At 42.9% G+C, this 57671-nt stretch carries 38 protein-coding genes (1 of these 38 only partly in view); 16 read left to right on the plus strand and 22 right to left on the minus strand.

Features of this window, described 5'->3' with window-relative positions:
• The first annotated feature begins 690 nt into the window (after positions 1-690).
• From BQ7394_RS23835 to BQ7394_RS23865, 7 genes are all read left to right on the plus strand, one after another.
• A complete protein-coding gene (locus tag BQ7394_RS23835) occupies positions 691-1245 on the plus strand; it encodes an RNA polymerase sigma-70 factor (RefSeq protein WP_075559669.1) in 555 nt (184 codons plus the stop codon).
• Positions 1246-1327: 82 nt separating this feature from the next.
• On the plus strand, positions 1328-2263 hold the full coding sequence (locus tag BQ7394_RS23840; RefSeq protein ID WP_075559670.1) for a FecR family protein: 936 nt from the start codon (positions 1328-1330) through the stop codon (positions 2261-2263).
• Positions 2264-2487: 224 nt separating this feature from the next.
• Positions 2488-5766, plus strand: coding sequence for a TonB-dependent receptor (locus tag BQ7394_RS23845; RefSeq protein ID WP_075559671.1), 3279 nt, complete (start codon positions 2488-2490; stop codon positions 5764-5766).
• 12 nt (positions 5767-5778) lie between these two features.
• The gene (locus tag BQ7394_RS23850; RefSeq protein WP_075559672.1) at positions 5779-7284 is read left to right on the plus strand and encodes a RagB/SusD family nutrient uptake outer membrane protein; all 1506 of its coding nucleotides are present in this window, start codon (positions 5779-5781) and stop codon (positions 7282-7284) included.
• Between the two features lie 116 nt (positions 7285-7400).
• Positions 7401-8939, plus strand: a complete 1539-nt coding sequence (locus BQ7394_RS23855) for a cellulase family glycosylhydrolase (RefSeq protein ID WP_161951812.1) — start codon at positions 7401-7403, stop codon at positions 8937-8939.
• An 8-nt stretch (positions 8940-8947) separates the two neighbouring features.
• Complete coding sequence (locus tag BQ7394_RS23860; protein ID WP_075559674.1) at positions 8948-10078, plus strand: glycoside hydrolase family 130 protein; 1131 nt, start codon at positions 8948-8950, stop codon at positions 10076-10078.
• Entirely contained in the window at positions 10071-12257 is a 2187-nt protein-coding gene (locus tag BQ7394_RS23865; protein ID WP_139317747.1) for a glycoside hydrolase family 15 protein, read from the plus strand. Before BQ7394_RS23860 ends, BQ7394_RS23865 begins: the two co-directional genes overlap by 8 nt.
• A 487-nt stretch (positions 12258-12744) precedes the next feature.
• Here the strand turns inward: BQ7394_RS23865 and BQ7394_RS23870 are convergent, their stop codons facing one another.
• Positions 12745-13704: a fimbrillin family protein gene (locus BQ7394_RS23870; RefSeq protein ID WP_075559676.1), complete on the minus strand. Its 960-nt coding sequence runs from the start codon at positions 13702-13704 to the stop codon at positions 12745-12747.
• Positions 13705-13910: 206 nt separating this feature from the next.
• Here BQ7394_RS23870 and BQ7394_RS23875 point away from each other — a divergent pair, with 206 nt between their 5' ends.
• Both BQ7394_RS23875 and BQ7394_RS23880 read left to right on the plus strand, forming a co-directional pair.
• On the plus strand, positions 13911-15038 hold the full coding sequence (locus BQ7394_RS23875; protein WP_075559677.1) for an AraC family transcriptional regulator: 1128 nt from the start codon (positions 13911-13913) through the stop codon (positions 15036-15038).
• Positions 15039-15104: 66 nt separating this feature from the next.
• Positions 15105-16241 (plus strand): acyltransferase, encoded by a 1137-nt coding sequence (locus tag BQ7394_RS23880; RefSeq protein ID WP_075559678.1) that lies wholly within the window; start codon positions 15105-15107, stop codon positions 16239-16241.
• 289 nt (positions 16242-16530) lie between these two features.
• Here BQ7394_RS23880 and BQ7394_RS26515 read toward each other — a convergent pair whose 3' ends face one another.
• From BQ7394_RS26515 to BQ7394_RS23895, 4 genes are all read right to left on the minus strand, one after another.
• Entirely contained in the window at positions 16531-16659 is a 129-nt protein-coding gene (locus tag BQ7394_RS26515; protein WP_262497551.1) for a hypothetical protein, read from the minus strand.
• Positions 16660-16805: 146 nt separating this feature from the next.
• Entirely contained in the window at positions 16806-19205 is a 2400-nt protein-coding gene (locus BQ7394_RS23885) for a glycoside hydrolase family 3 N-terminal domain-containing protein (protein WP_075559679.1), read from the minus strand.
• A gap of 121 nt (positions 19206-19326) precedes the next feature.
• Positions 19327-20937, minus strand: a complete 1611-nt coding sequence (locus BQ7394_RS23890; protein ID WP_075559680.1) for a SusD/RagB family nutrient-binding outer membrane lipoprotein — start codon at positions 20935-20937, stop codon at positions 19327-19329.
• Between the two features lie 37 nt (positions 20938-20974).
• On the minus strand, positions 20975-24259 hold the full coding sequence (locus BQ7394_RS23895; RefSeq protein WP_075559681.1) for a SusC/RagA family TonB-linked outer membrane protein: 3285 nt from the start codon (positions 24257-24259) through the stop codon (positions 20975-20977).
• 301 nt (positions 24260-24560) lie between these two features.
• Between BQ7394_RS23895 and BQ7394_RS23900 the strand changes: the two genes are divergently transcribed.
• A complete protein-coding gene (locus BQ7394_RS23900; RefSeq protein WP_075559682.1) occupies positions 24561-28544 on the plus strand; it encodes a hybrid sensor histidine kinase/response regulator transcription factor in 3984 nt (1327 codons plus the stop codon).
• A 45-nt stretch (positions 28545-28589) separates the two neighbouring features.
• Here BQ7394_RS23900 and ychF read toward each other — a convergent pair whose 3' ends face one another.
• Positions 28590-29693 (minus strand): redox-regulated ATPase YchF, encoded by a 1104-nt coding sequence (gene ychF / locus BQ7394_RS23905; RefSeq protein WP_075559683.1) that lies wholly within the window; start codon positions 29691-29693, stop codon positions 28590-28592.
• Positions 29694-29834: 141 nt separating this feature from the next.
• On the opposite strand from ychF, the gene BQ7394_RS23910 reads away from it, so the two are divergent.
• Positions 29835-30416 carry a GNAT family N-acetyltransferase gene (locus tag BQ7394_RS23910; RefSeq protein ID WP_075560220.1) on the plus strand — a complete coding sequence of 194 codons (582 nt, stop codon included), beginning with the start codon at positions 29835-29837 and terminating at the stop codon, positions 30414-30416.
• A gap of 380 nt (positions 30417-30796) precedes the next feature.
• Here BQ7394_RS23910 and polA read toward each other — a convergent pair whose 3' ends face one another.
• Positions 30797-33574, minus strand: coding sequence for a DNA polymerase I (gene polA, locus BQ7394_RS23915; protein ID WP_075559684.1), 2778 nt, complete (start codon positions 33572-33574; stop codon positions 30797-30799).
• A 98-nt stretch (positions 33575-33672) separates the two neighbouring features.
• Between polA and BQ7394_RS23920 the strand changes: the two genes are divergently transcribed.
• Positions 33673-34647, plus strand: a complete 975-nt coding sequence (locus BQ7394_RS23920; RefSeq protein ID WP_075559685.1) for a polyprenyl synthetase family protein — start codon at positions 33673-33675, stop codon at positions 34645-34647.
• 135 nt (positions 34648-34782) lie between these two features.
• Here the strand turns inward: BQ7394_RS23920 and deoC are convergent, their stop codons facing one another.
• The 9 genes from deoC to BQ7394_RS23965 form a co-directional block, all read right to left on the minus strand.
• On the minus strand, positions 34783-35703 hold the full coding sequence (gene deoC, locus BQ7394_RS23925; RefSeq protein WP_075559686.1) for a deoxyribose-phosphate aldolase: 921 nt from the start codon (positions 35701-35703) through the stop codon (positions 34783-34785).
• 2 nt (positions 35704-35705) lie between these two features.
• Complete coding sequence (locus BQ7394_RS23930; RefSeq protein ID WP_082212153.1) at positions 35706-36038, minus strand: nucleotide pyrophosphohydrolase; 333 nt, start codon at positions 36036-36038, stop codon at positions 35706-35708.
• Between the two features lies 1 nt (position 36039).
• On the minus strand, positions 36040-36492 hold the full coding sequence (gene dtd, locus BQ7394_RS23935) for a D-aminoacyl-tRNA deacylase (RefSeq protein WP_075559687.1): 453 nt from the start codon (positions 36490-36492) through the stop codon (positions 36040-36042).
• Between the two features lie 8 nt (positions 36493-36500).
• The gene (gene uvrC / locus BQ7394_RS23940) at positions 36501-38309 is read right to left on the minus strand and encodes an excinuclease ABC subunit UvrC (RefSeq protein WP_075559688.1); all 1809 of its coding nucleotides are present in this window, start codon (positions 38307-38309) and stop codon (positions 36501-36503) included.
• Between the two features lie 83 nt (positions 38310-38392).
• On the minus strand, positions 38393-40270 hold the full coding sequence (gene mnmG / locus BQ7394_RS23945; RefSeq protein WP_075560222.1) for a tRNA uridine-5-carboxymethylaminomethyl(34) synthesis enzyme MnmG: 1878 nt from the start codon (positions 40268-40270) through the stop codon (positions 38393-38395).
• Between the two features lie 110 nt (positions 40271-40380).
• Positions 40381-41064, minus strand: a complete 684-nt coding sequence (locus BQ7394_RS23950; protein WP_075559689.1) for a LytR/AlgR family response regulator transcription factor — start codon at positions 41062-41064, stop codon at positions 40381-40383.
• On the minus strand, positions 41057-42085 hold the full coding sequence (locus BQ7394_RS23955) for a sensor histidine kinase (protein WP_075559690.1): 1029 nt from the start codon (positions 42083-42085) through the stop codon (positions 41057-41059). The genes BQ7394_RS23950 and BQ7394_RS23955 overlap by 8 nt, the downstream gene beginning before the upstream one ends.
• Before the next feature lie 189 nt (positions 42086-42274).
• Complete coding sequence (locus BQ7394_RS23960) at positions 42275-43030, minus strand: LytR/AlgR family response regulator transcription factor (protein WP_075560223.1); 756 nt, start codon at positions 43028-43030, stop codon at positions 42275-42277.
• A gap of 8 nt (positions 43031-43038) precedes the next feature.
• Positions 43039-45654 carry a sensor histidine kinase gene (locus BQ7394_RS23965; RefSeq protein ID WP_075559691.1) on the minus strand — a complete coding sequence of 872 codons (2616 nt, stop codon included), beginning with the start codon at positions 45652-45654 and terminating at the stop codon, positions 43039-43041.
• Positions 45655-45861: 207 nt separating this feature from the next.
• Here BQ7394_RS23965 and BQ7394_RS23970 point away from each other — a divergent pair, with 207 nt between their 5' ends.
• A complete protein-coding gene (locus BQ7394_RS23970) occupies positions 45862-46920 on the plus strand; it encodes a PDDEXK nuclease domain-containing protein (protein ID WP_075560224.1) in 1059 nt (352 codons plus the stop codon).
• Positions 46921-46948: 28 nt separating this feature from the next.
• Here the strand turns inward: BQ7394_RS23970 and ybeY are convergent, their stop codons facing one another.
• Both ybeY and BQ7394_RS23980 read right to left on the minus strand, forming a co-directional pair.
• Positions 46949-47383: an rRNA maturation RNase YbeY gene (gene ybeY / locus BQ7394_RS23975; RefSeq protein ID WP_075559692.1), complete on the minus strand. Its 435-nt coding sequence runs from the start codon at positions 47381-47383 to the stop codon at positions 46949-46951.
• Positions 47384-47516: 133 nt separating this feature from the next.
• A complete protein-coding gene (locus tag BQ7394_RS23980) occupies positions 47517-48752 on the minus strand; it encodes a nucleoside recognition domain-containing protein (RefSeq protein ID WP_075559693.1) in 1236 nt (411 codons plus the stop codon).
• A gap of 84 nt (positions 48753-48836) precedes the next feature.
• Between BQ7394_RS23980 and BQ7394_RS23985 the strand changes: the two genes are divergently transcribed.
• From BQ7394_RS23985 to BQ7394_RS23995, 3 genes are read left to right on the plus strand one after another with little or no spacing between them, the layout of a single operon-like run.
• Positions 48837-49799: a 2-hydroxyacid dehydrogenase family protein gene (locus tag BQ7394_RS23985; RefSeq protein ID WP_075559694.1), complete on the plus strand. Its 963-nt coding sequence runs from the start codon at positions 48837-48839 to the stop codon at positions 49797-49799.
• A complete protein-coding gene (locus BQ7394_RS23990; RefSeq protein ID WP_075559695.1) occupies positions 49796-50497 on the plus strand; it encodes a DNA alkylation repair protein in 702 nt (233 codons plus the stop codon). Before BQ7394_RS23985 ends, BQ7394_RS23990 begins: the two co-directional genes overlap by 4 nt.
• Positions 50498-50500: 3 nt before the next feature.
• Positions 50501-51250 (plus strand): TIGR02757 family protein, encoded by a 750-nt coding sequence (locus BQ7394_RS23995; RefSeq protein ID WP_075559696.1) that lies wholly within the window; start codon positions 50501-50503, stop codon positions 51248-51250.
• A gap of 50 nt (positions 51251-51300) precedes the next feature.
• Here the strand turns inward: BQ7394_RS23995 and BQ7394_RS24000 are convergent, their stop codons facing one another.
• The 4 genes from BQ7394_RS24000 to BQ7394_RS24015 form a co-directional block, all read right to left on the minus strand.
• On the minus strand, positions 51301-52638 hold the full coding sequence (locus BQ7394_RS24000) for an ATP-binding protein (RefSeq protein ID WP_075560225.1): 1338 nt from the start codon (positions 52636-52638) through the stop codon (positions 51301-51303).
• A 661-nt stretch (positions 52639-53299) separates the two neighbouring features.
• Positions 53300-54502, minus strand: coding sequence for a cyclically-permuted mutarotase family protein (locus BQ7394_RS24005; RefSeq protein ID WP_075559697.1), 1203 nt, complete (start codon positions 54500-54502; stop codon positions 53300-53302).
• A 3-nt stretch (positions 54503-54505) separates the two neighbouring features.
• The gene (locus tag BQ7394_RS24010) at positions 54506-56608 is read right to left on the minus strand and encodes a GDSL-type esterase/lipase family protein (RefSeq protein ID WP_075559698.1); all 2103 of its coding nucleotides are present in this window, start codon (positions 56606-56608) and stop codon (positions 54506-54508) included.
• A gap of 15 nt (positions 56609-56623) precedes the next feature.
• A protein-coding gene (locus tag BQ7394_RS24015) for a family 20 glycosylhydrolase (protein WP_075559699.1) crosses the window boundary here: on the minus strand, positions 56624-57671 show its 3' portion. Its footprint extends 962 nt past the window's final position; only the last 1048 of its 2010 coding nucleotides appear in the window; the start codon falls outside the window, past its right edge — the gene reads right to left on this strand; the stop codon is at positions 56624-56626.

A 57671-nucleotide genomic window follows, 5' to 3' on the forward strand; every position in this document is an offset into this window, starting at 1 on the left:
GATCTACACCTATGACGTAATCGGTTAATTATCAGAGAAGTGATAATTTTGATGGGCTTTGCTTACTTTATCCACATCATTTTTCATTATTGGATTTGATACACAATATTAATAAGTTATATTATAAATAGATTATATTTGCATTAAATAAGTACAATAGTTCTTCTAGAACTAAGTCATTTTTTTTATACAATTCTTTAAATATAATTTGTAAACAGATTTCTTTTATATCTACTTGAAATGGTATTAAAAAAATATTACTTCTCAGAAGGTACTTCTAGAAAGCTAATTATTTTACTTCACTAAGAGGATAGCGACGCTGTCTTTCAATTTCTTATGTAAGAATCAGTATAGTGCGGATAAGGCATGTTTTTCATGATATTGGAAGTACTGCTGAAACCTATTAAATAGACACTTATTTTGTAGAAATAGGTTTATTGTATTAAGCTATTGAAGAAAAGATGCTTCTCAATAAGAACATTCCGACATCAATCCGGCTGTTTTTTACGGCATTATGGCTATCTTCCTGAAGTCCCTTATTTTTCAGATAAGCTAAAGTTTGATTTTCCAAAGTTAAGAATGTGGATTAAGTATTAATTGGTTATCTAAAATATTCGTTGAAAATTGGGAAAACACTTTTGTATAGCTATCTTTGCACGACTATAGTAAGTATAAAGACTTACCCCCAGTATGGATAGTTTAAAGGAGGTTGAATTCAACAAATTTTATACAGCTTATTACAAAAGGTGTTTTCTGTTTGCCAAATCATATGTACACGATGATTGGGTATCGGAAGATATATCTTCGGGAGCCCTGATTAAATTATGGGAGATGTCACAGGAAAAGGCTATCGATAATCCTACATTCATATTGTTCACAATACTTCGGAACAGAGCTCTGGATTACCTGAAACATCAGAGTATCAGAGAAAATGCCTTATCCAATCTTTCCGAATATGGACGGCGGGAATTAGAAATTCGTATCTCAACCCTGGAAATTACCAATCCTGATAAAATATTTGCTGAAGATATTCAACAGATTGTGCGAGAGACACTAAAAAAACTACCGGAACAGACACGGGAAATTTTTGAAATGAACCGTTTTCAAAATCTTTCTAAAAAAGAAATCGCTGATAAGCTGGGTATCAGTATAAAAGGAATAGACTATCATATCTCCAAAGCATTGAAATGTCTACGGGAAAATCTGCAGGATTATTTTCCAATTATTTTATTTTATTTTTTTTAACACATATCTATCCTAGTAGATCTCTTAGCTAAATCGTTTTATTTATGAAGGCATGAAAAGAGCTTTCATATAAGTTACTGTTATGGATAAAGAAATATTACAGCAATATATAGAAGGAAAACTTGATCAGCAGCAAAAAGAAGAGGTTGCCAGATGGTTGGATGCTAATGAGAAGAACATGAAAGAATTTCTGATGCTTCGTGGCATTTATGACGCTATTCTTTGGAATGAGCCAGAACAGAAGTCTTTTCTGTCTCTAGCTAAACGAATCCGACTATTTCGTGAGTTTTTGAAAATTGCAGCTATTTTTATTCTGGCTTTTGGTAGTTTCTATTTTTTAGTTCCTAGAAATGAAAAATTTATCGAACCAGAAATTGAAAAGCTAACTGTATATGTGCCTGAAGGACAATGGGCAAAAATATTTCTGACAGACGGAACCAAGGTCTGGTTGAATGCAAAAACATCTCTTTCCTTTCCCAACAGGTTCATTAGTGGAGAGCGTAGGGTAGAATTGGATGGGGAAGCATATTTCGAAGTTAAAAAAGATACTACTCGGCATTTTATAGTTTCTTGTAAAGACTATCAGGTAAAGGTTTTAGGGACGGAATTTAATATAAAAGCCTATCGACAGAATGACTATTTTGAGACTGCTTTGATGAAAGGCTCGGTTGAGGTTGAATCCACTTTGAATCATGAGAAAGTGTTATTGACCCCGAAAAGATACGTTTATACAAAAGATGGGAAACTAATGTCGGCAAACTTAAAAAACATAGATCAGTTTTTGTGGAGAGAAGGAATTATTGCATTTGAGAATGAGAGTGTAAAAAGTATTTTCTGCAAACTGGAACTATATTATGATGTGAAGATCGAAGTGAAAAATACGAGAATACTGGATTATCCCTATACAGGGAAGTTCCGTACAAAAGACGGTGTAGAACATGTCTTAAGGGTATTACAACTCCAGCATAAATTTGCTTATACAAGAGATAATGCTGCAAATGTAATTGTGATTAAATAATATTCTGTTAACCTCAAAAAAATAATGCCTATGTAACATAACTTATCAGTCTACAAAAAATAGCCGGAAAGTGGTTGCAACACTCCCCGGCTGTTAAAGTCAACACTTGACAAGCTAATTAATTCTTTAAGTATTAACTTTATTAACTCTACAAATGTATGGAAAAAAAAGCATTTGGAAAAATTTCTTTATTCTTAAAACCACAAAGAAAAATCCTACGCAGAATGAAAGCAACTACCATCTTTCTTATATTCTTCGCTACAGGTTTATTCGCAACGGAAACCCATTCGCAAGTGTCTAAAGTAAGTTTAGATGTCACGAATGCAAACGTTAGGGATGTATTGCGAGAAATAGAAAAACAAACAGATTATCTTTTCATTTTTAATCCCAATGAGGTAGATCTCAACCGGAAAACAACCCTGCAAATCGAAAATAAAATGGTAGCAGATGTTTTATCTGGTATTTTCAAGTCGACAGATGTGATCTATGCGATAGAAGGTAATAACATCATGCTCATGAAACGGTCTGATTTGCTTCAGCAGGATAAGAAGCCAGTTACCGGGACCGTCACCGATGAACATGGTGACCCGATTATCGGAGCTAATATCGTTGAAAAAGGAACTACAAATGGCATAATTACGGATTTGAATGGGAACTTTACTCTTAACATAGCCAAGAACGCATTGATACAGATATCTTACATCGGATATCATTCCCAAGAAATAAGAGTAACGAACCAGCAAGCCCTGAAGATCATAATGGTAGAAGATACTAAAGCTCTTGAGGAAGTAGTTGTTATCGGTTATGGAACACAAAAGAAAGCAGACCTTACCGGCTCCGTTGCTAATATAAGTGCGGAAAAACTTACGACACAAAGTAACGTAAATATCGGAATGGCATTGCAGGGTAAAATACCCGGGGTAGATATCGTTTCACAGGGAGGATCTCCTGGTTCCGGAACCAAAGTGATGATTAGAGGTATCGGTACTTTAAATAATGCTAGTCCATTATATATTGTCGATGGCATGTATATGGACAATATTGACCATATTAACCCTAATGATATATCTAGTATTGATGTATTGAAAGATGCTTCGTCCGCTGCTATTTATGGCTCTCGTGCTGCAAATGGCGTAGTAATTATTACGACCAAGGAAGGAGTAAACACGGAAGGTAAGCCCATTATTGATGTTTCTGCAAACTGGACTGTCCAAACTCCAAATAAATATCTGGATATGCTTAATGCTGCCGAGTGGGCAGAAGTTACGACAGTTGCCCGGCAGGCAATAAACAAAGCCCCATTGGAAATGGCACAAGATCTAGCGAATAAACCGGATAATGATTGGCAGAAAATTATGTATCGCTCCGCTTTAATGCAAAACTATAATGCATCTATTAAAGGAGGTGGTAATACATATACCTATTATACCGGACTTGGCTATACAAATCAGGACGGAATTGTGGTAGGAACAGAATACGAACGGTTTAATGTCCAGTTCAAATCAAACTATAAGAAAGGCATCTTTTCTGCAGGGAATAATATTGTCATGTCGCATAATTCTCACAGACCTGAACATTATGAGTCAAGAGGAGGACTAATTGGCACTGTTTTACAAAGTGTACCCACACTGGAGATATATGATGAAACCCGTAAAGGGGGATATGGCGGTATTTATGGTGATGTGGTAAATTTGTCACATCCATTAGGGGTTATGGACAGAAAAATCTGGGATCGGTATAGTGAAACGACCAGAGCTTACATTAATCTATATGCGCAATTGGAATTTATACCCGGATTGAAGTATAAAATAAATATGACTCCGGATTTCCAATTCGATAGAAATATGGAATATCAGGGAGTATTCCAATTTGGAACGGGAGCTCCTAATGTTCCTAATGTCTCTGAAGGACAAGGGCGATCGCGGAATATGTTAGTTGAAAATCTTTTATCTTTCGATCAGACGTTTGGAGATCATAAAGTGTCGGGACTGTTAGGTTATTCCTATCAGGATTATCGTTATCGCTATTTGGGAGCAAAAGGAAAAGGAATGACTGAAGGATTGAAAGAAATAGATGCGGCAACGTTAGACAGAACCAACAGTGGATATTCAAGAAGAAGTGTGCTTACATCTATTATTGCTCGCGCTTTTTATTCTTACAAGAACCGTTATCTCATTACGGCTACATTACGTCGTGATGGTTCATCAAAGTTTGCAAAAGCAAACCGGTATGGGAATTTTCCATCGGCATCAGTCGGTTGGAATATAGCAGAAGAAAGTTTTATGGAGAATGTTGGATGGATAAACCAATTGAAATTGCGCGGAGGTTACGGTGTCCTTGGTAATCAGGAAATCGATAATTATCAATATACTTCTACTATTACAACTGGTATCAATTACCCTGATGGTAAAGGAGGTCTATTACAAGGCGCATTCCCGAAAGACTTTGCTAATCCAACAATTAAATGGGAAGAAACGGCTATGACTAATGTGGGGATTGACTTCATTTCTTTTGATAATCGTTTGTCATTAACTGCTGATTATTATGTGAAGAACACAAAAGATATTTTATTAGCTGTTCCTATTCCTATTTCTTCAGGAGGAGCAAATGATCCAGTACGTAATGCCGGAGAGATTCACAATAAAGGATTTGAGTTTAATTTGGGTTGGACAGACCAACCCAATAAAGACCTATTCTACAGCGTGAATTTTATAGGTAATATTATGAAAAATGAAGTGGCCAAAATGGGAACAGGCAATCAAGTAATTTGGGCTGGTAGTACACAACAAGGTATTAGTACTTGTAAAACATTGGTTGGTTATCCGATTGGTGGATATTGGTTAATACCATATGACGGGATATTCCGGAATCAGCAGGAGCTCGATGCGTATCAAAAAGACGGCAAACTGATCCAACCTGGGGCCAAACCTGGAGATGCCCGATTTAAAGATACTAACAACGATGGAATGATCAATGACGATGATCGGGTGTATTGCGGAAGTCCTTTCCCGAATTTTACCATGTCGGTTAACGGAAATATCAAATATAAAAATTTTGATGCTCTGATTGGAATACAAGCCGTTTTCGGCAATAAAATTTATAATGCAACTCGTCAGACATTGGAAGATGTCACCAAAGGTTCGAACTTCCTGCATACTGTAATGGATTATTGGACTCCTGAAAATATAGATGCAACATTCCCACGCTTAATTTGGGATGATCCAAACCGTAATGGACGTGCTGAATCCGACCGTTACTTGGAAAGTGGATCTTATATTCGTTTACGTAATATACAAGTGGGGTATACTTTCTCTCCCCGTTTATTTAATAATCTGATCCAGAAAGCCAGAGTATATGTGAATGCGGAAAACTTATTTACGATATCAAATTACACTGGTTATTCACCGGATGTGAATTCTGAAGGAAATACATCTCGTGGATTTGATAATTTCATGTATCCAACTACCCGGGGATATACGTTAGGTTTGAATGTTACATTTTAAATAATAAGTCAGATGAAAACATATTATAAAATAATAGTATTGTTACTTACAATTTTGCTAGTATCCTGTGATAGTCAGCTTGACCAGTTAAATCCTAATCGAGCTACGGAAGCAACTTTCTGGCAAACGGAAGAAGATTTTAAACTGGCACTTACTTCCTGTTATACCCCTCTGAAAAATGCATTGAATGGAGGATATTACGGTACACGTGGAGTGATGCTACGTATAGCACGGGCGGATGAGGTTGAATTCAGAAACGATATTTCAGAAGTATATACGGTTCATCGCTTTACTAATAGTAATACCAATGGATTGGTACAGGGGATGTTTTATCAATTATATAATGCCTTATACCGGACAAACTCTATTATGCAGGAATTAGAAAAGAAGAATTTCTCTACAGAGTTTAATAATGAAGTGAAAGGAGAGGCATTGTTCATTAGAGGTTATTATCTGTTTGTGCTGGGTAAGGAGTTTAAAGATGTGCCGTTACGCCTAACAGCCTCTCAGGATCCGGCAACTTTTCCATTGGCGAAATCATCTCAGAAAGACGTTTATGATCAGGCTATTAAGGATCTAACCGAAGCTGCTTCACTGTTACCTATGACTAATATTCCAGGTAAGCCCACCAAAGGTTCTGCGTATGGTTTTCTTGGGAAAATATATCTGTATATGGAAGATTGGCAATTGGCAAAAAATATGTTGGAGCCTTTAACAAAATCTCCTTATTCATATAAATTAATGGAAGACTTTAGTTGGAATTTTGATGAAGAACATGAAAATAATGCTGAAAGTTTGTTCGAACTTTTAATAGAGGATTTAGGAGGTGATGATATTTGGGGAGATGGCGAGAATGTAAATTCAACTCAGTCGAATACCCGTCCCATAGAATATGCAGCAGCAGAAGTGGGGGGGTGGTTTGAAGCAAATCCGACTCAACAGATGATGGATATTTTCTTGAAAGAGAAAGATAAAGATGGCAAAGTTGATTATCGGGCACGGATGTCGGTTGCATGGAATTATGAAGGATGCACTTATTATATGAAGCCTTTCCAGACTGTATTTAAAGAGAAATTGGATACCTATTGGATATTAAAATATCAGAATTGGCAAACTCAAGAAATTGAGTCAAATATGCTCAAGTCATTTATCAATGAAAGAGCCTTGCGATATGCAGATATTCTCTTAATGTTGGCAGAGGCTGAACTTGAATTAGGTAATACGGCTGAGGCTGTCGGTTATATCAATCAGATACGCGCTCGTGCTAACTTAAATCCGTATAGTGGGGAACTAATAAAAGGAGCAGTAAAAGAAGATCTAATCCACCAGCGGGCAATTGAATTTTTTGTGGAAGGAGAACGTTTCTATGATCTCCGTCGCTGGGGGTTGTTAGATAAATATATTCAGTCTCAGGATCCTGGGAGATATACCAATCTCAGCCCCAAGTTTTATTATTTCCCTATTCCGGCAAAAGAATTACAAACCAACGAGCTTTGTACGCCGAGCGAAGGTTGGTAATTGGAAAAATAAACCATAGTTATAAACAATATGAATCCGTGATAAGGGAGTGAAAAGAAATGTATTCTACTTATTCTCTCATTCCCTTACTACCGATTTGTTTAAATATCGATAAAATGAAAAATAAAATGAATTTAATAAAAACGTTTTCGGTTGTTTTAATATTATTGATAATCTTTGGGAGTTCCCCTTGTTATGCACAAAAAAGCAAAGCGCAGATAAATATTGATCCTTCCAATGTTAATTATACGCTAAGAGGTGGGATGGGAGCTTCCTGGCATGCTATCAGTAAAGATATAACGCAAATACTACCTATTGAGAATCAAAAATATATTTATCCTGCAAGAGAAGACGCTCCTCGTGGTAGTGCTCATGGCGGTAATCCTCCAGTTTCTCATACCGATGCTTGGCAACAAATAAAAGACCATGCCTCATGGCTGGGAATGGACTTCGTCAGAGTAGAGATTAGTATGCGGATGTATGAACCAGGTTACCGCTTGTTCGATTGGGATAATGAAGAAATGCAGGCTTTATATAACATCCTCGATTGGTGTGAAGAGAATCAGGCGGACGTTTTCCTACAACAAATGTGGAGTTATGTCGATTGGAACAATTACCCGGGAGTACACCCTCTATTTAGCGCTCCACGTAATCTGGATGAATTCGCTTATGGTATTGCCACACTGTTGGAATATTTGACTAATGAAAAAGGATATACTTGTATTAAATACTTTTGTATGACCAACGAACCTGCCGGCGGTGGTGTATGGGGCGACTGGTGGTCGTTTGGTAACAGTAGTGAGAAACATAATACAACATATGACGCTTGGAAAAGATTGAAAGAAGAATTTGACGGTCGTGGAATTGCTATTCCTATCGCAGGACCTGACTGGACACACATGGCAAAATTTGATAGGAAACACCTTAGTTTTGCTCCTTATCTAGGTGCTTTTGATATTCATTCCTACCAAGGTGTAACCCCTGAAGGGGAGGCAAACCTGAAGCAATGGGCAGATTGGGCCCATGCTCAGAACAAACCTTTCTTTCTTACAGAATATGGTAATATGCAGTATGGTTATGGTGGTGAACATCCGGGCCTGAAGTCTTTTGAATCAGCTTTGTCGAATACCGAAGATGTGATGAGAGCTTTCCGTTCCGGAACAGATGGTGTAAATCGCTGGAGCTTCACAAACCGGGGAGATTTGGATGGTCAATTCCAACTTATAGCAACCTTTGACAGGCAGAAAAAGATATATCTCACTGAAATATTACCTGAAAACGGTACATATTATGGTTTTGCAATGGTATCACGTTTTTTATCGAAGTATTCGTCAGTTGTTTCTTCTTCAACAAATCAACCGGACAGTGTCCTGATGTCTCTGTCAGTATTAAGTCCTCAAGGTGAATTAAGCATTTTTATATTGAATCTGAGTGATGAAACCATAGAAACTGATCTGAATATTAAATCTTTGCCTAAAAAGCAGATGAATATTTATCAAGTTACAAAAGAATTGGTAAGCCAACCGATATTTGAGCTAAATCCGATTCAAAGTTTTAATTCTAAGAAAAAGCAGTTAACCTTGCCACCTAAAAGTATTACTACAGTGAGTAGCTATTATTTAGAAAATAAAGATAAAGGTATTACTTTTAAATAGAAGCTACTATGTTACGAAATATACTAATAAGAATATTTGTGGTATCCTTCTTTACTATCTTCTATGTACCAACTATTTTGTGTGCACAAGATGCATATAAAAGTTGGATGATCGGTCCGTTTGAAAAATCTCCCTTTGGTATCAACCCAATATTAGGACCCAATTTCGACAGTAAATTTTATTGTCCCATGATGGATAAAGAAGTAAGATGGGAGGCAAGAGCTATTATCGGAGGAGGAGTGGTAGTTAAGGATAATAAAGTCTGTATGATCTATCAGGGTGAAGATGATACTCAGGGATATCATTTACATACAACTGCAAGTCCAGGAATAATGCGGATGGGCCTTGCGGAAAGTTGTGATGGGTTCGATTTTATAAGACGAGGTCCCTTTTTATATCCGCAAAAAGATCAATTTTCAGATTGGGAGAAAATGGGAGGTTGTGAAATACCTCGTTTAATAGAATCGCCTGAAGGAGGATATGTTTTGATATATAATGGGTGGAATAAGTCTATAGCAAGACTGATGGTCGCTACGTCTGAAGATTTAATCAATTGGAAAAAACATGGTTCTCCCTTTTCTAAAATTCATGGGAAAAAGTATGAGCGGTTATGGTCAAAATCTGCAGCAGTGATCACAGAATTGAAAAATGGAAAATTAGTTGCTGCAAAGATTAATGGTAAATACTGGATGTATTGGGGAGAAAATGGTTTACATATGGCAACTTCTGATAATTTGATCGATTGGGAACTTGTGGAGAATTCGGATGGAACACTAAAAACTTTACTCCCCCAGCGTCCGGGAAAATTTGATGACCGTGTCATTGAAGGAGGTATGGCAGTCAAAACGGATAAAGGGATTGTAATCATATACAATACTTTTCGTTTTAAGGAAGAAGAAGAGGAAGGAGATCATGTACTTGGTTCCGGATTAGGTCAGGCACTTGTTGATATTAATGATCCGACTAAATTATTAGATCGTTCTGAGATCCCATTCCTTATACCTGATAGAGAATATGAAATCCAGGGAGCTGTCAATAATGTAGTGTTTGCTACAGGGCTTGCATACTTTAAGGGTAAATGGCTATTATATCATAATGGAGGAGACCGTGTGATGTGTGTTGCGGTATGCAATGAATAAATACAAAATCTTTAAAAATAATAAGAATCGTATGAGATTAAAGATGTTATTTGCATTACTCTGTTTTTCAGTTGTGTGCAATGCACAACAACAATTTATTGATAAAGCTTTTTTTTTAGGGCGAGATTATTACGTATTACGAAGTGGGCGGGCGAAAATGGTGCTTCAGGCTGATAAAAGCAATTTAGGACCAGCCTTTACCTATACGCTTTTTGATGCTGAAAATACAGCTCAGACCCATCATAAAAGAAAGGCATTTAACTATATAGAAGAAAGAGGATTTGCACACTCCGCGTTAGAGGTTGTTTTGGCCAATTATCCTTTGACTGCATTAGGTACACAATTGGTTACAAGCTGGGTAGTGGAAGATAATATTCCATCTGTTCAAGCGGATTGGTGGGCAAGTGGAGTAAAAGTACGAGAAGTAATTCGACCGGCAACATTGAATGGTTTATTTAAGCGAACGATAACTCTTGATCCGGTGGGTCTTATGGGAATTGACACTGCATATATCCGCCTTTCTTTACCGGAAAAGAGTATTTTGAAAGATGAACATTCCATATTGTGGATGGATGACAAAGCTAGTATGGTGGTTTCTTCTGCTTCTACCTTAGAATATCAAGTATCTACAGCAGACGGTAAATTAGAGATTGGACCTATTATTCTAGTACCTGGAGAGAAAAGAGAAATTATAACTTATTTATTACTTGATGTTTTTAGAAAGAGTCCGCAAACTTTATTAGCTGAAGCATCTTCTATCGAGAATATAATAGCCAAAGAACATCAATTGTTAGTAGATCGTTGGCGTAATTCAAACACGATTGATACGGAAGATACTTTGGTACGACATACACATGATGTTGCTCGCTATATATTACCGGCTTATGTATCTGATCAGGGACAATTGGATGCTAGTCTTTTTGAGTATGGCGCTCAATGGGTTCGTGATGCTTCTAATACAGCTTTGGGGATGATTCATATAGGAGAATTTGAGCTTGCCCGTGCAATGCTTGATTTCATGCTCAAAAAGATGATTAATGAGGAGGGTGTTACGATGATTGGAAACGCATATGATGATCCCGACCGGGAACAGTTTGATCAGATGGGAGAATTTATGCATGTAATGAAATGTTACTTAGATTGGACGGGAGATTCCTCTTTACTTACTCAGAATAAACAGAAATTAATAACGATGATCGAACGTCCTTTACATCCTTCTTTTCGGGATGAAACAGGAATGGTACATAATCGTCGTGAGTTTTGGGAAAGAACTTTTGATGATGCTTATGAGTTAGCTTATCAAACCTGGGTAATTATCGGGCTACGATGCGGTGCGGATGTCGCTAAGTATCTGGGAGCGGAAAAGAAAACAGATACCTGGCGGGCGGAAGCAGATAGAATACAGCAAGCTATGCTGGCGCATCCCACAAAGCGTTTGATTGATAAAGGATATTTAATAAAACGACGTAATACTAATGGCGAGGTTGTATCTTTAGTAGATTATGTAGGTAGTGCTTATCCGGATTCTCCTGTTACATTGGAAAAATATCATAGTATAATGCCGGATGCTACTATGGCATCACCGATTTCATTACGGGTGGTTGATCCTTCTTCCGAATTAGCTAAAAACACACTTGATGAATTGGAAGAATTATGGAATAGCCGGTGGTCATTCGGTGGATATGAGCGCTATAATTCCAGTTCCCAGCTTGACCAACCCGGACCCTGGACATTTGCCACTACATTTATCATGCGTGCTCAACATGAGGCCGGCTTATTGGATCGGAGCCGACGTTCACTTAATTGGCTGGCAAAAATTGACGGAGGACATACTGGTGCCTGGAGGGAAGCTATACCTATTATCAGGAACGAGAGCCTCCCTGCTGGTCTAATTGCATGGACCACATCTGAAATCTCATATTTTATGATTCATCATATGTTGGGTATTTCATTTGAGGAAAATGCCATGATAATTAAGCCTGTTCTGTTCTCGGAAAGTGCTCCACTAAAGGCAGATCTTCGTTATCGGGATAGTCGGTTCCAATTAGATATAGATGGAGCTGGCACTATATCACATGCATTAATCAACGGGAAGAAAGTATTACCTGATAAATTGGGTCGTATTATAGTTCCTATAAATTTTACTTCTGGAGAGATTCAGATTATTACGAATAAATGACTAAGTAGAGATTTCAGTAAATCTTTTTTATAAAATAATGATTGACGGAAATTATTGGAAAAAGAAAATAGTAGCATAATGAAACCGCCCCCGGTAAGGTTCGGGTCAAATAAAAGAGTGTTGTCGGCGATAAGTTGAGAGGGAATATGTGTCCTGTTGAGTCAGGACACCGTATTCGGGGCCGGCTTCATTACTACTATTTTAGTATTAATTAAATGTATACGTAACTCTCACGAGTTAGTTCGTTAATTCTTTTCAAATATAGAACCTCATTCGGAGGAAGTTTTGAGACCCCTTTACCGGATGTCGTGGTAAGAGCGGGAGCATTACTTCCTCCTTTTCCCCGTAATTGCGCTTCTTCTTGCGATGCCGGACTGGCTACACAATCAGACTTTCGTCTGTACATCCGGGCAGGCAGTTCGTCGGCACTGCAACAAAGTACATTTACGCAGAGATTCTAAACCATAACCAAAACATAAAATAAAACTTACATAATGCTGCTTGTAGCATCTTTACCATTACCCTGTATCCAGTCGGTAACGGATACCTCTTTCAATGTAAGAGCCTCTCCGCTGAGAGTTAATTTGTAGAGATATTTATGTCCTTTTTCCCAAACTGTTTGAGCGGGAATTTTATATTTATATGAACTTCCATTTATTGTAAAGAGGGCTTCAATGTCTCCTTCAGCTATGGGCCCCGATGTCGGGAATACCCTGATATGCTGCGGATCACAAAACTCTTTCGTCAGTGTAACAGCTTCCTCAAGGTTCAACCGGGTAGAGGTCTTGCAACCTGCTGTTCCGGTAATTTCGCCGGTTCTGATATCCATCATGCCTCTACAAATCAGTGTACTTCCTCCAGCCTTGTTACCAACCTGGATGGCACTTAGCTGATAATCTTTGTATTCTCCTTCCTGCAAGTTGATTTGAAAGGAGATAAGAGACAAAGCATGGTTCATATTCAGAATCACCACAGGTGAAATACTGTTCACTATTTTCTGACCAACGGCGTGTGTGCCATACATATAGTCGGGAGTTTGAGTTGCATCCGATGATAACTTTACAGGAATACTGGCTGCACTCAGTCTCATTTGCGACTGATATGGATAATAGGCATACACGGTGGCCGGGTCGAAGTTAAGGGAGACTTCCGGCGTTTGTTGCCAGGAGATTTTATTACTAATTAAACTTGCTTTCGCTTTTACATTTATATAATCACTATCCTCATCATATAAGCCACCGTCATTTTCGCGGGTGATCAGTAGCCCTATTTCCGATCCGTCTTTGAATTCTTGCACGAAATTCGCAGACTTAGTAGTTAAAATACGTGTAATAATTCTTAATGGTTTTTCTTTTGCGCTAATACTCTCAATGGCTACGATATTGCCTTCGTTAGAGCAACCCGCCAAACAGGAAATCAGTGTAATAAATAGTAATAAATTTCTCATACTTTTATGCTATTTTTGTATCAAATTTCATATTGCAAATATCCGGCGGTTTGAGCAAAAAGAGGGATCATACGGTATAAAACCACGATGAAATCGTATAAAAACGCATGATGCAAATAATCTAAAGACGTCAAATTGTCTAAATATGGTGCAAATCAACTATTTGAGAGTGCAATTTGTTTATAGATAAACGAGGCGATGGGAGTATGTTAGACAAAATACAGTTTTTATTAAGTATGCAGATAATCGGCCTATGCGTTTTAGGCGGTATTATGATGTTATTAAGGTCATTCGGCAACCGGGCACGACATATTTTAGGCTGGAGTATGATTATGTGGGCTTTGATGGCTGTGATCCGAATTTCTGTTAATTCTTATGTGAATGAGACGAAGGAAGCATTCCATCCTGATGTACTTATTGCAAGTTGTTTTGTGACCGCCTGCCTTGCCAGTTATGTGATTGAAAAGCTACGTCCCGGTTTTCTTACTTTAAAGCGATTTGCCATTTTTCTTTCGCCTGTTGTGATAGGTGGTTTGTCTTATCTTACTTACCGTTTGTCGGGCGGGGAAATTCATATATTTTATTCGATAAAAGACGTGTTTACGCATTTTAATATGGATGTATTTCTGCGTTTATTGGTGCTGGCACTTACTCTTTTTTATATGATTTTACCGATATATCTTGTCGTAAAGTATGCCGATGAGTATTCTGCTTATCTGAGCGAGAACGTTTCGGATCCTGAAAATTATGATTTGAGGTGGTTGAAGCGGACAATGATCGTGTTATCTATCCTTTACTTCCTCTATGTAGTCCTGTTGCTGACCGACAGAACGATCCTGTATGTCGTTATTAAGACTATTATGCTGGTTGTATGGTTTTATTTCTTCTATAAAGCATTATTTCTTAAGAATATCCGGATTGAACACTCCTTTAAAAACGGATGGGATCTTCCGTTGAATGTGGATGACGAAGAAGACGATGATGACGAGGAGCAGCGGGGTGCTCTTTTCAAACGCTATGCCGAAGAGGTGAATACCTGGTTTGAAAGAGAAAAACCTTACCTGAATGACGATTTACGACTTACTGATTTGCAACGTGTGTTCCCTATCAGCCGTTCTTATCTCTCACAACTATTCAATAAAGAACTAGGAATGTCTTTTTCCGATTATGTGAACCAGTTCCGTGTGGAAGAGAGCAAACGCCTGATGGATGCCGAACCTCTGGCCAGCATCCAGGATATTGCCGAACGTTCCGGTTTTCATTCTATCAGTACGTTCCGCAGGGCTTTTACCAAACATACCGGTATTATTCCTTCCGAGTATAAGAGAGGATAATCCTGTCTTGCATGATCTGATAAGATTACTTACTTTTACATCCTGTTGAAGAAAATAACTCTTGTCATGAATAACACTACTACTGCACGTCCGCACATCGTATGGTTGGACGTACTTCGTTTCGTTGCTATCCTGATGGTCATTGCCTGTCATTGTACCGACCCGTTCAATGCCTCTCCGGAGTCACGTGCCAATCCTGAAATTAATTTTTGGGGATCTGCCTATGGTTCTATGTTGAGGGCTTGTGTTCCCCTATTTGTAATGATAACAGGTTTTTTATTGTTGCCTGTCAGACAGGAGGTATCTGTTTTCTATAAGAAACGTATTCCGCGTGTATTTTTTCCTTTCCTGATATGGTCTGTATTGTTTAATCTAGCTCCCTGGTTTATCCAGTGGGTAGGAGGAAGCCCTGAACTGGTGACTGACTTCTTCCCCTGGGCACCCGATCCTTCAGCCTCTTTGGTTGACGGACTGAAAGATATTGCTATGATTCCGGTCACATTTACCGTATACGCAACACCGATGTGGTATATTTATGCACTGATCGGCTTGTATTTATATATGCCTGTATTCTCGGCCTGGGTGGAGAAAGCGTCAGATAAGGGGAAACGTTGGTTTTTGATTGCCTGGAGTGTCTCCCTGTTTATTCCTTACCTGGTGGAATTTGTTTCGAGGTATGTGTTCGGAACCTGTTCGTGGAATGCGTATGGACTATTCTACTATTTTGCCGGTTTCAACGGTTATCTGTTGCTTGGACATTATCTGGGTAGAGGAAATGATTGGTCGGCCGGTAAGACGCTGGCGGTATCTGTTCCTTTGTTCCTGATTGGCTACCTGATCACTTTTACTGGTTTTCGTTATATGACTTCCGATCCGAATGTGAGTGAAGAGGGGATGGAACTCTTCTTTACCTATTGTTCTCCGAATGCGCTGCTGATGACGGCTGCTATTTTTCTATTGGCTCAGAAAGTTCGTATTAAATCACCTCTGATCTGTCGTGCTTTGGCTAATCTGACAAAGGTTGGATTCGGGGTGTATTGCGTGCATTATTTCTTCGTAGGGCCTTCTTATCTGCTAACTCTCTGGTTGGGTGTTCCTGTGCCTGCCATTGTGCCTGTTTCGGCTGTATTTACGTTGGCTGCATCATGGGTTTTCACCTATTTGGTAAGCAAGTTGCCTTATTCGAAATACATTATAGGGTAAGGGATTTCGAGAAATGAGAGGCCTGTTTGTGCAAATGATGTTAAAAACGGGCAATGCTGGTATAACGTATATGTATTACCACTACTTTTGTGTTATAAAACATATTTATATGACATGTTTTACTATGAGATCGTTTTAAATAAATAGAAAGCGCTATGAAAAAAGTAGTTAGTAAATGCGTCAAATACCTGGAAATTCTGGGTGAATATGCGATGCAGAAGTATGGAATAAGATAAAATAAATCTTTTCAGTGTTAGGGGGATGTCCGTGAGGGTATCCCTTTTTTAGTTTATGGTTGGTAATAACCGTAAGGTATAAGTTCTTCTATCTGTTTGATCTCTTTGAGGTAACATTGGTCAAGCAGTGTCAGGCGGTTGGCTATCTTATGTACTTCGCGGAAGTTATGGTCTGTCTTCACAGATGCGAGAGGTACGGAGGCGGATTAATATCTTGTCGGCCAGGAAGCGTTTTCTGTCTTTTTAATAAAGTATAAAAAGGAAGGTAAAAGAAACGGGCAGGATAATGAAAGGTATCATGCCCGTTACTTATATGTATATTCATTTGTCACTTTACAACAAATGTATCTTTTAACTTGATATCGGTAGATGAGGCACCTATCCTTACTTCGAATTCGCCCGGTTCTACTGTCCATTGCATGTGCCTATCCAGAATCTGAAGGTCTTCGGGAAGAAGGGTGAAAGACACTTTCCGGGTTTCTCCCGGTTGGAGGGAGATACGTTCGAAACCACGTAATACAGATTCGTAAGCGATTACACTGCTCACTTTATCGCGGATGTATAACTGCACTACTTCGTCACCGGCCCGTTTGCCTGTGTTGGTTACATCGACCGTTACTGTAACAGGGCTTTGCGAATACGGCGTTTCCTGCTTGATTGCAAGGTTTGAGTAAGCAAAGGTGGTGTAGCTTAATCCATGACCGAACGGGTAAAGAGCACCGTTTACACGGGTGTTTCCGGAACCGTTAGGGCCTGCGAAGTATTGTCCGTCTTGTGAACCCGGTTTAAACGGGAAGTTAAACTCGATCTGTCCGGTCGTTTTCGGGAAAGTAACCGACAAGCGTCCGCCCGGGTTGTAATCGCCGAACAGGGTTTGTGCGATCGCTTCTCCGCCCAGTTGGCCGGGGAACCAGGCTTCGAGGATAGAAGGAATGTTACGGTCCGCCCAGTTGATTGTTAATGGCTGTCCGTTGATAAGGATAAGTACGACAGGTTTACCTGTTGCGTGCAAAGCTTCCAATAGTTGTTGCTGGCGACCGGGAAGGTCGAGACCTGTACGCGATTTACTTTCTCCCGTACAGCTTTCATCTTCTCCCAGTACGGCGATGATTACGTCGCAATCGGCTGCTGCGGAAGTAGCTTCGGTAATCGTTTGCTTTTCTTCGTCCGTCAGCGGAGTGGGGACGATTTCGCTGTCGGGCCAGTTGGCATCTTTTATTTCACAACCTTTGGCGTAGACTACTTCTGCCTGGCTACCCAGATAACTTTTAATACCGTCGTAAACCGTGATATTATCCAATCCCTGCGGGCCGTAACGGCTGATCATATAGTTGGTTTCTTTAGCCAATGGACCTGCGATAAGCACTTTCTTTGTCTGGCTCTTATCCAGGGGAAGCAGGTTGTTTTCATTCTTCAGGAGGACGAGTGACTGCTGTTGCATATCCAGTACGAAATCGCGGTGTTTGTCGGCACCGACAATCTTATCTGCGGCCTTCGGATCTTTTACATACGGCGAGTCGAACAGGCCGAGTTCAAACTTTACACGTAATACGTCGGCTACCATACGATCGATTGATTTCATGGATAGTTTGCCTTCTTTTACCAGTTGACGTACCGGAAGGATATAGTCGGCGGGGTGGGTGAAGTTGGTACGGACATTCAGTCCGGCTTCTACCACCTGGCGCACGGCTTCTTCGTATGAGTCGGCTACATGGTGTTTGGTTTGTACGAATTCTACGGCTTCGCTATCGCTTACCACGTACCCTCTGAAACCATATTCCTGACGCAGCAGTTCAGTGAGGAAGTAATAGCTGGCGGTAACGGGTACACCGTCCCAGTCGTTGTAACTGCTCATTATACCTTTGGGATGGGCCTTTTGTATTACTTTTTTGAAAGGATATAAATGAATTTCATGTAGTTCGCGGGGAGCAACATGCGGGTCGGTACGCACGGCTGCGTCGCGTCCGCCTTTTGGAATGCTATATACGGCGAAGTGTTTCAGGGTAGAAGCTACGCCGTTTTGCTGGATACCGTTTACCATTTGTATGCCGAGTTCGCCGACCAGATAAGGGTCTTCTCCATACGTCTCGAGTACACGTCCCCAGCGAGGATCGCGGGCAACATCGAGGATGGGAGCATATACGTTGTTATATCCTAAAGCTTTGGCCTCTTTTCCTGCAATATCTCCAGCCTGAAGTACCAGCGAACGGTTCCAGGTACTACCGATGTTGATCGGGGCGGGCAGGGGAGTTGCTTTGGTATGGTTTAGTCCGTGAATACCTTCGTTTGAGAAGTCGACAGGGATACCCAGGCGAGTTTCTTCTATGAACCAGCGTTGTGTCTTGTTGATTGCTTCGGCATGGTTGCTGAAAGGGTAGATCATTTCCGGTGTCCTGCGACGAGCACTTCCTACGCCATTCAACTGTTCGTCGATATTGGCAATACCGTCTTTCCAGATCTCGTTCTTCCATCCTTCGGTGGGGAGTGAGTCTTTCAAGACACGTCCGAAACCGTAAAGGGTTGCCATCTGGCAGCTTTTTTCTTCCAGCGTCATCTGGTTGAGTAGATCTTGTACACGTGCCTCAATAGGGGCCGAGGGGTCCTCGTAAACGTCTTTTACGCCGTTCTTATTCAAGTCTATCCATCCTTTTTTATAGATCGAGTCTTTGGCTTGCATAGTACCGGTCCCGAGGCAGATCGCTACTAATAATGAATATTTGAAATTCATGCTATTATAGGATTAATATGGTTTGTTGTAACGTAAAACCGTATGGTCGGTAATTATTAGCACAAAGTTAACAATTATCAACCATACGGTCAATGATTAGTAGCTATTCAGTTGGATGGGATTATTTTACGTCCCACCACAGACGCGCGTCGATCTTGTTGTTTGCTGACTGGGCGTTATAGTTTTCTGTGTTCATGGATGCTTCTTTCGAAGGATACAAGAAACGCACCGGAGCGTTCTCCTTATTCAGTAAAGCACCGTTTTCGCGGTCGTCATCCAGGACAGGAAGGTCTGTACGGCGGTATTCTGCCCAGTTTTCATATATCTGCAGGAAGCCGAGGTGTAACCATTTCTGGGTAGCGATCTGCTCTAATGCTTTTGATGAATTGAACTTGAAAGTTGAAGTGGCTAACCAGCTACCCAACGTTCCGTCGGATACGTCTCTGTTGGCGATATTCATATCTTTTCCTTTCTCTGCATCGCTGTTCTTATAATATTCGTAGTAGTTCTGAATAGATAAGATAACCCCTTTGTTATAGAACTCTTCCGCATTTCCGCTAAACAAGCCACGGTGTGCAGCTTCTGCCAGACAGAAATAAACTTCAGCAGCAGTCATACCGATACCTACCGGCAATTGATAGTTTTTACGGAAAGTAACTGTATTAAGACATCCGTAGATCTTGAAAAGTTCAGTTCCATTCGGTCCGTTTACCAGAGCGATTGCTTTGTCGGCAGAAGAAGGATAACCGATGATCTCTTTGCTATCTTCGTAAACATCCCCCTCGTCATCTGTTGCCGGCTGATAGAATACCTCCAGACGCGGGTCGGTTGCTTCTTTCAGTAAGTTAACAGTGAATTCAGGTGCATACATATAATAGCTTTGTGCTTTGGAATGACTTTCTCTCATGGCACGCCAGATACCGTCGGGAGCAGTACTCTGGTTGTCTACTTTAATATATGTGTTATCGCTGTTGCTGGTAATCAACTGGTCCAGTGAAAGTTCTGCCAATACTTGTTTGGCCTTATCAGGATCGACATTTGAGATACGCATTGCATAACGCAGGCGCAATGAGTTGGCAAACTTGTACCAGCCGTCGCAGTTACCTTTGTAGATGATATCCTGTTGTTTAAATATATTGCTGGTAGAGGCTGTCTTGAAATAAGCGGCAGCAGATTTCAGGTCTTCCAGAATAGAATAATAAATATCTTTCTGAGTATCATATTTCGGTTTGAAGATGACACTTCCGCCATAGACTACGTTACGTGCGGTGAAGGCTTCCGTGTAAGGCATATTGCCGAAAAAGTCGGTAGCGATAGCCGTGTTGTATGCTTTCAGAACCTTACCTGCCTCGACAAAGATTTGATATTTGGCCTGTTCGTCCGGTGACAGGGTAGCATACATTTTATCTATCTCGGTTAGGGTGCTCATACGGGTTACGTAGTAGTTTTCCCAGCGGGCCTTATCATCCTGAATATTCTGATACAGGTTGACACGGTCTTTTCCTGCCTGGCGGGCAGTTGTCTGGATATAGTTCCCGATCAGGCGGAAATTATAATTCCATGTATCGGCGTAATCGTTTTCGATCGCTTTCAACGCACCTTTGGAGAAAAGGTATTCGATCTCTGCCGAGGTAAATCCATCCGGATTATTGTGCTTGTCATCCAGTTTGCTTTCGCAGGAAGAGAAAGCTACGACGGTGCCTAGAAGCAGGCTATATAATATGTGTTTCATAAAAGTTTACTGTTTTATTATGAATAAGTTACTAGGTTTAGAAACTGGTGTTGATAGCAAAACCAAAGCTTCTGGCTGATGGGTAAGAAGTGTATTCCACATAAGGGTTCGTACCGCCTGTACCCAGTGTTGCTTCCGGATTCACGTTAGGAACATTCTTATAGATGAAGAACAGGTTGCTACCGATCAATGATACATTCAGGTTCTGCAGACCGATCTTAGAAACGATGTTGTTCGGAACGCGGTAAGATAATTTCATTTCACGCAGTTTGATATAGGTGTTATCATACAGGTTGTCTTCAGAACCGTTACGGTTGTAGCGCGAGTTGTAATAATCGGCTGCCGATACAATGATGTCGTTCTTTTCGCCTTTTTCGTTTACACCATCCACAATGATACCGTCGTGACGTACACGTCCGTCAAGTGCATTTGCCGGAGCTGAGGCGCTATGGCTGTCCAGAGGGATTTTCTGGTTGCTGTTCTTGTCGATATAATAAGCCAGACCACCGTATTCTTCATCGCGTCCCCACAAAGATTCTTTACCTGCTCCAGATGCTTTCAGGAAGTTGTTGGTGAATGAAAGCAGTTTACCGCCGAACGAACCGTCGATATGTACGTTTAAAGAAAAGTCTCTGTAACGGAATGTATTCGTGAAACCGGCTGTAAACTTCGGTGCTGCGCTACCTGCATAAGTAAATTCCGATTCCTGCTGGTAGTTACCGTTCTTATCCACAACGATTCTTCCCTGGTCGTCACGTATCCATTTACGGATAAATACACTAGGTGTAGCATATCCCGGAACAGCTTTGAAGATAGCGGCGCTCCACGGGTTACTGATCTGGCGGTCTTCCATGCCATCGATCAGAGAAAGCAGTTCATTATGTGTATAGGCGAAGTTCAGAACACCTTCCCAGCTGAAGTTCTTGGTTTCCACCGGAGTTCCGGTAACCTGAAGTTCCACACCACGGTTGCCGATCTCACCGGCATTCATTCTCATACCTGTAGCACCTGTTGAAGGAGCGACCGGTACAGTGATAATCTGATTCTTAGTCTTGTTAGTATAGAAAGCGAAGTCTAATCCTAAGCGCCCGTTAAGCACGCGGCTTTCCAAACCGACTTCCCATGAATAAGTCTTTTCAGGAACAATATTGGTAGGAGGAACGTCTGCTTTGAATTCATTTGTAATAACTGAACTATTGAATGATCCGTACTGGTATTCAGAGTTAGTAAAGTAGATAGACGGCGTCGTATTACCCACGATAGCGTATGAGCCTCTTATTTTACCATAATTGTACCAATCCGGTAGATCCAATGCTTCTGTAAACACAAAACTCAAACCGGCAGATGGATAGAAGAAGCTACGGTTGCCGGCTGTCAGACGAGATGACCAGTCGTTACGGGCAGTCAAGTCCAGATACAGGAAGCGTTTGTAAGCTACCTGGGCAGAAGCGAAAACAGCTCCCAGGAATTCACCTTGGTTAACGACTTTGTCTTTGCTGGCTTGTTTCGGATCTCTTTTGTTGTTTTCTGATGAGAACATACCGTTATATTTCAAACCATGAGATTCCCAGATCACTTTCGATTCCGTGATATCTTCACCGGAAACACCCAGGTTGGCAGACACGTCGAAATCTTCATTGATGGCTTTGTTGAACATCAATAAACCTTCCACGTAGTTTTTCTGGTAGTGTGCATCCTCTTTCCGGTAACTACCTTCCAGACTGTTAATGTCTGAAGGATCCGAATATTTGGTAAAGTATTCCTTGTTCTCCTTGTCGTCACGGTAACGGTCCGTACCACCACGCAGACGGAAAGTCAGGAAGTCGAATATCTTAAGATTAGCAGACAACGAAGCGATCAAACGTTCGCGGTTCTGTGTATATTCGTTTTCATTCTGCTGCCACATCAGGTATTTGATGATGTTATCGCGGTTTCCGGAACTGATTCCTGAGATCTCGTCTGTCAGGAAGTAACCTTCATCATTCTTATAGTTGTCTTTCCATAACTGAGTGATCTCGTTACGAGGCATCGGATAGTTGGATACACGGTCGATACGTGTAGGAGGATTCTTTGTTTCCGAAATGTTGAACGAAACAGAAGCATCGAAAGTCAGACGTTCGTGTACTTTGAAGTTACCGGAGAAGCTGAAGTTGTGCTTGTTCTGTTTGAAGTTTTCCAGGTAACCGCCATAGTTCATATTTGTATAAGCCAGACGAATGCTGTTCTTATCGGTACCGTTGGTAATAGAGATACTGTTGTTGTTGCTGAAACCGTCTTTAAATACATCCCGGTAGTTGTTAGGCTGCGGCGAATACGGGCGCTTCACGCCATCCCACCAAAGCACTTCCGTTCCGTCCATGCGCGGGCCGAAGCTACGGTAAGTATCACCGTTATATATATTCTGACCGTCTGCATTCGTAGTGAAGTACGGATTTGAACCACCTCCGAACACATTCTGAAGTTCCGGCATAAAAGCACGCTGGTCATACGTATAAGATGTTCCGACCTGAATACCGAGACCTTTACCGGCACCTCCACGCTTGGTAGTGATTACGATCACACCGTTGGTTGCACGTGAACCGTACAGAGCGGCAGCGTTTGCACCTTTCAGGATAGACATCGATTCGATATCGTCCGGGTTGATGTCGTTAAGGGCAGAACCTTGCTGTGTCTCGCTACGTTCGCGACCGGCCCAGTTGGAATCTACGTCGTTGATAGGGATACCGTCGACAACGATCAGCGGACGGGTATTACCTTCCACCGAGTTGATACCACGGATCTGGATCTTGGTACCTCCCGTAGGTCCCATGGCTGTCTGCTGGATCTGTACACCGGCAGCTTTACCGTATAAGGAAGTCGCTACGTTTTGTACGGGAACAGTCTGGAGCTGCTCCGCTTTCAGTTCACTCATGGCGTAAGGGAGGGCACGTTTTTCTTTTTTGATACCCATGGCGGTTACTACCACTTCGTCGATTTTCTGGCTGTCTTCCATTAATTTTACATCCAGAGTAGCTTGTCCGGTGTATTTGATATCCTGCGTTACATAACCGATAAAAGAGATAGACAAAGTGCTTCCCGGTTCCACATCTATTATAAAGTTACCATCCATGTCGGTAATAGTACCCTGACTGGTTCCTTTTATAGATACGGAAGCACCGGCTACGGGGCCAAATGCATCAATAACTGTACCTTTTACTTGCTTTTTTTGTTGAGCGATGTTAGTTACAGCTTCCGACTTAGCTCCTGTTGCATATACCTGTCCGGTAGAACAGAGAGCGCCGGATAGTAAAATAAGTCCGATAGGTCTCAATACTTTTTTCATAAACAAATCTTTAATTAGATTCAAGAAAATTTAATTTCAATGCTGCAAATCTATAAAGTGTTGAATCAAAGCTATGTTAGAATCTGTTGATAGGATGGTAAATGCTGTTAGTGACGGATTTTACTATTTATTTGACGGATATTACCATTTTGCCAATCAGGCAGGTAGTTATTTTTTGTGTTCTTTTATAAAAACAAGTCTAATACAGGTGGTATAATCTTTCATATTTGTATGTTATACGTGTTTATCTTATTGCTTACTAGCTGGAAATAAGCTATTTTTGCATGTAAATATCGTTTGTATGAGCTTTAAGAACCTCTATCAATTATTGTGCCTTTTACTAGTATTTCCTGCGTCGGCTAAAGAGCTTTACTTTCAACATGTCGATTTGAATGATGGATTTACGCAGCCATCGGCGATTTCTATTTATGAAGACGCAAGAGGATATATCTGGTTTGGTAATGATAACTTCAATGTGTATGATGGAAGAATTGTCCGTTCTTTCCGTCTCTCTACCTATATGGATGGTGTGGAGGATAATAATATCCATGCTATTTGTGGAGATGGGGAGGCGTTTGTTTATATGTTGGCCAATAACCGGGTGATTGCTTATAATATGAGGACGGAAGAGTTTCAACGGACGGATATTTCGGCGAATACATTGACTTACGAGAATCAGTATTTGTATTATTCGTCTAAAAATATACTCTATCGTTACCGGCTTGATGCAGAACCTAAAGAACTGTATGCTTTTCAGGACTCGACTATCACTATAAGATCTCTGCTTTTATCTGATGCCGGTTGGTTATTGGGGACTAATAAGGGATTGTATGAATATACAGGAGGAACCGTTCGCTCCTTGTTGGAAAACGAATCCATTTCTTCCTTGTTTAAAGATGCACAGAACCGGTTATGGGTAGGTACGGGATCGAATGGCGTGAGAGTATATAATGACGGCACATGGATTGCTTTGCAGGAGAATAGTCCGGTTTGTCCGCTTGTCAATAATCAGGTTCGTTGTATTAACCAGGATATTAAAGGTAATATATGGATCGGAAGCTTTGGTGGGATAACGGTGGTGAAGCCTTCTCTGCAGGACTATTACCATTTATCTCATAAAGAACAAGTTTCCTGGTCTTTACAGCATTCATCCGTTTATGCCATCCACCGGGATAGCCAGGGTGGAATGTGGGTCGGAACTTATTACGGAGGACTCAGTTATTTCAATCCGGACACGGAAAATTATACTTTTTACGGCATTTCACCGAGTGATCCCAATAGTCTGAACGGTTTCCTGTTTGGTAAAATGACGGAGGATACCAAAGGGAATTTATATATCGCAACCGAGCATGGAGGACTAAACTCGATGGATCTTAAGACTCAAAAGATAAAACGTTTTGATTCCGGTCCTTCGCGTATTCCGTGCCGTACAACCAAGTCGGTCTGGTATGACGCAGACCGGGACAGATTATATGTCGGTACTTTTCTGCGTGGATTGCTTTGCTCCACTTCTTCCGGACCTTTTGAACAGATAGGTGCGGATGTATTAGTTGAAGATCATCAACAGATAATTACAGATCTTATACCCTGGAAGGGGAATCTGATCGTTGTTTCCCAGGGGGGAATATATTTATTGGATCTCGAAACACAAAAACTTTCATGGCTGTTTACCGATCCTGACCTGTTGAGTCAGACAGGAGTTATTATCCGTGCTGCTTATCTGGATATGGAGGACAGGCTTTGGCTTGCTCCGGCCAACAGGGAAATACTTTGTGTCAATATGGATACCCGGAAAGTAGAAGATATACTTTCTGTAAAAGGGATGATAGGGAAAAAGCCGGTACAAAGTATTACCGGTGACAATAGAGGAAATCTTTATTTTGTTGTTGTCGGTATGGGAGTATTGCGATATGAACCGTTGAATGATTTCTGGGCTTGCTATAACCAGGAGCAGGGACAGCTACTGACAAACGAACCTTTCAAAGTGTGTGTCACACCAATGGGACGTCTATTGATTACATCGATACGTGGGATCACCTTGCTGGATATGAAGAAAGGGAAAAGTACACATACGTTGCTGGGAACGTCTTCGCCGCTTCACAGGCTGAATTCTAATTGCGGCGTATATATATCACCGAAAGACAGTACGATCTTTATCGGGGGAGTAGAAGGTATTATAGCTACAAAAGAATCAGGCTTGGCTGCTACAACTGTGCCTTATACGATTTCTTTCAATAGCTTATATGTGGATAATACGCTTATGACTCCTTCTTCTGCTTCCACTCCTTTAAAGGAAGGAATAGCATATACATCCGAACTGACTTTACCTTATGACCGCAACAATCTGACAATCGGCTTTACTTCCACCAATTACCGGTATGCCGACAAGAACCTGTTTGAATATAAACTGGAAGGATTGGATAAACAATGGACGCGAACCCGGCATCCATTGATAATTTATACTTCTTTGTCCCCAGGGAAATATCGTTTATTGGTACGTGAAGTGGGAGAGGGCAAGCAGATCGCTATGGATATCCGGATACGTCCTCCTTTTTATGCCTCAGTCTATGCTTTCGGTATCTATGTTTTGCTGACTGTCTTGTTTCTGGTCTGGCTTATCCGCTTTAACCGGAGTCGTGCCGTATTGAAAGCTTCGTTGGAAATGGAACATAGGGAGAAGCTACGTATCGAGAAGCTGAACCAGATGAAGTTAAAGTTCTATATCAATATATCGCACGAGCTTCGTACTCCGCTGACCTTGATGGTCAGCCAGATCGATTTGATCCTGCAGAATTACGATTTAGGGGGAACGTTCCGTAACAAACTATTGAAGGTCCGGCAGTATACCGGACAGATGCAGCAGCTGATAACCGAGGTACTGGATTTCCGTCGTCTGGAACAGGGTAAGATGCCTTTCCATGCAAGCAAACAAAACCTGGTTGCCTTCATACAGCAGATATTCGATTCATTCCGGGATTATGCCGCCGTGAACCATATCCAGTACAAATTGGATACAGCAGAGGAAAATATCCCAGTCTGGTTCGATCCGGCTCAGATCCGGAAAGTATTTAATAATTTACTTTCAAATGCCTTTAAGTTTACTCCGAAGGAGGGAAGCATCACGATTACTATTATACAGAAAAAAGATATTGCGGAGATACGTATCTCCGACACTGGCTCTGGTATTCCCCAGAGCCAACAAGATCATATATTCGATCGTTTTTATCAGGCAGATAATGCTTCCGGTGTATCCCTTTCCGGTAGTGGAATAGGTCTGGCACTGACTAGAGAAATTATATTGCAACACAAAGGAACGATCGGAGTGCGGAGTGTATTAGGTAAGGGGACTACATTTATAGTGACTCTCAAACTGGGTGAACAACATTTAACCGAAGAACAAAAAACAACAGAAGCCGCTGCGGTTGATATTTTACCTGTAGAAACATTGCGGCCGGAGGAAGAGATCGTTTTCTCCGATTCTCTGGATAATTCTTCTCCGGAGATAAAAGAGAATGCACTTTCTGTTCTGATTGTAGAGGATAATGAAGATTTACTGCAAGTTCTGGAGGAAGCTTTCTCTATCAAATATAAGGTTTATAAAGCCAGTGAAGGAGAGGAAGGTATCCGTATTGCCGAAGAAATGCAACCCGACTTGATCATCAGTGATGTGATGATGCCTGGCATGTCGGGTACGGCTATGTGCCAGCGGTTGAAGAAGAAATTTGAAACGTCGCATATCCCGATCCTCCTGCTAACGGCCCGTACGGATCTGGAAAGTGCCCTCGAGGGTATGAAGTGCGGAGCGAGCGATTATATAATGAAGCCCTTTAATCTGGAACTTCTTCTTTTGAAATGCAATAATGTGATCGCTACTTTGAGACGGCAACAGACTCGTTTCTGTACCGAAGCGGAATCGGCACCAACCGATCTGGCTACCAACCGCCTCGATCAGCAATTACTTGAAGACTCTGTCCGGATCATCGAAGAGAATATGGAAAATAAAGATTTCAATATCGACATGTGGTGTCGTCAGATTGCTATCGGCCGTACACGTCTTGGTGGAAAGATAAAGGCTGTGACAGGACTTACCTTGAATGATTTTATTCTCCAGATAAAACTTAGAAAGTGTGCTTCCCTTTTGGAAAACAGCGAGCTGACTATCTCGGAAATAACCTGGAAAGCCGGCTTTTCGAGTCCCGGTTATATGGGTAAATGCTTTAAGGAATACTTCGGAGTTACTCCGATGCAATACCGTAATGGTAAAAATAAAAGCCGCTCCGAATAAAACGGAACGGCTTTTAGTATCTTATTTATACCTTATTTTTTGTGATTATACATTGAAACGGAAGTGCATGATATCACCATCCTGTACCACATATTCTTTTCCTTCTACGCTCATCTTTCCGGCCTCTTTCACGGCTGCTTCGGAACCATAATGAATGAAATCATCATATTTGATCACTTCTGCACGAATGAATCCTTTTTCAAAATCCGTGTGGATCACACCGGCACATTGAGGAGCCTTCCAGCCTTTTTCGAATGTCCAAGCACGTACTTCCTGTACGCCGGCAGTGAGGTAAGTTTGCAGGTTCAATAAGCTGTAAGCCGATTTGATCAAACGCGCTACACCTGACTCTTCCAGCCCGATTTCCTGTAGGAACATCTGGCGTTCTTCGTAAGTCTCGAACTCGGCAATTTCGCTTTCAATCTTGGCAGCTACTACCAGGATTTCTGCGTTTTCGTCTTTTACTGCTTCGCGTACTGCTTCTACGTATTTGTTACCGTTTACGGCGCTGGCTTCGTCTACGTTGCAGACATACATCACCGGTTTACTCGTCAGCAGAAAGAGTTCGTGAGCTATCTTTTGTTCGTCTTTTGTTTCGAACGTAACTGTACGGGCACTCTTACCTTGTTCCAGGGCTTCTTTGTATTTTACCAATACTTCGTAAGCCTGTTTGGCTTGTTTGTCGCCGCCTGTCTGGGCTTGTTTCTGTACTTTGGCAATACGGCTGTCGATCGTTTCCAGGTCTTTGATCTGGAGTTCCGCATCGATGATTTCCTTATCGCGTACAGGGTCTACCTTACCGTCTACGTGTACGATATTTTCATCGTCGAAACAACGTAACACATGTAGGATAGCATCTGTTTCACGGATATTCGCAAGGAATTTATTTCCCAATCCTTCTCCCTTACTGGCTCCTTTTACCAGGCCGGCGATATCGACGATCTCTACCGTAGTAGGAACGATCTGTTTCGGGTTGATCAGCTCTGCCAGCTTGTTCAGACGTTCGTCGGGAACGGTGATAACACCTACGTTCGGTTCGATCGTACAGAACGGGAAGTTTGCAGACTGTGCTTTTGCATTCGATAAGCAGTTGAAAAGAGTAGATTTCCCTACGTTCGGAAGACCTACGATGCCACATTGTAATGCCATATTGTTATAGTATTTTTTTTATTGTCAATTATATTCCTTTCACCTCGTTTTGGTGTGCAAAGGTAATCAATTTTTTGCATGAATGATTATCTTTGCCTATCGAATGATATATAGAAGGTTATGCAAGAAAAGCAGGAAGAGATGAATGAGCTTATAGAAACGGAACGCCTTATTTTACGCCAGTTTGTCGAAGAAGATGCAGAAGCTTTATTTCTTATCCTGAGTGATAAGGAAGTGAATACTTTCTTACCTATGTTTCCTCTTACAGATATAGAGGAAGCAAAAGTGTATCTTCAAAAGAAGTACCTGGATAGCTATGTCCGGAAAGAAGGATTTCAGTATGCTGTTTGTTTGAAAGAAGACAATGTCCCGATCGGATATGTCCATGTAAGCGGTGATGATAGCCATGATTTGGGGTATGGGCTCAGAAAAGAATTCTGGCATAAAGGGTTTATTTCAGAGGCTTGCCGGGCGGTGGTGGATATGCTGAAACAGACAGATATCCGGTATATTACCGCTACGCACGATGTAAACAATCCTCGAAGTGGGAAGGTTATGCAGAGTATAGGCATGAAGTATCAATATTCTTATGAAGAGCAATGGCAACCTAAAGATTTCCTGGTTACATTCAGAATGTACCAATTGAACTTTGACGGGAATGACGAGCGGGTTTACAGGAAGTACTGGGAGCAGTATCCCGTTCATTTTGTAGAAGACATTTAAGCGCTATATACTATAAGTATAATTTACAAAATAACTATCATACTATCATTTTCTGATTTAATGCCTTGAATGATAACTATTTGTATTATGATAGTTGCCAGAAATAACTATCATTCCATCTATCATAACTATCATTCATTGTGTGTAGACTTATGACTTTTTTGACTAAGTATATGACTTAAGATCAGAAAGATAATGATATAAGTTTACCGAGACCCGGGTCTCGTCCCCTTTTACACCCGGGTGTGAGCATCGTTGGGATGGGGGTGTAAAAGGGGGCGAAATGGGGGTGTTATATACTATTTGTAGCTATATCGCTCAAATTAAGTCACCTGTTTTAGAGAAATATCTAGGATGATACGAGATCTAAAACGATATAGTTAATGTGCCTCCAACCAGTTGTTCCCTTCGCCGCAATCGGCAATCAGAGGAACCTGTAACTTGATCGCACCTTCCATTTCTTCCAGGACGATCTGTTTTACCTTCTCCAATTCATCATTGCAGACATTGAAGTTTAATTCGTCATGCACCTGAAGGGTCATTTTGCTTTTTAATCCTTCTGCTTCGAAACGGTTGAAGATACGTACCATCGCTACCTTGATGATGTCGGCGGCACTGCCCTGGATAGGAGCATTGATCGCGTTTCGTTCGGCATAGCCACGGACGATGGCGTTGTGCGAATTGATATCCGGCAGATAGCGTTTGCGTTTGAAGATCGTTTCCACATACCCTTTTTCCTTGGCAATGCGGATACTTTCGTCCATATAATCACGGATACCCGGATAGCTTTTGAAATACCCTTCTATAAGCTCTTTTGATTCCGCCCTGGGAATGTTCAGCCGTTCGGCAAGGCCGAATATCGAGATGCCGTAGATAATCCCAAAATTGGCTGTTTTGGCCTTACGACGCATGTCGCTGGTTACTTCTTCTACCGGAATGCCGTATATTTTAGCAGCAGTGGCAGCGTGAATGTCTGCTCCGCTACGGAAGGCTTCGATCATATGCTCGTCATTACTCAGATGGGCCATGATACGCAGTTCGATCTGCGAATAGTCGGCCGAGAAGAAGGTACAATCTTTACTATCCGGAATGAATGCTTTGCGGATTTCGCGTCCTAACTCGTCCCGGATAGGGATATTTTGCAGGTTCGGATTGGTCGAACTCAGACGACCGGTGGCAGTGACTGTCTGGTTGTATGAGGTATGGACTTTCCCTGTTACCGGACTGATTAGTTCGGGCAAGGCGTCGATGTAAGTACTCAGTAACTTTTTCAGTCCGCGATATTCCAATAGCTTGCCTACGACCGGATGTTTCGAACGGAGTTTTTCCAATATGTCTTCGCTGGTGCTGTAACTACCTGTTTTTGTCTTTTTAGCTTTCTCTTCGATCTTTAGACGTTCGAAAAGGATTTCACCGACCTGCTTGCTGGAATTGATGTTAAACTTCACACCGGCCAGTTCATAGATTTCTTTTTCCAATTTTTTCAGGGCATCGGTCAGTTCTTCCGACGACTGTTTCAAAGCGACTGTGTCGAGCTTAACGCCTGTCTGCTCCATTTCTGCCAGTACATATATTAATGGCATTTCAATGTCGAAGAAGAGCGATTCGATTCCGGTCTTCTCGAGTTCTGGCGCAAAGAAGTTTTTTAGCTTCAGGGTAACGTCGGCATCTTCGGCGGCATACTCGGCAATTTGTGCCAAAGGTACGTCGCGCATGCACAACTGATTTTTTCCTTTTGACCCGATAAGCTCCGTGATGGGGATCGGTTTATATTTGAGATAGGTTTCCGCCAGATAGTCCATTCCGTGTCGTAACTCCGGGTTGAGAAGGTAATGGGCGATCATAGTGTCGAACAGCGGACCGGCTACCCGCACTCCATACTTGCGGAGGACCATGATATCGAATTTAATATTCTGACCTATCTTTTGCGATTTGCGATTTTGCAGGGCAGGGGAGAAGTGGGCTATTACTTTGGCCGCCTCTTCCTTGTCGGCCGGAACCGGAACGTACCAGGCTTCATTTTCCTTTACAGCGAACGACATTCCGACCAGTCCGGCTGTCAGTGGATCGATGCCGTCAGTTTCCGTGTCAAAAGCAAAAAAATTCTGATCCATCAAAAATTGACCTAATTTGGCTCTTTCTTCTTCAGAATCAACGACTTTGTAGTTGTGAGGTGTCGATTTTAAGTTCGCGAGAGTCGAATATTTGGGAACACTCGGCTCCTCGGGCGCAAATATGTCAAACAGAGAGCCTTGAACAGGGCCCTTTGCAACTTTCGGTGCGGCAGGCTTTTTCTCCTCTGATGTTAGCTTGTTAATAAATGTTCTGAATTCTAATTCTGTGTAAATCTCAGTCAACCGGGCTTCGTTCGGTTTTTCGCGGATGCATTTCGCCGCATCGAACTGGATGGGCACATCCGTCTTGATCGTTGCCAGGAATTTGGAGAAACGAATTTGCTCTACATTTTCTGTTACCCTTTTATGAAGTGCTCCTTTCAGTTTGTCGGTATTCTCCAGCAAGTTTTCGATCGAGCCATATTCTTCGAGTAATTTTTGGGCTGTCTTTTCTCCCACACCCGGACAACCCGGAATGTTATCGGAACTGTCACCCATCAAACCCAGCAGGTCGATAACCTGGTCGACCGAGGTCAGCGAGTATTTGTCGAGTACTTCTTTTACGCCCATCACTTCGTAGTCGCCTCCGAATTTGGGACGGTACATAAATATATGGTCGGATACCAGCTGTCCGTAGTCTTTGTCGGGTGTCATCATAAAGACTTCGAATCCCTCTTTTTCTGCCTGCTTCGAGATCGTACCTATCACATCGTCTGCTTCGAAACGGGGGACTTCCAGTATCGGGATATTGTATCCTTCAATAATATCCTTAATAATAGGTACGGACTGCCGGATCACTTCGGGGGTTTCTTCCCGCTGTGCCTTGTACAGTTCGTATGCTTCATGACGGAAGGTAGGCCCTTTGGGGTCGAAAGCTACGGCGATATGTGTCGGATTCTCACGTTTTAAAACGTCTTCCAGACTGTTTATAAACCCGAAAATGGCCGATGTATTCATGCCTTTTGAGTTAATACGCGGATTTTTAAGAAAAGCGTAGTACGATCGATAGATCAGTGCGTACGCATCTATGAGGAATAACTTCATCTCTTTTAACACGTTTTAGGGTGACAATAGACGGTAAATGTACGAAAAAACTCGCTTACTCAATACTTTTTGTTAATTTTGCGAATCTTTGAAAGATTATGAATGACAGAAAGAAAATAGAAGAACCGGTTGCGGAAGAGTTTAAACGCTTTAACGATGAATTTGCGGATTCACTTCGTAGTGAGACGCGCAGATTACAGGCGGCTATCGATCAGATATTGAATGCCAGCGGTAAACATGTTCGTCCGTTATTGGTATTGCTTACAGCTAAAGCTTGTGGAAAAGTGACCGATCATACGATTAATTCGGCTGTTTTCCTAGAGTTGCTGCATACGGCTACGCTGATACACGACGATGTGATCGATGAAACGAAAGAACGTCGGGGAGTCCCTTCCCTGAATGCCATTTTCGACAACCGTATTTCTGTATTGGTGGGCGATTATATTCTTTCCACCGCATTGATCCGTTCTATTCAGACAGGCAATCTGCAAATCATAAATATCGTATCGAACCTTGGACGTGACTTGTCGGAGGGGGAGATCAAACAGCTCGAAACAGCCGAGGAAACGATCCTGGATGAAGCTTGTTATATGCAGGTTATAAAGAAAAAGACGGCGACGCTGCTTTCTTCCTGTACGGAGATCGGTGCTATTTCAGCAGATGCTTCTCCCGAAATGGTAAAGATGTGTCGTAAGTTCGGGGAGTATCTGGGGTATTGTTTCCAGATCAAAGACGATATTTTCGACTATTATAAAGAAATGAATATCGGAAAACCTACCGGTAATGATATTCGCGAAGGAAAGGTTACTTTGCCTTTGTTGCATGCCCTGGAGCAGGGTAGGAGAGAAGATGTGGAATCTCTTCTGAAAGTGATCCACGATAAGGATTTTTCTGCTGAGAATATCGATGCTTTGATTGAGTTTGCCAAAGCCAATGGTGGTATCGAATATGCAGAATTGCGGATGAAAGAGTATCGTGATAAGGCAGTGGAGGTTCTTATGCAGTTTCCGGAATCGGATGCCCGGAACGGTCTTCTTTTACTGGCCGATTATATTATGGAGAGACAAAAATAGATTATATATTAGAAAGGGGACGCAGATTGCGCAGAAAACGCAGACGGACGCAGATTTTGAATAATTTCTATCTGCGTCCGTCTGCGTTTTCTGCGTCGTCTGCGTCCCCTTTTTTAGGTTATAACACCTTGACCGTTATTTTCCCAATCGGTGTTCAATATCTTCTACCAGGCTGCTGGCACCGATACGGAACAAATTCTTGTTCAGCCAGTCATTCCCCAGTACTTCTTTAACGATCGTGTAGTACTTAACGGCATCTTCTGCTGTGCGAACACCACCGGATACTTTAATGCCGATCTGTTTACCTGTGATGGAATGGTACTTTTTGAGCACTTTACACATCGTATAAACGGCTTCCGGGGTTGCACCGGGATAACCCTTGCCTGTCGATGTCTTAATGAAATCAGTACCCGAATACAGGGCAAGGATGGCAGCCTTTTGGATATTCTCCGGAGTTAGCAGGGCACCGGTTTCCAGAATGACTTTCAGCTTACCTTCGCGACAACTGTCTTTGATCTCCTGTATCTCTTCTGTCAACTCATTGTAGTTTTCTTCCAGGAAGTATCCGAGATTCATAACCACGTCTATTTCGTCGGCTCCCGACATAATAGCCATGGCTGTTTCTGCTATTTTCACTTCCGTGAATGTCTGCGAAGAAGGGAATCCTCCGGCTACCGAAGCTATCTTTACTTCCTGGGCGGCCAGTGCTTGCTTGACCGTTTCCACAAAGAGGGGATAGGTGCAGATCGCTGCGACATTCGGTACGTCGGGACGAGTGCCCTCGAAATCATTTACGCGGTCTACCAGCTTCCATATACTTTCCTTTGTATCGATGCTGGTCAGCGAGGTCAGGTCGATGAATCCGTGGATTTGCTTCAGAACGTCGGGAGTGAAGTTCTCCTTTTCATGCTTGTCAAGGATCGAAGCAACGTGTTTCCCTACTATCTCTTCTGTTCCGGCGGGATCGAATTTAGCGAACGCTTCATGGTATTTGTCCATGTGTTCGTGGTCATGATCGTGGTTATGTCCGCAACTGCAATTGTGTTCGTGTGCCATCGTTATAATTTTTTATTGTTTATATGTCGTTTTTTATCCCGGTCGGTTTTCTTCTGCAGATTCTTTTCAAATGCTGCTGTCAGGTCTACGCCGGTTTGGTTGGCAAGGCAGAGTAGTACCCATAATACATCCGCCATTTCATCGCCCAAATCGCGATGTTTATCACTTTCCTTAAAGGATTGTTCGCCGTAGGTACGAGCCATGATGCGGGCCAGTTCGCCTACTTCTTCGGTCAGGATCGTCATATTCGTAAGCTCGTTGAAGTAACGTACACCGTATGTTTTGATCCAGTGGTCTACCTTTTCCTGGGCTTCCTGAAGGGTAATATCTGCCATCTTATTCTTTGTTTTGCGAGTCGATCAGGATAGTGACCGGCCCATCGTTTAACAACTCTATTTTCATATCCGCACCGAATGTACCTGTGGCTACATCCTTGCCTAACTGAAGTCCCATCTCCGCACAGAAAGCTTCGTACATCGGTATGGCGATATCCGGTTTAGACGCATGGATGTAGGAGGGGCGGTTTCCTTTCTTTGTAGACGCATGAAGGGTGAACTGGCTAACGACCATTACCTCGCCCTCTGATTCGACCACAGAGCGATTCATAACCCCGTTTTCATCGTCGAAAATGCGTAGGTTTGCAATCTTCTTGCATAACCATTCGATATCCTCCTGTGTGTCGCGATCTTCGATACCTACCAATACGAGCAATCCGTTTCCTATTTTAGACTTTACCAGTCCGTCAATCGTGACGGAGCAATGTCGTACACGTTGTATAACTGTTCTCATTTATATGTTTACTTTAAACCATTTATTAATGCTTTTGTTTTGGCTTCTCCGATTAATTCTTTTAAATCTTCAAAGCTTGCTTCACGTATTCTTTTTACGCTTTTATAATGGCGTAAAAGCAATACTTTTGTCTTTTCACCGATTCCTTTGATACTGTCCAGTTCCGAGCGAGTCTGGCTTTTACTGCGCTTATCCTTGTGGAAGGTGATGGCGAAGCGGTGTACCTCGTCCTGTATCTGTGTGAAGAACCGGAACATCTGGCTTTGTATCTGCATGCCGACTGTGACCGGTGGAAAGCCGAAGAGCAGTTCCGATGTACGATGCTTGCCGTCTTTCGCTAATCCGGCTATGGGGATATCCAGATGCAGCTCGTCCTGTATGACTTCACGAACCACTTCCATTTGCCCTTTTCCCCCGTCGGTAAGGATTAGGTCGGGCAGGGGAGATCCTTCGTTGATAGCCCGCTGATAACGGCGACGGACTACTTCTTTCATGGATGCGTAATCATCGGGGCCTACTACGGTTTTAATAATGTATTTACGGTAGTCTTTCTTCGATGGTTTCGCCATTTTAAAGACAACACAAGCTGCAACGGCATCGCTACCCTGTATATTCGAGTTGTCGAAACATTCGATATGTATTGGTAGTTTGGGTAGGTGCAAAGCGTCCTGTACCTCTTTCAATATGCGTGTGCTGCGTTGTTCCGGATTCAGTTTTTCCGCTTGTTTCAGGCGGTCTACTTTGAATTGTTTTACATTCATTTCTGAAAGTTCCAGTAGCTTCTTTTTATCGCCACGCTGTGGAACAGTAAAGCTGACATTGCCCAGCTCCATATCCGGATCGAAAGGAACGATGATCTCCCGGGCTGTACTTTTAAAACGTTCGCGCATTTCAATAATACCCAGGCTGAGCAGTTCTTCTTTCGTTTCGTCCAGCCGTTTTTTATACTCGAAAGTGTAGGCCTGCACGATTGCTCCGTTCCCTATATGCATGAAGTTGATATAAGCTGAACGTTCGTTTTCGGCTATAGAGAAAACATCTATATTGTGTAACATGGGAGTTACCACGGTCGATTTTGCCCGGTAGTTCTCTATTACGTCGTATTTCTCTTTAATCTTTTGAGCTTCTTCGAACTTCAATTCTCCGGCAAGCGTTTGCATTTCTTCGTAAAGATGTTTGCTTATCTGGGATATATTCCCACGCAGGATCTCTTTTATTTCGGAGATATTCTGACGGTATTCTTCCAGTGTCTGCAATCCTACGCAGGGACCTTTGCAACGTTTTATATGATACTCCAGGCAAACACTGTATTTCCCTTCGGCAATCGATTCCGGTGTAAGCGGATATTTGCAGGTGCGTAACGGATAAAGTTCTTTCAACATTTGAAGCATGACTTTTGCCGTATAGACGGAAGGGTAGGGACCGTAATACTGCGAACCGTCGCGCACTATATTTCGGGTCTGAAATATGCGCGGAAAGTATTCGTTCTTTACGATGATAGACGGATAGGTTTTGTCGTCCTTAAGCAAAACATTATAGCGCGGACGATATTGCTTGATCAGATTATTTTCGAGTAATAAAGCATCCTCTTCCGTATCTACTACGATGTATTTGATGTCGCGGATTTGCTTTACCAATACACGCGTTTTATTGCTGTCGTGTTCCTTGTTAAAATAGGAGGATACACGGCGTTTCAGGTTCTTAGCCTTGCCTACATAAATGATCGTACCCTTGTCGTCAAAGTACTGGTAGCATCCAGGCTTGTCCGGCAGGATAGAAAGGATCATTTTTATATGTTTATCGGTTTCTGAACTCATCTTGTTTAATTGTTTCTGGCCTATTCCCAGTGTTTTACCTCCTTTTATCTAAAGCAAATGTTTCACGTGGAACAATTCGCGTTTTATCTTCCGAGTAATACCAACAGGATGTTTATATCGCTTGGAGAGATACCAGGGATACGGCTTGCCTGGGCAATTGTATCCGGGTCTATCCTGGTTAGCTTTTGTCGTGCTTCGGTCGATAAAGACTGGATCGAATTGTAATCGAATTTGCCTTTGATATGGATATTCTCCAAACGATTTATCTTATCTGCTATGATCTGCTCGCGTCGGATATATCCGCTATACTTGATTAGAATTTCTGCTGCTTCAATGATCTCTTCTTTACGTGATGCAGGAACCTTATCTAACTCTGCACGGAGTGCCGGAACGAGGGTTGCAATACTTTCCATTGTGAGTTGCGGGCGAAGGATCAGGTCGATTAGTTTGCAACCGTGAGCGAGTGGGGTAGTACCTAGTTTCTCTAATCCGTCGTTTATATATTGCGGCTTCACTGAATAGTTTTCTGCAAAGGAAATAATAGCATCCCTGTGTTCCTTTTTCTCTTTGAGCAGATCGTAACGGTCTTGTTTCGCTAAACCTATTTTGTATGCTTTTTCTGTCAGGCGCATATCGGCATCGTCTTGTCGGAGCAGGATGCGGTATTCGGCACGGGAGGTAAACATTCGGTAAGGCTCGTCTACACCTTTTGTTACCAGGTCGTCGATAAGTACGCCTATATAGGCTTCATCGCGGCCTAATACGAATGGTTCGCCGCCGTGGCAGTTTATGTGTGCATTGATACCTGCAATCAGTCCCTGGCCACCTGCTTCTTCATAGCCGGTAGTACCGTTGATCTGTCCTGCAAAGAACAGGTTTTTGATCTGTTTTGTTTCCAGGTTGTGATGTAGCTGTGTCGGATCGAAGAAATCGTATTCGATCGCATAGCCCGGACGGTAAATTTGAATATCCCTGAATGCTGGTATGGCTTGTAATGCACGCAGTTGGATGTCTAATGGGAGAGAGGAGGAGAAACCGTTCAGGTAATATTCCTGTGTCGTTTCACCTTCCGGTTCCAGAAACAGCTGGTGCTGTGTTTTATCTGCGAAGGTGACGATCTTTGTTTCGATACTCGGACAGTAGCGCGGGCCGATGCTCTGGATCTGTCCATTGTACAGAGGAGAGTCGGGGAGGCCTTCGCGAAGGATTTCATGACAAGCTTCATTGGTGAATGTCGTCCAGCAGCTCAGTTGCTTTAACGGGCGTGGCTGGAAGTCGAGGTATGAGAATTTGTGGAAGTCATTCTCTCCCGGTTGTTCCCCCATTTCATCGAAATGTATGCTGCGACCGTCGATGCGGACGGGTGTTCCTGTCTTCATCCGCTCAGATCTAATGCCTGCGGAAACCAACTGCTCCGTGAGTCCTGTGGCTGCCGGTTCGGAGATACGTCCGCCGCGTAATTGCGTGCGTCCTATATGCATCAAGCCGTTAAGGAATGTGCCGTTGGTTAGAACCACACTTTTGGCACGAAATTCAACGTTCATACCGGTCTTAACGCCACAAACGGTATTCCCGTCGAGTAATAGCTCCTGAACGGTATCCTGCCAGATATATAGATTCGGAAGGTTCTCCACAATCCCCCGCCAGCAGTCGATGAAACGGGCACGGTCGCTTTGGGCACGCGGGCTCCACATGGCAGGTCCTTTACTCCGGTTCAACATACGAAACTGAATAGCGGTACGGTCTGTAACAATACCCATATACCCTCCCAGTGCATCAATCTCACGAACGATCTGTCCTTTGGCGATACCGCCTACGGCCGGATTGCAACTCATCTGTGCAATCTTGTTCATGTCCATTGTGATAAGAAGCGTTTTCGAACCCAGGTTGGCGGCAGCTGCTGCGGCTTCACAGCCTGCATGACCGGCACCTACCACGATCACATCGTAATTGAAAGTCATTGTCGTAATTATCTTTGTTTCTTCTGCAAAGATAGTCATACTCCGCCTTTTAGTCATCATCCCAAAGGATATTTTGCTTATGCTTTGTTTCGTTAGCAGTATAGCTTGTCTTAGCTGTTAATTTTTAAATAGAAGTCTTTATTGTATGATTCGCTGATGGGTATTGTTTTATCTTTTATCTTAATTCTGTTCCTTTCTATTCTCTCTATTTTATCTAGTGAGACGACAAACGAGTTATGAACCCGGCAGAATAACTCTTGGGGAAGTATGTTCAGTAATTCTCCGAACGATTGTAAAGTCATGATCTTTTTGGAGACAGTCACAATTTTGCGATAATCCCCCATACCCTCTATGTAGAGGATCTCTGAAGTGTCTATCCCTTCTAAACGATATTCCGTTTTGATGAAAATCTTGTTGACCTTCTTTTGATCCCTGCTTTGCATTAATTCTTCATTCGCTTTATTGATGGCCTGAAGAAACCGTTCGAATGAGATCGGCTTTAATAGATAATCGCAAACTTGTAAGTCGAATCCTTTAATTGCGTATTGCTCATAAGCTGTTGTAATGATAACTTTGGAATCTATATGTACGGACTCAAGAAATTGTATTCCTGTCAGGTCTTTCATCTCTATATCAAGAAAAATCAGGTCAACCTTGTTCATTCTCAGGTAATCTACAGCTGTTATTGCAGAGTTGAAACTCTGCAATAACTTGATTGAATCCAGCTTTGAAATGAAATGGGTTAATTTCCCGATAGCCAGGGGTTCGTCTTCAATGATAATGCAATTAACCATGATGTAGGTCGATTTTGAGTGATACGATATATTGGTTGCCTTGCCGGTGGATTTCTAGCTTGTGACTGTGTGGATATAATAAATCCAGTCTTTTTCTTACCAGTTGTAGCCCTACTCCCGGGTTGGTATGAGTCCTTTTTGTGTTTATCGTATTAATACATTTGAAGAATAACTCGTGGTTACATTCTGAAAATTCGATGCTGAGCCGTTGATCGGATTCATTCAGATTGCTATGCTTAAATCCATTTTCGATGAACGGCATAAAGATCATTGGAGGAACCATGTAATCGGACGTAATCGTATTTGTAAAAGAGATGTGCTCCGGATTGATCAGTCGTATTTTTTCAATGTCGATATATTTCAGTATCGTGTCTATTTCGTTCCGGATAGATATATTCTCGTTCTTGGTTTCATAGATAACATACCTGAGTAAATCGGATAGTTTGGATAGGGCAACAGATGCTTTTTCGGGATCTATTTGTATGAGGGTATCGATATTATTGAGCGTGTTGAAAAGCAAGTGTGGATTTAGTTTTGATTTAATAGCATCCAATTCACTTTGCAGCTTGATATTCTCTATTTCTCTTTTTAAATGCAGGTTTTTAAACCAGTCGATCATGAACCGGAATAGTAGTCCGAGACATCCGCAAAATAGGGCACCGACTACACTTCCTATCCATTGGGCAAGAACTTTACCGGTAAAAATCTCCGAGGTGTTTAGCGTTGTGATACCTGTGGCTTGTGCCAGGATTAGCATAATTGCAGGCATGCAAATAGTGATAAACAGTAGTGAGTAAATACCAAAAGTGCAGAATTTACCTTTCTCCAGGAATCTCGGTACGAAGAAAGAATAAAATACATAGAAGCTGCCTAAAAAACAACTTGCAAAAGTAAAGGTTGATAATACCACATAATGAGGCTGGGATACGGGCATATCATCCACACTGAAGAAGTAGGCAATGAAAATTGCAACCATCCATACGGGGAGGTGCATTAAAGATAGAATGATTCTTTTGTCCATGTTATTTTAGTTTTAAATTACATGAGCAAAAGTCGCATTAATGCTTTTTGTGGGCAAAATTGATCTTTTGTTCGATTATATTTGTCTGTAATTTTAAACTTTTTGTCCACAGAATACTATTTGTATTCTATGAATATTATATTATAATAAACGGGCTGGGAGCGGGGTTTATTGTTTTTTATTCCAGGATTATAATTCTTTTAAAACATCCATCACATAGTTTCGCCGTTGCCGGGAGATAGGGATGGACGATCCGTCTTTCATGCGGATATATCCTCCGTCGCTTTTGATGAAACTTTTGATTTCATCCAGGTTGATCAGATGCGATTGGTGTACGCGCAGGAAATGATAAGGGGTTAATAGCTCGTCGAATTCTTTTAATGTTTTGGAGACAACCAGTTTCTCACCTGTCTTTAGATAGAAAGTCGTATAGTTGCTTTCCGACTCGCAACGGATGATGGAGCCGATCTCTACAAACTCTATTTTATCGGCGACAGACAGTGCTATTTTCTTTTGTTTATCTACTGCCCGCGTGTTCTGCAGGAGGTTCTGCATCCGTTTGTTTTCCTGTTTCCGCAAGACTACCTGGATGGCTTTGTCTACGGCATGTGTCAGTTCTTCCGGGTCGATCGGTTTCAATAGATAGTCGAGTGCACTGAAACGGATTGCCTGGATCGCATAGCTGTCGTAGGCGGTTACAAAGATCACCTCGAAAGGAATATCCGGAAGACTTTCCAGAAGAGAAAAACCGGTATCGTCACCCAGCCGGATATCCAAAAAGAGGATATCCGGTTTTGCTTCGGGTAGGACGGTACGAGCTTCCGTAACGGAACTGCAGATGGCCGATATACTGATCTGCGGGCAATAGGTCCTGATCATACGGAGCAGGTTCTCCCGGTTTCCCTGCTCGTCATCTACAATTGTTGCGGTTATTTTCGTGTTCATATTTTGCGTTATAAAGGAATGGATAACCGGACATGGCAACCGGAGACGGCTTCTTTTTCCTGCCTGTTTTCGATTGTAACACCGATTTCCGTATTGTACAAAGTCTTTAATATTTCGAACTCGTTGGTGACGGCACGGATACCGAAACCTCCGTTCTCTTCTGTTTTCAGTCCGGGACCATCGTCGGTAATGTCGATTATCAACAATTGGTTTTGCAAAGATAATCGAATTGTAATCTCTCCAATACCACGCGGGGCGATTCCGTGTTTAACTGCATTTTCAACGAAAGGTTGTATCAGCATTCCCGGTATCTCGATCGTATCCGGCTGGATGTTTTCGTCTACTGTCAGGGAGTAGGAGAAGGGGAAACGAAGTTGTTCGAGTTTCAAATATAACTGTAACTGTTCGATCTCGTCGGAGAGGGGAACAAGCTTCTTTTCGGATGTGGCCAGTACCTTCCGCAGTAAGCGGGAGAAGTCGATCAGATATTTATTCGCCTCCTGATTGGCGGAGCGATTGATCAGATTCTGGATCGAGCTGAGTGCGTTAAAGATGAAATGCGGATTCATCTGGGAACGGATCGCACGGAGTTCGAGCTCGCGGATACGGCGGCGGTTAAGCTCCTGCTTTTGTTTGTTTTTGGTTCGGAAATAGTAAATAAGACCGATGATTGCAGCGAGTAAAAGCGCACCTATGACACCTTCTTTGAATCCTTTTATGAAATCTTTGAAGGACTTATCTTCTCTGTTTAGGTCTTTTTTTACTAAATCAATGATTGTGTCTATGTCAAAATCCCAGAGTCTCCGATAGAGAATAGTTCCGTCTTCGCGCATCAGAATGGTGAGTGGGTAGATACCCTTAGACTTTAAATCTTGTGCTTGTTTGCTGGGTATAGCTTTGTATGGCTTTACCTTCTCCGCATTATGAGAGGAGAAATTTGAGTATAGTTCGAGTTGTATGGTGGAAGTTAGTCCTTCCGCTTCAATACGCTGTTTCAAGTCGAGTGCGTTTTGGAGAATATTGGCGGGAAGACCATCCCATGTCAATAGTTGCAACAGGATGTATTTCCGGTCGTTTCCTTTCGCCAGGTGCAGGCTGTCAGCTATAATCAGACCGGTTTCTTTAATATTCTTTCCGGCTTCAAAAGGTAACAACTTGTTGTATGTCTTTTTTAGATCGTTTGTCAGACTGGTATCCGGGCAGGAGCTGATAAAATCGTTATAATCCGCATCTAATTCGGATAGCATTTTTTCACCCATTAAAGCCTTTAGATTAACTTTGTTTACTTGATATTTTGGATAACCGGAAAGGATTTGTTTAGTTAATAGATAGTCTTCCTGTGGGGTTAATTCTTTCTGTTTGTTCAGACGTAGATTATCCGACTTGAGTTCCTGTTTTTTATAGATAGTATACTCGTACAGGAAATAGTCATAATTTGCAGCATCCGGTTTTTTCAGGTTGTATGCATAATCGATAAGTGGATTGACCGATGCAAAGTGGGGGGCTTGCCAGCTGAGCAAACCGCTTTTATGCCAGTCTTCTTTGTCGGTGTAATACATATAGCGTTGTAGGATAACAGCTCCTTTGAGATACTGTTCCGAGCGTTCGAATACCTTTCGCCAATAGGGGTCCATCTTTCCAAAATCTTTCTCCAAGACCGTTTGAAAAAGAGCATTACGGGACTGGAAAGCTTTTTCCAGCTCGTCGGGTTGTCTGAGGTTGAAAACAAATATATCAGACTCATAGAGGTTGGCGAACCTTCGATAGCTGTATTGGAAGTTGTTTTGCTCGTTTCCTCGTCCTTCGTAACGGATGCGATGTGTATCTATATATAGTTTTTTGTCCTGAACAATGGAATCTCCGGGAGTTAGTAGTAGCGTTTTTTGTGCTCCGACTTTGTATTCTGTCGGGTAGGGGATAAATATTTTTTTATGAACGGTTGAATCTCCGGATGTGTCGAGATCTAAATTGCAGCAGGTAAATTCCGTATTTGGAGGAAGAGGGAAGGAGGCTTCGATAATTCGTGTATTCGGTGTCGGAAAGTTAGGTAGGCCTTCACTCCATTCGGTCAGAAGATCGTTGGCTGTCGAGGTGACAAGTTTGTCCAGATTTAAAGAATCCTGGACAGATACATCCGTATTGGCTGATAATCCCTCTTGTCTTACTCCGAAAGGAATATACGTTTTCGAATAGGAGTAGAGTGAGTTCGTTCTGTCGAAAGTGAGTGCTTTTCCACTCTTCCGATCGTATGTGACATGTAGAATCTGTTTGTCAGAGGTACTGTCTTTAAAACCGAAATCCTGCTGGTAACGATTGTCGAAATAATAAAATCCCTGTTTCTCTTTATCATTGTGACAATCATACAGGTTATCCAGCGTATAGTCGATAGAAATAGACTTATCCGTTCTGTCTATCACCGTTGCCCGGATAATGACCCTCCGGATATTCTCTGCTCTCCAGGGAATCTCTTCCTGAATTCCCGGTGCTACATAAGGATAATAATGAACACACTCAAAAGTGAACCAATCCCCTTTTTTAAGAGAATCGCGACTGTAAGGAGTGAATGATTCCGCCCATCCGTTCCATGCCAGACATACGAATAAAAATAAGAGCCTTACTTTCATATCTGTAAATTTAAGATGAAAAATTAGATTACAGACCAAATGTAGAGAGAAAGACTCTTGCGTGGCCGGAAAATGAGTAAATGGTAGTTGCGAGTGAGTAATAATGTAACATTTGAACATAAATATAAATAATGAACTGAATAGGATGATAAAGAATAAAAAAATACTATGTTTGCATACATAATTATTAATAACAAATCCGAGACTATGAACAATTTAATTAAAGCGGACAATGAGTATCAGCAATGGTTGGCTAATCTCAAAAAACGTATCAAACAAAGTCAGATAAAGGCTGCTGTAAAGGTTAACACTGAATTATTAGAACTATATTGGAGTATAGGTTCTGATATTGTGAAGAAACAGACCGAATCTGATTGGGGAGATGGAATTATAGAACAACTAAGTCTTGATTTACGATTGGCCTTCCCAGATATCAAAGGTTTTTCCTCTCGTAATTTGTGGTATATGAAGAAGTGGTTTTTGTTTTACTCTGGTGAAAATATAAAACTGCACCAAGTTGGTGCAGAATCTTCATCAAAGATGCCACAGTTTGTAGCAGAAATTCCATGGAGACATCATACTGAAATAATAACTAAATGCAAATCTATCGAAGAAGCATTGTTTTATATAAAAAAGACCTTACAGGAGGGTTGGAGTCGTGCTATCTTAATCCATTATATAGGGGTTGATTTATATAGATCACAAGGGAAAACTATTTCAAACTTCTCCTCAACTTTACCTTCTTTACAAAGTGAACTTGCACAAGAGATGTTGAAAGATCCTTACAATTTTGATTTTCTTACATTAACGGAAGGATATAAAGAAAAAGAATTGGAGAAGGCTTTAACAGACAATCTTACTCGATTTTTATTGGAGCTTGGAACCGGTTTTGCTTTTGTAGGACGTCAAGTTCCTATTCAGGTCGGTGAATCATCTTATTATATTGATATGTTATTTTATCATTTCAGGATGAAGTGCTTTGTTGTAGTCGAATTAAAAACAGTGAAGTTTGAACCTGAATTTGCAGGTAAATTAAATTTTTATGTAACAGCTATTGATAGGCAGATGCGGGATAAGGATGATAATCCGACTATTGGTTTATTGATATGTAAAGACAAAGAAGATGTAATTGCTGAATATACTTTGGCTGATATACAAAAACCTTTAGGTATATCTGCTTATGATCTGAATAATATTTTACCAGAGACATTTAGAAGCAGTCTTCCTACTATTGAGGAAATTGAAAAGAATATGAAGAACTTTTGATATAAATAGATAAATAATAATGCCGGGATCACCCCTCCCGGCATTCCTCCGGCAAGATAGCCAAAGCCTTATTTTCGTTTTCTTCCATGATCTCCCTCTCCCCCGGGCCTTTGTCGTTGATGCCGCACAGATGAAGAATTCCGTGGATGATCGTGCGGTGCAATTCTTCGTTGTAAGGTGTTTCGAACTTTTCTGAATTTGTTTTTACTGTATCTAGGCTGATGAAAAGGTCACCTGATATTTTGTTGCCGCTGGTGTAATCGAATGTGATGATATCGGTGTAATAATCGTGTTGCAGATACTGGCGGTTTACCTCCAGGATCTTTTCGTCGGAACAAAAGATATAGCTGATATCCCCTGTCTTTTTCCCGTATGTTTCTGTCACCGCTTTGATCCAGCTGCTGACAGCTCTCTTTTTGATAACCGGAAGTTCGATGTCTTCCGCGTAAAATGATATTGCCATAATGCTATTATTAATCTTGTTTCTTTATCAGAATGATTTGTTAAAAAATATTACCCGGTATACTAATTCCAATTACCTGCACTAGTAATCCGATTTACCCGGTATAGTAGTGACATTTTGATACTATGGAAGTTTACTGTGCAAAGAATAAATAAGTGAGCGCTATTGCTGCAATAGCCCCCGCCAGGTCAGCCAGTAAAGAACACTGTACCGTGTACCGTGTGTTACGGATTCCTACACTGCCATAATAAAGGGCCACCACATAAAAAGTAGTATCGGCAGAACCCTGTACGATCGACGAAAGGCGTCCGACAAACGAATCGGCTCCATATGTTCGCATTGCATCCAGCATCATGCCACGGGCACCGCTACCACTCAGCGGCTTCATCAGTATGGTTGGCAATCCACCGACAAAATCGGCATTCAGCCCTACCGCCTCTACTCCTGTCCGGATACCTCCTATCACAAAATCCATTGCACCCGATGCACGGAATACGCCGATGGCTACCAGTACCGCTATCAGGTATGGAATGATTGTTATGGCTGTCTTGAAGCCCTCTTTGGCCCCTTCGATAAATGTATCGTAGACATTGATCTTTTTGCGTACGCCGCTTACGATGAATCCGCAGATAATGGTAAACAACAACGTATTGGCGAAGACAGTCGAATAAAGCGATACCTGTTCCTGCTCCAGCGAGTTGAATAACCAAACGAGCCCTCCGATAAAAGCTGCTACTCCTCCGAAGAATAACAGCAGGTTTTTCTGAAGGATATTGATACGCTGTTTAATACAAACAGCCAGGATAGCTATCAGTGTAGAAGTAAATGTCGCCAGCATGATCGGCAGGAATACATCCGATGGATTGGCGGCTCCCAGCTGTGCCCTGTACATCATGATCGTGATAGGGATCAGTGTCAATCCGGAAGCATTGATACATAAAAACATAATCATCGGGTTGCTGGCCGATTCCTTGTCCGTGTTGAATTCCTGTAATTGCTGCATCGCTTTTAATCCCATCGGAGTCGCAGCATTATCCAGTCCCAGCAGGTTGGCGGAGAAGTTCATAAAGATAGAACCTGTTGCCGGGTGGCCTTTGGGGATATCGGGAAAGAGCTTGCTGAACACCGGAGCAGCCAACCGGGCAAACGACTGAATCACCCCTCCCTTTTCACCGATCTTCATAATACCTAGCCAAAGCGACAAGATACCTGTTAAGCCTAATGATATTTCAAATCCACTTTTGGCTGAGTCGAATGTGGCATTAATGATATCGGTGAATACCACTGTATCGCCTGCAAAGATCAGTTTACCCAGTGCGACAACGAATGCGATAAGAAAGAAAGCAATCCAAATGTAGTTTAGAACCATACTGTTTTAATATTATGCTCACAAAAATAGGAATTTATTAACGATAGATTTGTATTTTTGCCCGAATAATAATCGTAATGACTTATGACAAAGATATTAGTAACCTACGACATGTTCCGTGAGGGCTTCACGGAGCTGGAAAGCAAGTATGATGTGACTTTTCCCGACGGAAGAGATTTCACCTATGAGGAAGTGTTCGAAATGATCCCGGAGTATGATATATTGTGCTCCATGTTCGATTTTCCGGTGAACAAAGAACTGGTAGACCATGCACCGAATTTAAAGATGGTAGCCAACTATGCGGTGGGTTACAATAATATCGATGTGGCTTACTGCCTGGAAAAAGGTATTACGGTAGCCAATACCCCTGACCCGGTGACCGCCCCTACCGCCAACCTGGCACTCGGTTTGATGATCGACACTGCCCGCCGCATTACCGAATGCGACCGTAAGTTGCGTACTTTAGGCAAGGAAATGAAAATAGGCGTACTCGAAAATCTGGGTGTGAATATTACCGGACAAACATTGGGTATCATCGGTATGGGACGTATTGGAAAGGCGCTTGCCAAACGTGCGAACGCCTGTGGCATGGAAGTGATCTATCATAACCGCCGCCAATTATATGTGGATGAAGAAACGAAACTGAACGTGACTTACGCCTCTATGGAGGAACTCTTGGCACAATCCGATTTCGTCTCTTTGAATGCTCCTTATACCCCTGACACCTATCATATCATTGGTGAAGAAGAGTTGAAGCAGATGAAGCCGTCCGCTATCCTGATTAACACTGCCCGCGGCCCGTTGGTAGACGAACAGGCGCTGGTGAAGGCTTTGCAGGACGGAACGATTCATGGTGCCGGTCTGGATGTATTTGAATTTGGCGATTATCCGCTGCCGGAACTGCTGGAAATGGATAATGTCGTATTGACCCCGCATATAGGAACGCAGACATTGGATGTACGTATCGTCATGGCCCGTACGGTTTGTAATAACGTCATCGGATTTTTGGAAGGCGACCGTCCTGTATCACGTGTCATGCGTCCATGACCGCGGAGTTTGTATTGAGCGAACTTCTCTCGATGGCGAATCCGGAGAAGGCTGCTTTCCTGCAACGTTTCTTTAAAACGGGGCCGGGACAGTATGCCGAAGGCGATGTATTCCTCGGACTGGTCGTTCCCCTCACCCGCAGCATCGCAAAGGCGAACAAGCAAACACCTTTGGCAGAATTGCAGAAATTGATGGATAGCGAATATCACGAAGCACGCCTTTGTGCCCTTTTGATCGTGGTCGAGCAATTCAAAAAGGCTTCGGAAGCCAACCGGAAGAAACTGTATGATTTCTATCTCGGCAATGCCCACCGGATCAATAACTGGGATCTGGTGGATGTAACTTGTCCGCATCTGGTGGGGCTTTATTTGTTGGATAAAGACCGTTCGCGGTTGTATGAACTGGCGGAAAGCGATTGCCTGTGGGAACAACGTATCGCAATGGTTTCGACGGTGACGTTTATCCGTAACCGTGAATATACCGATACACTGGCATTGGCGGAAAAACTGATGTCGCATAAACATGACCTGATGCATAAGGCTGTGGGCTGGATGCTTCGTGAGGTCGGAAAGAAGGATCGGGAGACACTGACCGGATTCCTGGAAGAATATGCCACCCGTCTCCCTCGCACAGCACTCCGCTATGCCATCGAGCATTACCCGGAGGATCAGCGTCAGTATTTCCTGAAGAAGAAATAACAGATGGATGAACAGATAAAAGAAAAGCTCCGTCGTTGGGCAAAAGAATATAACGTAGATACCTTTATTCCGGACGATCCGGTGCAGTTTCCGCACCGGTACACCGAAAAGAAAGACATAGAAGTCTCCGCCTTTCTCACCTCCTGGATCTCTTACGGACGACGGGAACTGATCTTGCGGAAGGCAAACGAACTGCATGCGGCGATGGGTGTCAGTCCGTACCGCTGGATTATGGAGGAAGGTTATAAATACTTGCCGGGAAATGCGGTGGAACCGGGCAAAAGGGATACTTTTTACCGTTTCTACACCTACTCCCATCTCCGGCAATTGTGCGAGCGGTTGAAATGTATCTATGAAAAACATGAATCGCTGGAAGACGCATTGGCTACCAGTCCATACCCCAATCCGATTACGAAAATACAGGATGTCTTTTCGGGTATTGAGGGTATTCCGGTATTGACCGGTACATCCGCCTGTAAACGTCTGGCTATGTTCCTTCGCTGGATGGTTCGGAAAGACGGTATTGTCGATTTCGGAATCTGGGGAACATCGATACGCCCTCATGAACTGATCATTCCTTTAGATACACATGTCCATCAGATATCCTTGGAACTGGGATTGACCGCTCAAAAGAATGCCACTTTAAGAACAGCCATCGAGATAACCGAAGCCCTGAAAGAAGTCTTTCCTGATGATCCGTGTCTGGGGGATTTTGCGCTGTTTGGGTATGATATAAATAGGAAAACGTTGTAAATGTAGTTTTCCTTTACTGGTTGTTCGGAATTTCCGAACAACCACTCGACTTAAAGGAATTTGGATATAATGGCTGTCAGCTCCCCTACCAAATAGAAAGGTAAATTGATGAGTTTAAACTGCTTATCTTTCACTGTCTTTACTTCATTTACCGAATAAGGTTGCGACCATACGCGGAAAGCTACTGTTTGAGAGCTACGTTCCATAAAAGAATGAAGCGAACGTAAGTGTGCGTTATGTCCTGATTTCACTTCAATAGGAAAGATTTTAGAGTCCTGTACCCATATGTAATCGACCTCCGCGCTTGAGTCGTTTTGTCCCCTGACCCAGAAGTTACGCTTCTGGCTGACTTTGTTTGTCAGTGTCAGAAGCTCCTGTGCAACGATCTGTTCTGCTATCATTCCCCGCCAGGTATCCATGATGTCGCCGGCTCCCAATATCTCTTTTTGTACCTGTGCGGCATAATTGACCAGTCCGGTATCCAGCCAGATCAGTTTAGGCATACGTTTGATCTCGGAGGTTGCCGGCACATCTGTGGCTGTTGTGGGATAAACCAGTTCGAGCAACATGGCCTTTTCCAGCAATCGGAATGCTTCGCTGACTTCACGTGCCTTATAGGATGAGTTGGCGAAACCTCCCAGCGTAATGGTTTGCCCTGCTTTGTGCCATCCTTCTTTTAGAATGAAACGTACGACATCCGGAAGGAGTCTGCCGGTTGTGTATTTTTCCACATCATCCCTGTAACCTTGCAAAAGTGTTTCATAGATGGAGTCGAGTGATAGGATATCCCGTCTTTCGGCATATAACTGCACTACTTCCGGCATTCCTCCTATCAGGGTATAGGTATTGAAGAGATTGATCAGGCGGTTGTGGAAAGCAGGCGTGACTTCCGGTTGCATAAGTACAGGCAGCAATGCCTCTTCGTGGATTGCCTGCAGGAATTCCCGGAAAGAACATGGGCGTAATGCCAGATATTGTACGCGGCCAACCGGAAACGAACTATGTATATCGACTATGTTTTCCAATAAAGAGCCGGCAGCTATAACGTATATATCGGGTAGTTCTTCATAGAAATAGCGTAACAGCGAAATTGCTTTGGCTGAATTTTGTATTTCGTCGATAAACAGCAAAGTGCGTCCTTCTTTTCGCAGGATGCCGCAGTGGGCAAACAGAAGAGGCATCAGGTCTTTCAGGGGGATGGCTAATTCGAACAGTTTGGCCGCCTCCTCTTTCTCCAGGTTTAATGACAGATAATTATCAAACTGTTTGCCGAATTCATTCACTATCGTTGTTTTGCCTACCTGACGGGCTCCACGCAGTATAAGAGGCTTCCGGTGACTGTCTGCCGCCCATTCCTCCAGGCTTGTAATGATATCTCTTTTGAACATGGCTGTATATGTGACTGATTTACAATTGCAAATATACATATTTGTTTCAAACCGGAGGCAAGTTGAAGCTGTTTTTGTTCTAAAAAGGAGGTAAATATGAGTTGATTTTGTTTCAAACCGGAGGCAAGTTGGTAATTATTATGTCTTGCGTCGGGAGTAACTGCCACCAGGTCCTACACCTTTTAATCGTTAATAAGGGAGGAGCTACCTGTTAAGTCCTGACTCACTATTCCTACCCTGTACACCCTAGCCGATTACGCTGTACGCCCTGCGTGGCTACCCTCTACACCCTGGCTTGCTACCCTGTACAGGGTAGTTTTACTGAGTAACGACTTTTGTATTAGTTTCTCCCGACTTAACAGGTAGTAGCCTGACTATTAACAGATAAACTTTCCCCTGCAATACCGGTGACAGATGGCAGATGCAGTTGCAGATAAAAAGAAACGTCTGCCATATTTTACTACCTGTAAACCTGCTTGTTACATTGCGATGTGACAGATGACAGATACTTTTTAAAAACTTTGTGTATATTATGACAGATGACAAACGCCATTGCAAATAAAAAAAGTATTTGTCATGCCCTTATCCCTTGAATGATTGTGTGCTATATCGGAATATTGCAAATGACAAATACTTTTCTGAAACTTTATGTAGAAAGCGTTTATTTTATGATGGCCAGGTTGACCTGTGGGGTACGGATACCCGGCTTTAATTCGCCGTTGACGATGATGAGGCTGTCGCTTTTGAGTATGGCTCCTGCTCCGGCACGGGCTAATTGCTCGTAATCGCCCAGATCGGTCCATTCTTTAGTGAATGTGTTGTATTGCAACAAAGCCGTGTTGGATTTGTACCATTCCACCGGATGGTGCATATAGGCTTTGCCTTCCTCCTGTAACATATTGACCAAAGTCGTGTCTCCTTTGGCTTCGGCTGCCTCGATCAGCTTCGGGCGGTTGACGGCGGCAAGGAAACGGTCGTAGTTGACACCACCCAGCAGCAGGATCGAACTGTCGCCATAAGGGACTGCACAACCTCCGGTGAAGGTGCGATGTGTGCCATCTTCGAATAAAGGCAATTCTCCTTCCGTTTCCCATGTGTTTGTTGCCGGATGAAAGCTAAGGATATCTGCCGGGACGATTGCTTCCATATCGCCTTGAATGGGCTGGAAACCGCCGGCTAAATAAATACGTACACCGTCTTCTGCCTTTTGAGCTGCTAAAACAGGCTGGACGCGGACTGCTCCCGGAAAATCAGGAAGGCTGGTCCAGTTGCTTCCTGCTGTTAGCCTCATGGAGAGGAAAGTGTTACTGGGAGCCATATTGCTGTTTCCTCCGGCTACATAAATCGTACGATCGGTGTAGGCGGCAGAAAGGTTATCCATAGATGCGGGAAGCGAAGCCAATTGGGTAATAACCGCCTTTTCATCGTTGGTATTCCATGATAACAGGTATACATCCGGAAAGAACGTATCGCTGTTGTTCCCGCCGATGCAGACCACTCCTTCGGGGGTGGTGACAGATGCTCCGTAGGCTACCGGAAAAGGCAGATTGCCTGCTTTCTTCCATCCGGTAGTTTGGTTGGAAAGGTCGAGGGCGAATATATCGCTGTAATATTTTTTAGCCCCTCCTTCTGTGACGGGCTTATCGGGAAAGTTGCAGCCTCCGGCAACCAACAATATTCCGTTACTTATGCCGGCAAACGGGGCCGATACTCCCAGTGATGCGGTGTCTGCCATTCCGGGCAGGTCGGGTAATTTGCTCCAGTCGATCATGATCTCATTCGGTTTAGATACGGAATGGTTGCATCCTGCCAACGAAAAGAGCAGCAGGAGCAGCCATCCGGTTAATATTGTTTTGTTGTACATATCCTATTTTGTTTCTGTTCTGAATGTGGAAGCGGGAAGTTCGTCCCCGTTCACCAGATTGGCACGGGTGAAAGGCTGCCATCCGTAGCGGACTAATTGGGGGCGGGCGATCTTATCGCTCCGGACTTTGACCTTTCCATCGACAATTTCAGCTTCTGCCGGAACAAATAATCCGTCGTACTCAGCTATTTCAAAGGTTCGTACCGGCTGTCCGTCGGAAGTATGCAAGCCCTCCGCATAATCAAAGGTGATATAGGCGGCACCGTCCTTGAACTCAACCGAACGGAAGAGCGGGCCTGACGGAGTGAGCCGATGTCCGTAGGTTCGGTTTAAAGCCCAACGTGCCAGGCGTTCCCCTATCTCACGTTTATATCGTGGATGTACATTCAATGAGTCGCCCCGGTCGCTGCTTACCGCCATTCCGCAATTCGGGATTGCCTGCATCATCCGGCGCTGGCTGTCACGGAACCAGGTCCAGCTCGGACGGTTGATACTGGATAATTGAACATAGTAGAACGGTAGTTCTTCCTGCCAGTTCTCCCGCCAGCTATTCACCAGCAATGGGAACAGGCGTTCGTGTGTCTCCATATTCTGTGCATTCGATTCACCCTGATACCAGATGATTCCTCTGATCGGATATTGCCGTAACGGCTCGATGCCTGTCTCATACAGGTAACAGGGTTCGTACGGATGCCGTTGTTGTTTGTTGGTCGATTTCTTTATGTTGAGGGCGGCACGGCCGCGTACCCAGTCCTGGATAAAGTCGTTTTGTGTCCAGTTATACAGGATATCGGTGAAATCGAACTCCAGTGTTTTCCGGTCTATCCATGCTTCGGTTCCCGAACCTCCGACAGCATTCAGTATGAGTCCGACCGGAACCTTCAGGCTGTCTGACAACATTCGTCCGAAGGAGAAAGCTACGGCGGAGAACTTATCGGCTGTCTGTTCGTTGCATACCGTCCATTGTGTGTCGTGGTAATATTGCAGGCGGTTGAGAGAATCCATGACTGCTTCATCCCATTCCACCGCATTTGTGAACCAGCGTGGCTCCATATTGAAAAGACGTATTTGTGGTTGTTTACCGGCATATTCAGTCAGTTCCTTGTGTTGCAAAGAGACCAGTTCATTCACCCGGAAAGCCATGTTCGACTGGCCGGAACAGAGCCATACTTCGCCGATTAAGACATTTTTGTAGACGATCTTTTGTGAATCGCCCGCTTTCTTTTTGCCCTTTTTATCGGAAGAAGCCTCTATCGTCAGCTCATAAGGACCTCCGGCCCGGAGCGGTTCGAGGGTAACAGACCATTTACCGTTCGGGGCTGTCACCGCTTCCTTTTTCTGACCGGCTATTTGAACTGTTACCTTTTGACCGGCATTGGCAATACCGGTTACGGGCAACGGTTTTTCCCGCTGCAGGACCATATTGTCCGAGTAAGTGACGGGCATTTGCAATCCTCCGTAATTACCGGTCAGTTCCCGGTAGATCGTCTTTGCCAGGATACCTGCCCCTTCGGTTGTCGGGTGCAGGGCATCGGGCAAGAGATCCGGACGGTTATAAAGTCCTGCCTGGAGATCGATCAATCCGGTATTTCCCAGACTGGCTATTTCTTCGATCGTCGCCTGTTCCATCCAGTACCAGTCGCGTGTACCCGACTTGAAGCGTGGATGGCGATGAGAGATCGGTGTCATCCGGCAGATCCATATTTTGCATGCCGGATTTACTTTCCGGAACGATTCGATCAGGGAAAGATAATCCGTGACAAAGTTATCCCGGTAATTCGGCCAGTTGCGCGGATCGGTGTCGTTGAGTCCGAGATGGACGACAACCAGGTCTCCGGCAAAGTCGAGAGCTGCTTTATATTCTTCTTGTTCGCAGTACGGACGATGGCCTTTGTTCAGTAAGGTGGCACCGCTTTTTCCAAAGTTCATTACTTCGTAATCCTCTCCCAGCATACGCTGTAATTGTGCCGGATACGAGTTTACTTCCCGGTTGTCTATGCCTACACCGTAGGTTACACTGTTACCTACACAAGCCACCTTGATCTTTTTCTGAGCATAGGCGGTCGTGCAGAGTAACAAGCATAGTAATAAAAGAGTTTTTTTCATTGTATGATGATCTGTTTATCTTTTCTTATCCGGCGAGTAGATCAGTCCGTCCACTGCTTTTTCTCCGTCCGGCGTAACGAGTGCGAAGGTGAACATCCACTTGACGAGCCGTACTTCCGGCAGACGAAATTCCCCTACAGGCAGTTTCATAAACACTTTGTTCCATCCCTTTTGCAGATGGACTTTCGTCGGTTCACGGCCTACACAGTTCTCGTTCCCCAGCGGAACTTCATTCGATTTCTCCTTGTGGGTAGCTGTCCATACAGGAGGCAGTATCTCTTCGTCGTTCAGCCATATACGGCTCCCTTTATAGTCCCATTGTCCCTGAGGCGGGGTGAGGTCCATTTCCGAGCGTCCGTAGTTCTGGAACTCGATCCAGGCACCGGCTTCCTGGTCTTTGGGAGAGTACACCCAGGTCCAGGCATAGGCGGTATGGTTTTCCTGCGGATCTTTATAGAAGCAGGGTATTGTGTTGCCCCATACATGGCGCAGATAGATTCCGGCTCCTTCGGTGTCGTTGGTGCCGTAGGTCTTTCCTTCGTACGTATAACTGTCTTTCAATTCGGTTTCCGGAGGGAATATGCTACTCCTGTTTCCGTTATTCGGGAAAGCATCGGTGATGCGCCAGCGGATGCCTGTCTGTTTAACGTACGGGAACGGATAGCCTTTGAAATGATGTTCTTTATGCCAGAGCAGACGCTGTTCAAATTCTGCAAATGCTTTGTATTCCTCGCTGCTTTCCGGAGGCATATTCGTGCCGTATTTATCGAAGTATTCATAGCCGCCCCCTCTCCAGGAACGTTCGGCAATGGTCAGCATGTTCGGATACAGATAGTTTTCGTTGATGATTTTCTCTTCCGGTTGTACCAGGCGGTCGTTCCAGACAGCCAGGATCACACCTGCCATATCGTCGCTGCTTTCGGTATGATGGTAGATATTGCTCATGAACAATCCGCGCAGATCGGTAAAAGTATCGAAATGGTTCAGATAATGGAAACGTGAGTCTATGGCGGGGATTCCTTCCTGTAGCTTACCCCGGTAACTCCACATATGGATCATGTCG

Origin of the sequence: Parabacteroides timonensis (assembly GCF_900128505.1) — a bacterium.
Classification (GTDB): Bacteria; Bacteroidota; Bacteroidia; order Bacteroidales; family Tannerellaceae; genus Parabacteroides; species Parabacteroides timonensis.

Excerpts from the sequence above, each read along its gene's own strand:
- mnmG (WP_075560222.1), bottom strand. The coding sequence starts at position 40,270 with ATGACTTTCAATTACGATGTGATCGTGGTAGGTGCCGGTCATGCAGGC.
- BQ7394_RS23900 (WP_075559682.1), top strand. The coding sequence starts at position 24,561 with ATGAGCTTTAAGAACCTCTATCAATTATTGTGCCTTTTACTAGTATTT.
- BQ7394_RS23840 (WP_075559670.1), top strand. The coding sequence starts at position 1,328 with ATGGATAAAGAAATATTACAGCAATATATAGAAGGAAAACTTGATCAG.
- BQ7394_RS23920 (WP_075559685.1), top strand. The coding sequence starts at position 33,673 with ATGAATGACAGAAAGAAAATAGAAGAACCGGTTGCGGAAGAGTTTAAA.
- BQ7394_RS23875 (WP_075559677.1), top strand. The coding sequence starts at position 13,911 with ATGTTAGACAAAATACAGTTTTTATTAAGTATGCAGATAATCGGCCTA.
- BQ7394_RS23985 (WP_075559694.1), top strand. The coding sequence starts at position 48,837 with ATGACAAAGATATTAGTAACCTACGACATGTTCCGTGAGGGCTTCACG.
- BQ7394_RS23835 (WP_075559669.1), top strand. The coding sequence starts at position 691 with ATGGATAGTTTAAAGGAGGTTGAATTCAACAAATTTTATACAGCTTAT.
- BQ7394_RS23970 (WP_075560224.1), top strand. The coding sequence starts at position 45,862 with ATGAACAATTTAATTAAAGCGGACAATGAGTATCAGCAATGGTTGGCT.
- BQ7394_RS23870 (WP_075559676.1), bottom strand. The coding sequence starts at position 13,704 with ATGAGAAATTTATTACTATTTATTACACTGATTTCCTGTTTGGCGGGT.
- BQ7394_RS23885 (WP_075559679.1), bottom strand. The coding sequence starts at position 19,205 with ATGAATTTCAAATATTCATTATTAGTAGCGATCTGCCTCGGGACCGGT.
- polA (WP_075559684.1), bottom strand. The coding sequence starts at position 33,574 with ATGAAGTTATTCCTCATAGATGCGTACGCACTGATCTATCGATCGTAC.
- ychF (WP_075559683.1), bottom strand. The coding sequence starts at position 29,693 with ATGGCATTACAATGTGGCATCGTAGGTCTTCCGAACGTAGGGAAATCT.
- uvrC (WP_075559688.1), bottom strand. The coding sequence starts at position 38,309 with ATGAGTTCAGAAACCGATAAACATATAAAAATGATCCTTTCTATCCTG.
- BQ7394_RS23960 (WP_075560223.1), bottom strand. The coding sequence starts at position 43,030 with ATGAACACGAAAATAACCGCAACAATTGTAGATGACGAGCAGGGAAAC.
- BQ7394_RS23880 (WP_075559678.1), top strand. The coding sequence starts at position 15,105 with ATGAATAACACTACTACTGCACGTCCGCACATCGTATGGTTGGACGTA.
- BQ7394_RS23910 (WP_075560220.1), top strand. The coding sequence starts at position 29,835 with ATGAATGAGCTTATAGAAACGGAACGCCTTATTTTACGCCAGTTTGTC.
- deoC (WP_075559686.1), bottom strand. The coding sequence starts at position 35,703 with ATGGCACACGAACACAATTGCAGTTGCGGACATAACCACGATCATGAC.
- BQ7394_RS23895 (WP_075559681.1), bottom strand. The coding sequence starts at position 24,259 with ATGAAAAAAGTATTGAGACCTATCGGACTTATTTTACTATCCGGCGCT.
- BQ7394_RS23980 (WP_075559693.1), bottom strand. The coding sequence starts at position 48,752 with ATGGTTCTAAACTACATTTGGATTGCTTTCTTTCTTATCGCATTCGTT.
- ybeY (WP_075559692.1), bottom strand. The coding sequence starts at position 47,383 with ATGGCAATATCATTTTACGCGGAAGACATCGAACTTCCGGTTATCAAA.
- BQ7394_RS24010 (WP_075559698.1), bottom strand. The coding sequence starts at position 56,608 with ATGAAAAAAACTCTTTTATTACTATGCTTGTTACTCTGCACGACCGCC.
- BQ7394_RS23860 (WP_075559674.1), top strand. The coding sequence starts at position 8,948 with ATGTTACGAAATATACTAATAAGAATATTTGTGGTATCCTTCTTTACT.
- BQ7394_RS23965 (WP_075559691.1), bottom strand. The coding sequence starts at position 45,654 with ATGAAAGTAAGGCTCTTATTTTTATTCGTATGTCTGGCATGGAACGGA.
- BQ7394_RS23955 (WP_075559690.1), bottom strand. The coding sequence starts at position 42,085 with ATGGACAAAAGAATCATTCTATCTTTAATGCACCTCCCCGTATGGATG.
- BQ7394_RS23855 (WP_161951812.1), top strand. The coding sequence starts at position 7,401 with ATGAAAAATAAAATGAATTTAATAAAAACGTTTTCGGTTGTTTTAATA.
- BQ7394_RS23865 (WP_139317747.1), top strand. The coding sequence starts at position 10,071 with ATGAATAAATACAAAATCTTTAAAAATAATAAGAATCGTATGAGATTA.
- BQ7394_RS23995 (WP_075559696.1), top strand. The coding sequence starts at position 50,501 with ATGGATGAACAGATAAAAGAAAAGCTCCGTCGTTGGGCAAAAGAATAT.
- BQ7394_RS24000 (WP_075560225.1), bottom strand. The coding sequence starts at position 52,638 with ATGTTCAAAAGAGATATCATTACAAGCCTGGAGGAATGGGCGGCAGAC.
- BQ7394_RS24005 (WP_075559697.1), bottom strand. The coding sequence starts at position 54,502 with ATGTACAACAAAACAATATTAACCGGATGGCTGCTCCTGCTGCTCTTT.
- BQ7394_RS23950 (WP_075559689.1), bottom strand. The coding sequence starts at position 41,064 with ATGGTTAATTGCATTATCATTGAAGACGAACCCCTGGCTATCGGGAAA.
- BQ7394_RS23850 (WP_075559672.1), top strand. The coding sequence starts at position 5,779 with ATGAAAACATATTATAAAATAATAGTATTGTTACTTACAATTTTGCTA.
- BQ7394_RS23990 (WP_075559695.1), top strand. The coding sequence starts at position 49,796 with ATGACCGCGGAGTTTGTATTGAGCGAACTTCTCTCGATGGCGAATCCG.
- BQ7394_RS23930 (WP_082212153.1), bottom strand. The coding sequence starts at position 36,038 with ATGGCAGATATTACCCTTCAGGAAGCCCAGGAAAAGGTAGACCACTGG.
- dtd (WP_075559687.1), bottom strand. The coding sequence starts at position 36,492 with ATGAGAACAGTTATACAACGTGTACGACATTGCTCCGTCACGATTGAC.
- BQ7394_RS23890 (WP_075559680.1), bottom strand. The coding sequence starts at position 20,937 with ATGAAACACATATTATATAGCCTGCTTCTAGGCACCGTCGTAGCTTTC.
- BQ7394_RS23845 (WP_075559671.1), top strand. The coding sequence starts at position 2,488 with ATGAAAGCAACTACCATCTTTCTTATATTCTTCGCTACAGGTTTATTC.